The 43,529-nt window shown below is 67.5% G+C and carries 49 protein-coding genes and 1 pseudogene; 21 read left to right on the forward strand and 29 right to left on the reverse strand.

The genetic code is table 11. The annotated features are described in order from the left end of the window. Positions 1 to 687: 687 nt before the first annotated feature. Together ACIF80_RS35995 and ACIF80_RS36000 are read left to right on the forward strand one after the other, a co-directional pair. Positions 688 to 873, forward strand: a complete 186-nt coding sequence (locus ACIF80_RS35995) for a hypothetical protein (RefSeq protein ID WP_399812849.1) — start codon at positions 688 to 690, stop codon at positions 871 to 873. Then, on the forward strand, positions 866 to 1,984 hold the full coding sequence (locus tag ACIF80_RS36000; protein WP_399812852.1) for a two-component system response regulator: 1,119 nt from the start codon (positions 866 to 868) through the stop codon (positions 1,982 to 1,984). The genes ACIF80_RS35995 and ACIF80_RS36000 overlap by 8 nt, the downstream gene beginning before the upstream one ends. Before the next feature lie 413 nt (positions 1,985 to 2,397). Here ACIF80_RS36000 and ACIF80_RS36005 read toward each other — a convergent pair whose 3' ends face one another. Further along, complete coding sequence (locus ACIF80_RS36005; RefSeq protein ID WP_399812855.1) at positions 2,398 to 2,592, reverse strand: hypothetical protein; 195 nt, start codon at positions 2,590 to 2,592, stop codon at positions 2,398 to 2,400. 417 nt (positions 2,593 to 3,009) lie between these two features. Between ACIF80_RS36005 and ACIF80_RS36010 the strand changes: the two genes are divergently transcribed. Then, positions 3,010 to 3,303, forward strand: coding sequence for a hypothetical protein (locus ACIF80_RS36010; protein ID WP_399812858.1), 294 nt, complete (start codon positions 3,010 to 3,012; stop codon positions 3,301 to 3,303). Positions 3,304 to 3,363: 60 nt separating this feature from the next. Here ACIF80_RS36010 and ACIF80_RS36015 read toward each other — a convergent pair whose 3' ends face one another. From ACIF80_RS36015 to ACIF80_RS36025, 3 genes are all read right to left on the reverse strand, one after another. Further along, positions 3,364 to 3,537 (reverse strand): hypothetical protein, encoded by a 174-nt coding sequence (locus tag ACIF80_RS36015; protein ID WP_399812861.1) that lies wholly within the window; start codon positions 3,535 to 3,537, stop codon positions 3,364 to 3,366. Positions 3,538 to 3,548: 11 nt separating this feature from the next. Then, a complete protein-coding gene (locus ACIF80_RS36020; protein ID WP_399812864.1) occupies positions 3,549 to 3,734 on the reverse strand; it encodes a hypothetical protein in 186 nt (61 codons plus the stop codon). 196 nt (positions 3,735 to 3,930) lie between these two features. Next, positions 3,931 to 4,350 (reverse strand): hypothetical protein, encoded by a 420-nt coding sequence (locus ACIF80_RS36025; RefSeq protein WP_399812866.1) that lies wholly within the window; start codon positions 4,348 to 4,350, stop codon positions 3,931 to 3,933. Positions 4,351 to 5,074: 724 nt separating this feature from the next. On the opposite strand from ACIF80_RS36025, the gene ACIF80_RS36030 reads away from it, so the two are divergent. After that, positions 5,075 to 5,458 (forward strand): VOC family protein, encoded by a 384-nt coding sequence (locus tag ACIF80_RS36030; RefSeq protein WP_399812868.1) that lies wholly within the window; start codon positions 5,075 to 5,077, stop codon positions 5,456 to 5,458. 64 nt (positions 5,459 to 5,522) lie between these two features. Here ACIF80_RS36030 and ACIF80_RS36035 read toward each other — a convergent pair whose 3' ends face one another. Continuing rightward, positions 5,523 to 6,488 (reverse strand): NAD(P)-dependent alcohol dehydrogenase, encoded by a 966-nt coding sequence (locus tag ACIF80_RS36035; RefSeq protein ID WP_399812871.1) that lies wholly within the window; start codon positions 6,486 to 6,488, stop codon positions 5,523 to 5,525. A 101-nt stretch (positions 6,489 to 6,589) separates the two neighbouring features. Between ACIF80_RS36035 and ACIF80_RS36040 the strand changes: the two genes are divergently transcribed. Next, positions 6,590 to 7,270 carry a TetR/AcrR family transcriptional regulator gene (locus ACIF80_RS36040; protein ID WP_399812971.1) on the forward strand — a complete coding sequence of 227 codons (681 nt, stop codon included), beginning with the start codon at positions 6,590 to 6,592 and terminating at the stop codon, positions 7,268 to 7,270. 119 nt (positions 7,271 to 7,389) lie between these two features. On the opposite strand, the gene ACIF80_RS36045 is transcribed toward ACIF80_RS36040, so the two are convergent. The 18 genes from ACIF80_RS36045 to ACIF80_RS36130 all read right to left on the reverse strand — a co-directional run bounded on the left by ACIF80_RS36045 (position 7,390) and on the right by ACIF80_RS36130 (position 22,810). Beyond that, a complete protein-coding gene (locus ACIF80_RS36045; RefSeq protein WP_399812874.1) occupies positions 7,390 to 8,172 on the reverse strand; it encodes a transposase family protein in 783 nt (260 codons plus the stop codon). A gap of 228 nt (positions 8,173 to 8,400) precedes the next feature. Beyond that, positions 8,401 to 10,086: an ISAzo13 family transposase gene (locus tag ACIF80_RS36050; RefSeq protein ID WP_399812877.1), complete on the reverse strand. Its 1,686-nt coding sequence runs from the start codon at positions 10,084 to 10,086 to the stop codon at positions 8,401 to 8,403. 532 nt (positions 10,087 to 10,618) lie between these two features. After that, entirely contained in the window at positions 10,619 to 11,212 is a 594-nt protein-coding gene (locus ACIF80_RS36055) for a hypothetical protein (RefSeq protein WP_399812880.1), read from the reverse strand. Positions 11,213 to 11,562: 350 nt separating this feature from the next. Further along, a complete protein-coding gene (locus tag ACIF80_RS36060) occupies positions 11,563 to 12,051 on the reverse strand; it encodes a hypothetical protein (RefSeq protein WP_399812883.1) in 489 nt (162 codons plus the stop codon). Positions 12,052 to 12,081: 30 nt separating this feature from the next. Further along, positions 12,082 to 12,948, reverse strand: coding sequence for a DUF317 domain-containing protein (locus tag ACIF80_RS36065; protein ID WP_399812885.1), 867 nt, complete (start codon positions 12,946 to 12,948; stop codon positions 12,082 to 12,084). Positions 12,949 to 12,977: 29 nt separating this feature from the next. Next, positions 12,978 to 13,577: an HAD-IA family hydrolase gene (locus ACIF80_RS36070; protein ID WP_399812888.1), complete on the reverse strand. Its 600-nt coding sequence runs from the start codon at positions 13,575 to 13,577 to the stop codon at positions 12,978 to 12,980. 31 nt (positions 13,578 to 13,608) lie between these two features. Then, positions 13,609 to 14,769: an MFS transporter gene (locus tag ACIF80_RS36075; protein ID WP_399812891.1), complete on the reverse strand. Its 1,161-nt coding sequence runs from the start codon at positions 14,767 to 14,769 to the stop codon at positions 13,609 to 13,611. Continuing rightward, positions 14,766 to 16,007: an acetyl-CoA carboxylase biotin carboxylase subunit family protein gene (locus tag ACIF80_RS36080; RefSeq protein ID WP_399812893.1), complete on the reverse strand. Its 1,242-nt coding sequence runs from the start codon at positions 16,005 to 16,007 to the stop codon at positions 14,766 to 14,768. Before ACIF80_RS36080 ends, ACIF80_RS36075 begins: the two co-directional genes overlap by 4 nt. 53 nt (positions 16,008 to 16,060) lie before the next feature. After that, the gene (locus tag ACIF80_RS36085) at positions 16,061 to 16,213 is read right to left on the reverse strand and encodes a hypothetical protein (RefSeq protein WP_399812895.1); all 153 of its coding nucleotides are present in this window, start codon (positions 16,211 to 16,213) and stop codon (positions 16,061 to 16,063) included. A gap of 201 nt (positions 16,214 to 16,414) precedes the next feature. Further along, positions 16,415 to 17,605: an MFS transporter gene (locus ACIF80_RS36090; RefSeq protein ID WP_399812974.1), complete on the reverse strand. Its 1,191-nt coding sequence runs from the start codon at positions 17,603 to 17,605 to the stop codon at positions 16,415 to 16,417. Positions 17,606 to 17,628: 23 nt separating this feature from the next. After that, entirely contained in the window at positions 17,629 to 18,114 is a 486-nt protein-coding gene (locus ACIF80_RS36095) for a hypothetical protein (protein ID WP_399812898.1), read from the reverse strand. After that, entirely contained in the window at positions 18,111 to 18,956 is an 846-nt protein-coding gene (locus tag ACIF80_RS36100; RefSeq protein WP_399812901.1) for a winged helix-turn-helix transcriptional regulator, read from the reverse strand. The genes ACIF80_RS36095 and ACIF80_RS36100 overlap by 4 nt, the downstream gene beginning before the upstream one ends. Before the next feature lie 44 nt (positions 18,957 to 19,000). Further along, a complete protein-coding gene (locus tag ACIF80_RS36105) occupies positions 19,001 to 19,414 on the reverse strand; it encodes a hypothetical protein (protein ID WP_399812904.1) in 414 nt (137 codons plus the stop codon). Continuing rightward, complete coding sequence (locus tag ACIF80_RS36110; protein ID WP_399812907.1) at positions 19,415 to 19,873, reverse strand: hypothetical protein; 459 nt, start codon at positions 19,871 to 19,873, stop codon at positions 19,415 to 19,417. Beyond that, a complete protein-coding gene (locus ACIF80_RS36115) occupies positions 19,870 to 20,319 on the reverse strand; it encodes a hypothetical protein (protein ID WP_399812910.1) in 450 nt (149 codons plus the stop codon). Before ACIF80_RS36115 ends, ACIF80_RS36110 begins: the two co-directional genes overlap by 4 nt. Positions 20,320 to 20,806: 487 nt before the next feature. After that, positions 20,807 to 21,286 (reverse strand): hypothetical protein, encoded by a 480-nt coding sequence (locus ACIF80_RS36120; RefSeq protein WP_399812912.1) that lies wholly within the window; start codon positions 21,284 to 21,286, stop codon positions 20,807 to 20,809. Then, on the reverse strand, positions 21,283 to 21,843 hold the full coding sequence (locus tag ACIF80_RS36125) for a DUF4913 domain-containing protein (RefSeq protein ID WP_399812976.1): 561 nt from the start codon (positions 21,841 to 21,843) through the stop codon (positions 21,283 to 21,285). The genes ACIF80_RS36120 and ACIF80_RS36125 overlap by 4 nt, the downstream gene beginning before the upstream one ends. A 211-nt stretch (positions 21,844 to 22,054) precedes the next feature. Next, on the reverse strand, positions 22,055 to 22,810 hold the full coding sequence (locus ACIF80_RS36130) for a DNA-methyltransferase (RefSeq protein WP_399812915.1): 756 nt from the start codon (positions 22,808 to 22,810) through the stop codon (positions 22,055 to 22,057). A 507-nt stretch (positions 22,811 to 23,317) separates the two neighbouring features. Between ACIF80_RS36130 and ACIF80_RS36135 the strand changes: the two genes are divergently transcribed. The 14 genes from ACIF80_RS36135 to ACIF80_RS36200 all read left to right on the forward strand — a co-directional run bounded on the left by ACIF80_RS36135 (position 23,318) and on the right by ACIF80_RS36200 (position 35,768). Then, entirely contained in the window at positions 23,318 to 24,436 is a 1,119-nt protein-coding gene (locus ACIF80_RS36135; protein WP_399812918.1) for a C40 family peptidase, read from the forward strand. A gap of 94 nt (positions 24,437 to 24,530) precedes the next feature. Next, positions 24,531 to 24,842, forward strand: coding sequence for a DUF6112 family protein (locus ACIF80_RS36140; protein ID WP_399812921.1), 312 nt, complete (start codon positions 24,531 to 24,533; stop codon positions 24,840 to 24,842). After that, entirely contained in the window at positions 24,842 to 25,534 is a 693-nt protein-coding gene (locus tag ACIF80_RS36145) for a hypothetical protein (protein ID WP_399812924.1), read from the forward strand. Before ACIF80_RS36140 ends, ACIF80_RS36145 begins: the two co-directional genes overlap by 1 nt. 15 nt (positions 25,535 to 25,549) lie before the next feature. Then, complete coding sequence (locus ACIF80_RS36150; protein WP_399812927.1) at positions 25,550 to 26,938, forward strand: ATP-binding protein; 1,389 nt, start codon at positions 25,550 to 25,552, stop codon at positions 26,936 to 26,938. 84 nt (positions 26,939 to 27,022) lie between these two features. Then, complete coding sequence (locus ACIF80_RS36155) at positions 27,023 to 28,495, forward strand: SCO6880 family protein (RefSeq protein WP_399812930.1); 1,473 nt, start codon at positions 27,023 to 27,025, stop codon at positions 28,493 to 28,495. 44 nt (positions 28,496 to 28,539) lie between these two features. Then, on the forward strand, positions 28,540 to 28,989 hold the full coding sequence (locus ACIF80_RS36160; RefSeq protein ID WP_399812932.1) for a DUF6238 family protein: 450 nt from the start codon (positions 28,540 to 28,542) through the stop codon (positions 28,987 to 28,989). A 28-nt stretch (positions 28,990 to 29,017) separates the two neighbouring features. Continuing rightward, entirely contained in the window at positions 29,018 to 30,532 is a 1,515-nt protein-coding gene (locus tag ACIF80_RS36165) for a VirB4 family type IV secretion system protein (RefSeq protein WP_399812935.1), read from the forward strand. A 1,234-nt stretch (positions 30,533 to 31,766) separates the two neighbouring features. Continuing rightward, complete coding sequence (locus ACIF80_RS36170; RefSeq protein WP_399812938.1) at positions 31,767 to 32,555, forward strand: hypothetical protein; 789 nt, start codon at positions 31,767 to 31,769, stop codon at positions 32,553 to 32,555. Positions 32,556 to 32,564: 9 nt separating this feature from the next. Then, on the forward strand, positions 32,565 to 33,098 hold the full coding sequence (locus tag ACIF80_RS36175; protein ID WP_399812941.1) for a hypothetical protein: 534 nt from the start codon (positions 32,565 to 32,567) through the stop codon (positions 33,096 to 33,098). A gap of 162 nt (positions 33,099 to 33,260) precedes the next feature. Beyond that, positions 33,261 to 33,689, forward strand: coding sequence for a hypothetical protein (locus tag ACIF80_RS36180; protein ID WP_399812944.1), 429 nt, complete (start codon positions 33,261 to 33,263; stop codon positions 33,687 to 33,689). 44 nt (positions 33,690 to 33,733) lie between these two features. After that, entirely contained in the window at positions 33,734 to 33,859 is a 126-nt protein-coding gene (locus ACIF80_RS36185; protein WP_399812946.1) for a hypothetical protein, read from the forward strand. A 71-nt stretch (positions 33,860 to 33,930) separates the two neighbouring features. Then, positions 33,931 to 34,932: a hypothetical protein gene (locus tag ACIF80_RS36190; protein ID WP_399812949.1), complete on the forward strand. Its 1,002-nt coding sequence runs from the start codon at positions 33,931 to 33,933 to the stop codon at positions 34,930 to 34,932. 36 nt (positions 34,933 to 34,968) lie between these two features. Then, positions 34,969 to 35,424: a hypothetical protein gene (locus ACIF80_RS36195; RefSeq protein WP_399812952.1), complete on the forward strand. Its 456-nt coding sequence runs from the start codon at positions 34,969 to 34,971 to the stop codon at positions 35,422 to 35,424. Beyond that, entirely contained in the window at positions 35,421 to 35,768 is a 348-nt protein-coding gene (locus ACIF80_RS36200; protein WP_399812954.1) for a hypothetical protein, read from the forward strand. Before ACIF80_RS36195 ends, ACIF80_RS36200 begins: the two co-directional genes overlap by 4 nt. A 163-nt stretch (positions 35,769 to 35,931) precedes the next feature. On the opposite strand, the pseudogene ACIF80_RS36205 reads toward ACIF80_RS36200, so the two are convergent. After that, positions 35,932 to 36,075, reverse strand: a pseudogene (locus ACIF80_RS36205) (hypothetical protein); the annotation flags it as partial. A 277-nt stretch (positions 36,076 to 36,352) separates the two neighbouring features. Here ACIF80_RS36205 and ACIF80_RS36210 point away from each other — a divergent pair. Next, complete coding sequence (locus tag ACIF80_RS36210) at positions 36,353 to 39,511, forward strand: DNRLRE domain-containing protein (RefSeq protein WP_399812956.1); 3,159 nt, start codon at positions 36,353 to 36,355, stop codon at positions 39,509 to 39,511. Between the two features lie 80 nt (positions 39,512 to 39,591). Here ACIF80_RS36210 and ACIF80_RS36215 read toward each other — a convergent pair whose 3' ends face one another. The 5 genes from ACIF80_RS36215 to ACIF80_RS36235 form a co-directional block, all read right to left on the reverse strand. Then, positions 39,592 to 40,095, reverse strand: a complete 504-nt coding sequence (locus ACIF80_RS36215) for a hypothetical protein (RefSeq protein ID WP_399812958.1) — start codon at positions 40,093 to 40,095, stop codon at positions 39,592 to 39,594. 324 nt (positions 40,096 to 40,419) lie between these two features. Further along, positions 40,420 to 40,752 (reverse strand): group II intron maturase-specific domain-containing protein, encoded by a 333-nt coding sequence (locus tag ACIF80_RS36220; protein WP_399812960.1) that lies wholly within the window; start codon positions 40,750 to 40,752, stop codon positions 40,420 to 40,422. 69 nt (positions 40,753 to 40,821) lie between these two features. Further along, a protein-coding gene (locus ACIF80_RS36225; protein WP_399812963.1) for an IS5 family transposase occupies positions 40,822 to 41,639 on the reverse strand; the annotation gives its coding sequence in 2 pieces (ribosomal slippage) (positions 40,822 to 41,300 and positions 41,300 to 41,639; 819 coding nt in all). A 46-nt stretch (positions 41,640 to 41,685) separates the two neighbouring features. Further along, entirely contained in the window at positions 41,686 to 42,270 is a 585-nt protein-coding gene (locus ACIF80_RS36230; RefSeq protein ID WP_399812966.1) for a DinB family protein, read from the reverse strand. Then, entirely contained in the window at positions 42,260 to 42,526 is a 267-nt protein-coding gene (locus tag ACIF80_RS36235; RefSeq protein ID WP_399812969.1) for a hypothetical protein, read from the reverse strand. The genes ACIF80_RS36230 and ACIF80_RS36235 overlap by 11 nt, the downstream gene beginning before the upstream one ends. An 833-nt stretch (positions 42,527 to 43,359) precedes the next feature. Between ACIF80_RS36235 and ACIF80_RS36240 the strand changes: the two genes are divergently transcribed. Further along, positions 43,360 to 43,529 (forward strand): transposase (locus ACIF80_RS36240; protein ID WP_399812978.1); only part of this gene is annotated, 170 nt, incomplete at its 3' end.

Consider the following 43,529-nt stretch of genomic DNA (forward strand, 5'->3'; position numbering starts at 1 on the left):
TAGATCATGATGGGCCCTCAAGATTCCTGAAGGGCCATCATGATCCCTACATAGACGCACAAGTCGAGGGCGATGAGGTGCCTGGTCAGGCCCCACGCCGAGGAACCGAGGGGCACGGCGAACTCGCGGGATGTCGCACAGTCAGGATGGAGAAGACATTCGGTTCTACCCCCGCCAGGCCGGTGAGCTCTCCGATGTCAGGCGGTGATTCCCACCGTCCACCGCACCGGCAGCTGCGGCCGTGCCGTCACTCGTACTCATGTCCTTGGTCACCGGGCAATCATCTGACACGTCCGGTGCTCCACCACGAGCCACGGGCACCGCGAGCGGGCCCTCCGGGAACAGGCCCACGTGGACGTCGTCTTCGTGCCGTTGGGCTCAGGAAAGGTGTTGCCCCTTGCGCCTCACCGCGTTGCCAACGTTGCACAGCAACACATTGGCAACGCTCAGCCGGGTCGGCGCCCTGATCTGCACAAACGGCGGTTTCGCGTTGCGACGAGCTCGTCGCAACGGCGGTTCTCGTTGCCTCCTTCCTTAATTACGCACTGCAACGGGATCGTGACACTCCATGCTGTGTGTCACCCACTTGGCGGTCTCGCTGGGCGGGGCACCTCTCCCAACCTCCGGGCGAGGAACGGATGAATGGAGAATCGCGTGGATCGGCCATTGTTGCCGTTGAGAACAGCCTTGCTATTCCTGCTCGCAGCGCTCAGCGGCGGGGCAGCAGGGATGCTGACCTGGCTGGCAGGGGAGGGCGTCGCGCGGGGCGTACTCGCCGGACTCGCCGTCACCGGGCTGTCGATACCGTTCTTCGACCGTCTGGTCGCCTCCGAAACCGGCGACGCCTGCGGGGAGGCGCACGACCATGGGTGAATTGCGGCCGTTGGGCCAGGACCTGACGCAGGAGTCCCGTGCGCTCGCCGAGGTTCTACGGGAGCTGTTCGAGGGGCTGGGTGTGTCGGTGCGTCGGTACGCGGCCAGGCGCCAGCGCGACCCTGGCACGTTCTCCCGCTACCTCAACGGGACCCGCTTACCCCCCTGGCCAGTGATCATGGACATGCTCGCCGATCTTGCTGAGCACCGCGGCACCACCGTCACCCCCGAGACCATCGAGTACGTACGCGGACTCTATGGGTCGGCGTTCGATGCCAACTCCTCCCCGAAGCACGCTGTGCAGATCATCGAGCAGCAGCTGGCCGACGCCGACCACGTCTCGCGCCGCTCCAGCGTCCGTGGTGACGTCCTGGGCGACGCTCTGCTGGACCGTAAGCACCGCATCGCCGACCTGGAGGTGCGACTGAATCAGATGGAAGCGGCGCTCACCGCAGAGCGTGCTCGCGCCGGCCAGCTAGCAGCAGCCCACCCCGACGTCTCGGAACTGCTGGGGGAGCGCGACGTCCTGCGGCAGGAGGTGACTCGGCTGGGAAACGAACTACAGGCGGCACAGGAGCAGCGGGCGGCCGCGGAGGCGCGCTGCGACCTGCTGGAGCGTCAACTCGAAGCCGTCGAACGCCCTGGGGCTCCGCCCTTGCCTCAGCCCCAGCTCATGCCGAAGGTCCTGGTCGTGGACGACCAGCCCGACAACCTGCTTGCCATGACAGCGGTGCTGGAGACCTTGGACCAAGAGCTCGTCACGGTCTCCTCCGGCCGAGACGCGCTCAAGGCCCTGCTCCACCACGATGACTTCGCCGTCATCATCATGGACGTGCAGATGCCGGAGATGGACGGCTACGAGACCGCCGCTCACATCAAGCGCCGGCCCCGCAACCGGGATGTCCCGATCATTTTCCTTACGGCGATGGGTATCGACCCCGAGCACACGGCCCGCGGATACGCGGCCGGAGCGGTCGACTACATCAGCAAGCCCTTCGACCCCTGGGCTCTGCGCGCCAAGGTCGCTGTCTTCACCGAGATCCACCTCGAACGACGGATCAACCACCCAGGAGCCCTAGGCTCCGGGACTACCGGACGCGAGCGGTCATGATCCTGCCGGTTCCGTCCGGTCTCCCTGGCACTTCACCGGTCCGCCTGACGTGCGACATCCCGCGGGTTCGTCCTGGCTGTCATCTCCCGTTGCCACAGGTCAGCCCGGCAGACAGAAGCGATGGATCCGCATAGATCGTTATGGACCTTCGGGATTCCTGAAGAGCCATCATGATCCCTCCACGGACGCACCGGCCGAGAGCGACGAGGTGCCTGGTCAGGCCCCATACCGAGGAACCGAGGAGCACGGCGAACTCGCGGGATGTTGCACATTCCGATCCTTCCTCGGCGCTGCCCCCGCGATGATCCCGCGCGGGCGTGTGCGGCGCAGGCAGGTTTTCATCTGCGCGCAGGGGCCAGAGATGGGCCCCACAGATGCGGGATCTGTGGGGCCCATCCTGGATCTGTTCGCGGCTATCGGCGGGCTTCGAGCCAGAGGATGATGACGCTGACGGCGCCGCTACCAAGGGCGTAGGAGGCGCCGCTGATCATCTGGTCGTGGACAGTGCGTGCGTAGCTGGTGGGCCATTTCCGCAGGTAGCGGCGCATATAGGCGATGGCCTGGGTCATCCACCTGTCCACGCCGCCCAGGTCCTTGTTACTCTGCATTCGGTGTTCCAATCTTTTCTAAGGGGATCGGACATCGCGCAGGGAGCCCTCCCGACACCAGGCCTGAGAAACCGCGTCGGGGATGGGCTCCTTCTGCTTCTCCCGAGTGTATAGACGGTGCATAGAGTCGAAGACCTCAAGGACCACAACTTCGCCTGCTGTGCGCGACCAGTCACTGCTAGTCGCATTGAAGTGACTGTTTCGCCTTACTAGATCTCACTAGTTCTCACGGGATCCCACTGGTTCTCACCGTCATCTAACTGCTCGACAGGCTCACTGTGACGCTGGACACTTTCCTGATCCCGACGCCTCTCGACGCCATTGTCAGTGGTCCCTCGTACCGTTGATCCAGGTTCGGACTGCCGTGAGCCGCAGGGGTTCACACGCGCCAGGTAGTCCCTGCGGGGAGGATGCCCTATGGCTCAGAAGGCGAAGTTCACGATGAAGGCCGGTGACCAGCGGCGACTGGAGCGCCATGTCCAGGCGGAGGCGCAGCGGAAGCTGGGGCCAGCCGCGAGCGCGCAGGTCCGGTCCGAGGTGGTGAAGATGCTGAACGGCATGTGCCGTGAGTTCGAGGGCCGCCCGGTGGACGAGGTGAAGGCGGAGCTGGTGAATCGGTACGCGCTGGTGTCGGGGGGAGGGTCGATCACGGACCCGGAGCTGACGCAGTATGCGGAGGAAATCGCCCGGGGCGGATCGTTCAACGCGTAGGTACAGTGCATGACGGTGCCCCGGCCTGCTTACCTCAGGCCGGGGCACCTTTGCGTTCGGTCAGACTCGGGGGAGCACGATGTGGCCGTCCTCGGCGAGGCGGCGACAGAACGCCCCCTCGGACTCGTGGACGACACGGGTGGCTTCGACCAGGTCGTCAGTGGCCAGGATGGGCGCCCAGTCGTCGGGGCCGGGGTGGCTGCGTACCGTCCCGTCAACCTGGTACGTGGCCATGGTCAGTGTCCTCACTTCTCGTTGGCGCGGTCGGCAGGGACTTCCTCCATGACGAACAGCAGCGCTCGCAGCTTGTCCGTCGGTAGGGCAGCGCGCCCGCCGTGCTGGAAGTCGATCCCAACCTCCCGAGGTTTTGCGAACAAGGACGCCTGCAGTGCCTGCTCCTCGAGCTGCTCCTGTGTGTACAGCTGCTGCACAGATCCATACTTGGTGTCCTCGGCACCCGCCGCGCGGACGAAGCGCTCGCGGCCGTCGACAGAGATCTACAGGTACTGCCTGCCGACGCAGGAGACGGTGACGTTCTCGTTGTCGCGGTATCGGTTGTTCGTCGCGAGGATGAAGCTGTCGCCGGCCTTCACCCCAGTCAGCCCTTCGGTGCTCACAGGCGGGTTCTCATTTCTGCTTGTTGTAGCGGTCGATGGCGGTGAAGAAGGTCAGTACGAGGTCGTCAGGCATGCGGTAGCCCTTCACCTTGCCGAAGCCCGGCCCCTGCGCCTGAATCGGGGCCTGCATCCCGGCCGGCCACCACTGCTCACGGACGCCGCGTTCCAGGACGCGTTTGAGGGCGCCGCTGTGGCCTCGGAGGCTGCTGCCGTCGGTGCGAAGTTCGTCGTCGCTGACGAACCCGTCGTTGGCGACCGCGCCCAGGACGATGTCGCGGGCTCGCTTAGGCAGGGTGCGGTAGTATTGCAAGGCGCGTTCGACGGTCCAGGCTGTGTCGACGTCGACCTGGCCCGCGTGCTCCTGAAGGAGAGCGAGGAGCCTTTCCTGGAAGTCGCTGGTCGGATCCTCAACTGTGACGGTGATCCGCAAGATTCCTCCCCTACCAATAGACATGTATCTAACGAGAACGCTAGCGGGCGATGCGTCGTCTGTCTACGTTTGAGCCACGTCTATTAGTAGGGGTGTTGAGGTGCAATCAGGAAGCCGTCGATCACCCATCGCCGAACCGACCCGCTTGATCAGCGATAAGCTCACATCAGACGCAGCAGCGAGTGACCACTGCACGACCAAGTCAGTGGCACAGCCCACGGTGTACGTTCAGGCGGAGCGCGTCGATGGCGCCCAGCCCACCGCGAGAGGCCCCGTACGCCAGATGGAATCTGCCACCGCCGCACGCACACGGCTCCGCGAACGCCAGCAGGAACTGGCGGCCGAGCTGGAACAAGTGCAGTGTCAACTGAGCCAGTTGGACACGAAGGTGGTCGTGTCGCAGTGGTGGCAGGCGCCCAGCGGCCCAGTGGGGCGCGGCACCGTCTACCACGCGGATGTAGACGAGCGCTGCCGCCCGACGAACAGGCCGGAGAAGATTACCCTGTACGAGGCTTTGAAAGCGGGACTGGCCCCGTGCAGCCGGTGTAAGCCGAAGAGGTCGTAGTCCAGGAGCAGGCGGCCAGCCCTGCCGGTGGACCAAGGCAGCAGGACGCCTGACTTTTAGGGCGTGTATCGAAAGAGCTGCCAGGTGCCTGGGCTGTGTGCGCGAAGAGCGAGCGCAACTCGGTGGCGTCTGGAGTGGGAATTAGGAAGGCTCGCGCGCATGGTCTCGGTATTGCAGAACGTGGCGATTGACTGTGCGGATGCCTACGAGCTGGCCCGGTTCTGGAGCAGAGTGACCGGCCGTCCGCTGCATCCGGAGGACAAACCGGGTGATCCGGAGGTGCAGGTGCTGCTGGCGGAGGGCCCGGTGCTGCACTTCAACCAGGTGCCCGAGGGTAAGACGATCAAGAACCGGATCCATCTGTGTCTGCGCCCAGGGACTTCGCGTGAGCAGGAGGTGGAACGGCTGCTGGGCCTCGGTGCCACCCTTGTCACCGATCGCCGGAATCCCGATGGCTCTGGCTGGGGAGTCCTTGCTGATCCCGAAGGCAACGAATTCTGCGTTCTGCGCAGCGAGTCCGACCGAGCCGTCATGACTTCCTGATGCTTCCGCGGCCATCCTGGCCGGTTTCGGATGAGTGGCTGTGATCAGCACCTCCACAGATGTCCTACGCGACCCTGACCACGTACTTGCCCTGGACGCCGCCCGCCTCCAGCGCCTGGTGTGCCGCTGCTGTCTCCTCCAGGGGGAAGACCGTGTCCACCGCAGGGCCCAGCTTGCCCTCGGCCACATGGCGGGCGAGGTCGTCAAAGTCCGCCCGCGTGGGGTTGCCGCTGAAGAAGCGCACCCGACCGTGTCCGTGGAGCGTGCTGGCCGCGAGGTAGCCGAGCGACGCAGCGGGCCATTTCAGGTCGAAGGCGATGGTGACCATACGCCCGCCGGGATTCAGTAGGCGCCGGAAGGCCCGCAGGTCAGTCCCCGCGGTGTCCAGGACCACGTCGAAGCGGCCCAACTCCGCCGGCCGCACGGCCCGGTGGTCGACAGCCTTGTGCGCGCCGAGCCCGCGGACGAAGTCGAGGTTGGCTGCGCGGGCCAGGGCCGTGACCTCGGCACCGTACGCCCGTCCGAGCTGGACGGCAGCGTTGCCGACACCGCCCGCCGCGCCCCGGACGAGGAGTCGTTCGCCGGGGCGCAGCCCGGCTTTGTCCCGCAGCGCGGTGATGGCCGTGGTGGCCACCGGCAGTGCGGCGGCGTCCACCAGGTCAAGGCCGTCGGGGAGCCGGCCGACCCGCTCGGTGGGCACGGTCACGTACTCGGCGGCGCTGCCGAAGCCGGAGGTGCGGCCCAAGACCCCCCATACGCGGTCGCCGGCCGCGAACCGTGTGACTCCGGCCCCCAGCGCGGCGACCTCGCCGGTGAAGTCCAAGCCGACGCGCTTGGGGAATTTCCGGCCGCTCAGGAGGCGGAGGCGGCCGGCACGGGCTGCCAGTTCGCCGCCGTTGACGCTGAACGCGCGCACCTTCACAAGGACCTTCCCGGGGGCCGGCTCAGGGCGTGGCACGCAGCCCGTGTAGAGCACATCGGGGCCGCCGTAGCGGTCGTAGAGCACTGCCTTCATCATGCGGTCGCTCATCGTTCTGCCTTTGTCGCCGGGGGCCGTACAGGGATCTGGCATCGACCGTAAGCTCTTAAGTGGACGCAATCGTCCACTTGGACCGGAAGCGAGAGACAGTGATTGCGGAATCCTCTCGGATCACAGCCCGGGACGGGGTGCGGGCGGACGCCCGGCGCAACCGGGAGCGGGTCCTCGTCGCCGCCCGTGCGGTCTTTGCGGAGTACGGGATCGACGCCCCGATGGCGACCGTGGCCCGTCGGGCCGGGGTCGGCGTGGCGACGCTGTACCGGCATTTCCCGACCCGGGACGCTCTGGTGCGGGGCGCGTTCGCGCAGCAGATGGAGACCTGCGCGCGGGCGCTCACCGAGGCTCTGGCCGCCCCTGACCCGTGGCAAGGCTTCCAGCAGCTGGTCGAGACGGTCTGCGCTCTGCAACGGGAGGAACGCGGGTTCCCGGCCGCGTTCGTCGCGGCCTTCCCGGAAAGCACTTCGGAACACGCGCAGTCCCGGCAACGAGCCGAGCGGGACTTCACGACCCTGGTACGCAGGGCCCAGGCGGCGGGCGCGCTGCGGGCCGATTTTCACCCCTCCGACCTCACCGTGGTCCTGTTGGCACACAGCGGTCTGGTGACCGCTCTACCGGATGATGGTGCAGCGTCCCGGCGCCTGGTGGCCTATCTGCTCCAGTCGTTCCGCACCGACCCGGCCAACAAACCGCTGCCCCCGCCGACTGCGCTGACACTGCGCAGCTTCCCGATTGCAACTGACAGTCCCCAGGGGCAGCGGTCCCCCAGAGCCTGACATGAAACAGTACCTGCCGCAGGGCACGTCCAGTCCGACAACTCCACTTTCGCAACAGGCCCTACGAGCTCGTGCACGGTAGGCGGTGAGGCGTCGAGGATCGCGGCAGGGCTCGGTGTTCACATCGATCGTGCTGACGTCAGGTCCGTGGTCTGCTGATGGGACAGCAGTCCGGCGACGGCCTGGACGGTGTCACTGATGTGCTCTCGGCGGCCGAGGTGGCGGGCCAGTGCCCGCCAGTTCTTCAGGTGGGCGATGCCGTGTTCGACGCGGATACGTCGTGAGGAGTGCGCCTTGCGCTGTCGCTCGTGCATCTCCTCGTACCAGTCGGGGGCGTTCTTCTTGAACTTGCGGTGCGGCGGGGTGATCACTCGTCCGCCGGTCTGCGCGCCCAGCCCCTGGTAGCCGGCGTCGGCGAGGATCTCCACCGCAGGAGCCTGGGCCAAGAGCTTGATCAGTGCCAGCTGGCGGGCGTGGGTGATGTCCGCGCAGCTTCCCGGCGTGGTCGGGCTGCAGAACAGCACCCGCCCGTCTCCGTCCGTGACGACCATGGTCTTGACGGCGTTCTGCTTGTTCTTGCCGGAGATGAACTTGTCCCGGTCCTTGCGTCCGGCGGCCGGGCGTCGAACGCGGATCTCGGTGCCGTCGATGATGCCGGTTTTCCCGCTGGCGCCGAGGTGATCGACGACCTCGGCCAGGGTCCGCAGCCGCACACCGGCGCTGACGGTGCAGCCGCGTTCGGCGAGCAGGGGCCGCACCTCGCCGATGGAGCGGGTGATGGTGGAGCGGTCCACGCCGAACCAGCAGGCCAGCACGTCGTGCGTGGCCCCGTGTCGGAGGTGGACGAGGGTGGCCAGGAGCCGGTCGACGAAGACCAGTCGGTGCTTCGCGCCGGCGCCCACGGCCCGCTTCCGCGGCTTGGATGCAAGCCTGGCCTGGTGTCGTCCATGCCACAACGGGCCCAACTCTGCGACGAGTTCAGCGATCACATCGGCCGACAGGCCCGTGATCCTCCGGTCACCGATGATCGCCGCACGAGTCTCGTTCCCCACCACACAACCATGATCGATGCTCAGGAGCCCGACGCCTCACCGCCTACCGTGCACAAGCTCGTTAGGGCTCGCAGAGAATCAACATGCTGGTTTGATCTTCGTGGGGCTGCTGTTGGCGAGGAACGCGGTGACGTCAGCAGGTGTCCGGAATCTGGCTGTCGAGGGTGGGATGGTGCAGCCGTGCTCAGCCAGAATGGGCTGGACTTGGTGAACGGCCCTGGTGAGGGTGCTGGTGTTGACTCCGAAGAGCTGGGCGAGCAGGTTGCGGGTGCCGAGTTTGCGCAGGTAGAGCACGGTGGCCAGGACTCTGTCGGCGGTGGTCAGCTTGTCCCTGGCCCCAGCGCCCCGTGCACGGATGCGCTGGCCTCCTCGCTGCCGGAGCCGTCCTTGCTCACGTAACTCATCCAGCTTCGGGGCCAATTGGTCGATGAGTTCGTCCAGCGCCGGTTCGGGCATGCCGGTCAGCTCCGGGTTGCGCAGGCGCCCGGTGCAGGGCTGCGGAGAGGGGCCGCCGGCCGGCGGTGGGGTCGTGGCTGCGTTGGTGGTGTCGCGAGGTGGGGGGTGGAGGGTGTAGTTCCAGTCGCCGTGGAAACGGTGCCGGTGCATGGGCAGAGCGTCGATGTCGCTGTCGGTGACCTTGATGCCGGTGTCGTAGGTGCCCGGGTCGAGTTCGGCGTGGACGGTCAGCCCGGTGCGGGTGGTGGTTGCCGCGATGCTGTTCACGATGACGTCGTGGCTGGTCAGCGGGCGGCCGCGCCAGTTCATGGAGATGTGGGAGAACAGCCGATGCTCGATCTTGTTCCACTTCGAGGTGCCCGGCGGCATGTGGCAGACCGTGATGTCCAAATTCGTCTCGGCGGCCAGGGCGGCGAGTTCGGTCTTCCAGGTGCGGGTGCGGTAGCCGTTGGACCCGCCTGCGTCCGCGGTGGTCAGCAGACGGGTGGCAGCCGGGTAGTCGTGCCGGCCGCGGGCCTGCCACCAGCGGCGGATGGAGGCGACGGCGAACGCGGCGGTATCGTGATCGGTGCCGACACTGACCCAGCCGGTGTTCGAGGCGATGTCATAGATCCCGTAGGGGATCGCCTTGCCCGGTCCCTGCCGGTCCAGGAAGTCGTGTGTCTTGACCAGAGCCGGTTCACCGGCCGGCCGCCACTGGCGGCCCGCGTTCTTGTAGTCGCCGACCAGTTCCTTCTTCTTCGTATCCACGCTGATCACCGGCTGACCGGCGCCCATGTGCCCTCTGGCCTGATCGTTGATGTAGCGAAACTGGGCGTCACGGTCCGGGTGCTGCCTGCCCTCGAGGGTCTTGGCGCCGGCCTGCAGGCTGAAGCCCTCCTCCCGCAGCAGGTCCCCGACCGTGTCCGCGCTCACCCGGTGCCCCTGACCGGTGAGCTCGGCCGCCAGGCTCCTGGTCGACTTCACCGTCCAGCGCAGCGGCGACATCGGATCACCCCGTTCATCGGGTTCCACCAGTGCCAGCAGTGCGGGCCGAAGACCCGGATCAAGATCCGCGGACCGCTTCCGGCCACCACCAAGTCTGCGTACCCGGCCCAGGGGTTCCTCGCCGGTCTCCAGCTCGTCCACGCCCTTGCGGACCGTCGTCTCGCTGACCTGGGCCGCCCGCGCGACCGCCCGGATACCGCCGTGGCCCAGGATTCGGGCCTCGGCCCCCATCATCAGCCGCCGCTGCCGCTCGTCGAGGTGTGGGAACAACACCTCGAACCTCACAGCAAGTTGACCACGAATCTCGTCGGAGATGCCCATACCACAACAACGAGCCGCATCAAGGGAAGCAACACCTTGATTCTCTACGATCCCTTAACCTCGCTGTTTTGGTTGGGACGATGAGGAGTCGTTGAGGGGGAACTGCTGTCGGGCGGCCGACGCGATTTTCGGTGTTCGGGCAGGGCGGAGACCAGCGCGGTGGTCTGGTTTTCCAGGGTCTTTCCGGTCGTAGGCCGTCAGGGTTTGCCGGTCAGCTGGCAGGACGATGTAGTGCGGCCATGCGATGGAAGGCCTTGACCCCTGATGTTGGACACACGACACACTGGATCCTGAGGATCTGAGAACGGACATCCCGTGGTCATGAAGAACTATCCGCCGCAGTTCAAGGCGGACGCGGTCGCGCTGTACCAGTCGCGGCCCGGGGCAACGATCAGGTCGGTTGCCGCCGATCTGGGGATCAAGAACTGCCGACGTTCGGCGGTCAGCCCGCTCCCTTGTGGATACCGCGTGCCTCCGGTGATACCGCGGCCGACGGCCAGCCGTCAGCCCCTACGACACCACGAGTTCAACCTCAGTAATCACGAAGCTGAGCTTCGGGGACGATTTGGACATGCGTGGCCATCTCATCAAGCACGTCCCTGGCCAAGCCAAGAAATGTTTTTCGTTTTGCTACGAATTCCATGCCGGCCTCGTGCACAGCGCCGCCCTCATCGACAAGGCCGTCCCCCGCGACTGCTTCCGCGTACTCCCGAACACCTTGGATCAGATAAGACAGCTGATCGACAAGGTTCTGGGATGCCTCCGCGACGGTCTTGGGACCTTCCAGGATCACCACGAGTCCCGCGCTCTCGGCATCCTTGAACTTCATTCTGATCGTAGCGATCCGCGTCTCGTCGAGCGGAACCGAAGAGCGTCTGGACCGCAGTTTGTGGAAGAAGGCTTGGTTGTCTCGGTCAGCGGCCCCTAACGCTTCGAGGAAGGAGAGGTAAGCAGCTTGTCGGCGTTCACGGCGCCATCGCTGATGCTCGCCCCGCAGTTCATTCAGCTGCACCCGGTCCTGTGATCTTTCTCTGCGCTGTTCCGTACGAGCTGCAATGAAGGCAGTGAGGGCGGCTCCCATGACGGTGCCCAGCACACCCACGACGGATACGAAGATGGCGGTCATACCGGCGTACCTTCCCAAGGAGATCCGCGCCTACCCCGGCATGGACCGTAGAGCATAAGAGATGCAGTCTGACCCGGTCCGCGACTTGCCGTCTTTCTCCTCGAACCGAGTCCACGCGTCTCGCTCAATCCTGTCAACGCTGGTCACAGATTCTCTCGGGAAGCTGAGGCAGCGGTGCTGTTTCCCTCATGTCAACGAGTTTTCCATGTACGCATCAGGTCAGCTGTCCCCCTGCACATCAGCCGGCCTCGGTCGGCCTCCTGGCCGGTAGCGTCAAGGAGAGGGAATGAAGCGCTCTGAAAGGGTGTCCTCGTCAGGCCCCTTCTTGATGATGGTGGCACCGCAGCTCTTCAGCGAGTGCGTCCTGCACCGTGGGCAGGAGGTGGGTGCGGGGTATTGCGGGCACTACTCGCGATAGCTCGGCTCGACGCGGACGCCGCCCAGGCGCCGGGAAACCAAACGTGGGTGTACCGCTGGATCGCGTCTCGCAGTCCGATGGTGACCGCGCCTGCCCAGGGTGGTTGATCAGTTCGGTGGTACTTGTCGAACGTGCCGTACTTGCTGCTGCCGCGCAGGGTGTTGAGGGCTTCGTCACGGCGGTGGAAGGTGCCGTGGTCCAAGAAGCTGAGGGCCACGGTGTCGATCTCGCCCCGGTCAGCGTGGATTACGGCCGCACGCAGACCGCCATACGTGTCGGCGTGGATGGTGCGTGTGAAGCTGAGACTCAGCCGCAGAGGCCCGCCCGGGGCGGGAATGGCGTAGTACGTGTTGCCGACGACGGTGCTTTCGGTGAAGGGCAGGCACAACTCAGCGAAGAACTCGGCAGCCTGGAAGGACAAGAGGGCTCCCAGTAGGAGACGAGTGGAGTGTTACCGGCGAGAGCCGGGCAGAGTAGGGCGGCTGGACGTGGTCCAGCGCGGGACGCTGGAGGCTGGCAGCGCGGTCGGGCGACGAGAGGCGACGCGCGCAACATCGAGCGGCGTGGGAGCTGGCGGGGCCGAAGGGAGGATCGGGGTGAGCTGGGCCATGCCCTCGACGTAGCTGTACGTGTCCTTGCGCCATCGGGGTACGGGGGCGGGGTCCGAGACGCTTTCCGTAACCGCCCTCAGCAGGGCCACGGGTGTGTCGGTGCTGGCGGTGGCGTACCAGGCGGGGCGGTCGATGGACGTCCCTGCCCACAGCTGCCAGCGGGCCTCGCGTGTGGTCAGTTCGGTTTCCGGGTCGAGATTTCCGGTGGTGAACTCCAGGCCGGCGCGTCCATCGGGTGCCTGGATGGCGAGGGCGCCCCAGCGAGGGCGTTCGAGTTGCCAGCCCCGTTTGATGAGGGGGGCGACCGCGAGGAACGGCTCACGGTCTGGACGGCTGGAGTCCGGGGCCACGAGGTAGGCATCTGGCCCTTGGGTGTATGCCTCGGCGAGTGTGGTGGTGAAGGCGCGGACGAACTCCGTCGGGCATCTGTCGTTGAAGCAGGCTCCCCAGGCCGGTGGGCCGAAGGGGTCGCGGTAGGCGTTGATGCGCCAGAGTCCGTCGTCCTCGCCTTCGGGAAGGTAGCCGACGCGAATCTTGCGGTCGGGCGCGTGGACGTAGGCGTTTCCGAGGTCGTCGTAGTGCAGACTCCAGCCGAGGTCCAGCAGCGGTGCGAGAGCGGGATCGCCGATCCCGGTAGTGGCGGCGAGGTAACGAGGGGAGACATAGACGTCTCCGTCGATAGTGCGGAGGTCGTCGTCGGACGTCATGTGGCTCCTGTAGAGGTGGGGACAGAGGGTCAGCCAGTGGTGTGCAGGAGAGCTGCCGCTATGGCGGCGGGCTGGCCGGTGTAGTGCAGCGTGCTGAGTCCGAGGTCCTCTGCGGCGCGACAGTTGTCGGTCCGGTCGTCGATGAACAGCACGCGTCCGGCGTCGCCGGCTCCTGTGGCTTCCAGCGCGTACTGGTAGGCAGCCGGATCGGGTTTGCACGTCTCAAGCCGGGCCGAGTAGAAGGCTCGGGTCATCAGCTCCTGACACCAGTCGCTGGTGTCGAGGACATCGCTGAGCGGGTGGGGCGCGTTGGACAGCAGGATCATCGGCAGGCGGCTTCGGTGTGCGCGCCACAGGACGGCGAGGACGCTGTCATCCGTCCTGGTCCACATCGCGGTGTCGGCGGCACGCAGTTCGCGCAGCATGCGCGGTCCGGGGTGCTGGCCGAGGACCTGGGTCCAGAACGCCAGGTCGCTGATCTGGCCGGCGTCGTATGCCTCGCGTGCGTTCCAGAAGGCGCTCTGGAAGGTCGTGATGTCGTTGTCGGGCCAGTCAGCGAGGTGGGCGAGGTGCTGCCACTGGGCGCGTTCGGGTTGCCGGCCGATGACGCCGTTGTAGTCGAGGATCACGGCGTCGAGGTCGGGGGTCGTGGGAGTGGGGTCACGGGGTGGATTTCTCCAGGGCTCGGTGTGATAGGGCGGCGACGGCGGCTGCAAGCAGCACGGGGAGCAGCAGCGCGGTGGACAGAGAGGTCACGCTGGCGAGGGCACCGATGACGGCGGGTCCGGCAAGCAGGCCGAGATAGCCGGTGACGGCGACGGTGGCCACGGCTTTGGGGCCACCGGTTCCGGCAGCGGTGATGAGGGAGGGGACGGTGATGGACAGGCCGAGTCCGAAGACCGTCCAGCCGGCCAGGGCCGTTGGGGTGCTGGAGCTGGCGACACCAGTGAGCAGCCCGGCCGCGGCGGCGACGGCGCCAGTCCGTACGACTGCGGAGGCGCCGAAGGCCGCGGTGAGCCGGTCTCCGGTCAGCCGCCCGAATGCCATGGCCCCGCTGTACAGGGCGAAGGCGGACGCGCTCGCGGCTGTCGAAGCGCCCAGGCTGTGCAGGTGAACTGCCGCCCAGTCGGCGGCGGCTCCCTCACCCAACAGGCTGGAGGCGGCCAGAGCACCCAGAAGCCACAGTCTCCTTGGCGGCAGTGTTGACTGCTCTCTGCTCTGGCCGCCGTTCTCGACGTCGATAGGCGGGCGATCGGCACCGCGCAGTGAACGGGTCGCTGGTCCGCCGGCAAGCGTGGCACCGATCAGCAGAAGGCCCACTGCGAGGAAGAGGATGCTGTGGGTGATGTGGGCCGTGATGGCTGCCAGGACAGCGCCGCAGAGGGCGCCGATGGAGTAGGCGGCGTGGAGGCCGGACATGATGGGTCGGCCGTAGGCGTTCTGACAGCGCACGGCCGCAGAGTTGGCGGCGACGTCCAGCACCCCGTGGGCGACACCGAAGACGAGAGCTACCGTGAGTAGCGACGAGAGGCTGTCGCACAGGCCCAGGACTGCGAGACACCCGGCCAGGCCGATGGTCCCGAAGGTGAGCAGGGTAGGAAGTCGAGCCGGCCGGACGAGACGGCCTCCGATCTGCAACCCGGCCACCATGCCGAGCGCGGCGGCCAGTAGCACCACGGCCAGGAGGCCGGTACTCAGGTGCGCAACCTGCTGGACGGCCGGCATCCTGGCGCCCCAGACGGCCATCACCACCCCGAGGGCAAGGAAGTAGCCGATCAGCGTGGTGCGGCTGCGCCGGTAGGACGCATGTACCGTGCTCACGCTGCGGTGACGGCGTAGGTGGTTCCGCTCACCTTGACGCGCACGTTTCGGGCGGCCTGTTCGGCGCGGGCACGTGCTTGTTCGGCGGTGGATCCGGTGGTGATCAGAAAGCCGATGCGGGCGGTGAACAGGTCGCCACCGTCCACTGGCAGGACCAGCTGGTCGCCAGGGCGCCGCTGGAAGCTCAGTCTTTCTAGCCACTCCGGGTGTGAACCCTTGAACTGGAGCGTGGTGAGGGTGCCGGAGGTTTCGGGGTAGATCAGCCGGATGGCGGCGGCCGATGAGCGGGTGGGGGTGAGGTCGGGTCTGCGGTCGCAGGCGATGTCGGCTGCGGCGCGAAGCAGATCGATGCCGGTGGCGAGGCGGACCAGGTGGCAGATCATGTCCCCGGCGAGGCGGCCGTTGACCTCGATGAGGCGTGGGCGTCCCTCGACCATGCGCATCTCGACGTGGCTGATGCCGTCGGTGATGCCCAGTGCGCTGATCGCTGCCCGTGCGGCGGGGGCGACCACGTCGAGAAGAGGATCGCCGGCGTCGACACAGTGCGCGAGCTGCTCGAAGTACGGCGGTGCGCTGATGGTCTTGCGGTTGACCGCGACCACCGTGGTGGCGCCGCGGTGGGTGACGCACTCGACCGAGATCTCGGGACCGTCAAGGTATTCCTCGACCAGCACACTGACGTTCTCCTCCCCCAGCCCGGCTGTCCGGGCTGCTGCCCAGTACGCGGCAGTCAGCTGCGCGGGGGTGTCGACGCGAAGCACGCCTATGGCGCCCGCGTGCGCGGCGGGCTTCAGTACGACCGGGTAGCCGATTCGCTCCGCTGCGGCCTCCGCCTCGTGGCGGCTGCGAACGCTCACCGACGCGGCTGACGGCACACCGTGCTGGGCGAACAGTGCCCGAGCGGTGGCCTTGTCGCGGCATGCCTGCATCACTTCGGGCGGGGTGGTGGGCAGGCCGAGCCGGCGGGCGAGGCGGGCGACCGGGACGACGTACCACTCGGTCCAGGTGAAGACGCCGGCCAAGTCGTATCGATCGGCCAGGGTTCGGCCGGCCACGGAGAGCGCCGACTGGTCACTGGGATCGGGCACCACCATGCAGTCCCGGATGAAGGGCACTTCCCACGAGGGCTCTTCGGTCGTAATCAGTACGACGTCGTAAGCGGCGGCCACGGATTCCAGGCAGTAGCCGCGATACACCTCATCCGGAGCGGCGACGACCAGGACGACGGGACGAGACAAGAAGGTGCTCCTCAAAGAGTCAGGCGGGTTGGAAGGGTTTTGCGGTGGTGTATTTACGGGCTGCGTCGGCGGCGGAGCTCGATCGCCGAGGACCACTCCGGGTGCTCGGCCAGCAGCTGCCTCGCGTAAAGGGCGGTGTAGTTGTTGTTGAGGCCCTCCACGCCGTGCGGGTGGCGCCAGCGCAAGGCTTCGAACAGCGCTTTCATCCCGATTCTCTTGGCGCCGGTGGCAAGGCGTTAGGCGACGAGCCGTTCCAGGGCCCGGTACACCCAGGGGTGGTCGGCATCGAAAGCGTCGAACTACTCGGTGATCGTCAAGCCGCCCCGGGACGGGAGATTGAAGCCGGGCAGCCCGCCCTGCGTCCTGGTGGACATGAGCGTCGAAGGCTCCTTTCGTAATGGGGGCAGTCAGGAAGGCACGGCGGGCAGGCTCCGCAGGCGGGCAAAGGCGACCGCGAGGCCGACGGCTTGCAGGACGACGGCAACGGTGATGGCGTGCCCGAGCTGGGTGGCCGGGATGACTGCGACGAGTAGGCCGGCAGCGGGGTACGGCAGCAGGAGCACCAGGATCGTCACGGCGAGCGTGCTGCCGAAGGCTTCGGCTGGAATCAGGTGGGAGCGCACAGTGCGCAGGACGACTGTGAGGCCCCCTTCGCCGGCCATCAGGACGGCGATCAGTACGAGGTAGTCGCGGTAGGTGTCGGCGTGGGCGATGGCGAGCATCGCTCCGGCTGCGACGGCGGCGGAGACGGCGCCGACCGGCCACAAGCCCCATTGGTCGATCCCCCTGCGGGCTGTGGTGATGGCGAGCAGAGAGGCGATGGCCGCGGCGGACCAGATGAGTCCGGCGTCTGTGCTGGAGTGGTCCAGCTCGGTGACGATGATGACCGGGACAGCAGCCTGCAGGAGGGCGATGGCTCCGTTGGAGACGGCCAGGCCGCCTATGAGCCAGGCCAAGGTGGGCAGCGAGCGCAGCGTCGCCCATCCGATTCGCAGTCCCCGCTTGCCGCCGGCCACGCCGATCGGCGTCTTTTCTCCCCGAGGGCCAAGAGCGGCGGCAAGGAGTGAGAAACCTGCGAGCGTGCCCAGCATGGCGGCCGGGCCGCCGCGCTCCAGCAGCAGGCCGGATGCGGCGGGCCCGGCGAGGGTGGCGGTCTGGTCGATGGCGATCAGGGTGGACTGCACGCGGTGTGCCCGAGCGCCGGCCCTGCGGCTCGCCTCGCCGCCGACGGTCTCGGCTGCCACGTAACTGAATTCGGTGAGGAAGCCGGTGGATGCGGCGAGCAGCATCACTGTGACCGTCGCGGTCACCGTCCGGGCTTCGACAGCTGTCAGAGCGCCGGCCGCGGTGAGGGCGGCCAGGGCTCGCATCACACATGCGGCGCGGAAGACACGGGCCGGGCCGTGGCGGTCGACGAGGGTTCCGGCGACGGTGAAGGCTGCGATGCGAGGAAGCCACTCCAGCGCGAAGGCCAGTCCGGTCAGGGCCGCGGACCCGGTGGTCGCCAGGACCAGCAGCGGGATGCCGTAGGTGGTCATGGAGAAGGCGGCGGCATCCGCCCCGCGTGGCAGATAGATCCTGTGCAGGAGGCCCTTCATGGGACGCGCCACCGCGTCCGGCGTCACGCGGCGACGCCGTAGGAATTGGGAACTGGCGTCAGTTGGTGCGTGTCGGCCCATTCGGCGAGCAGCCGGTGCACGTGGCGGAGTTCGGCAGCAGCGTCACCGTCTTGGAGGCGGGGCTCCCTGACTGCTGGCTGGTCCAGCAGTGCGAGGGTGCGGCGGATACGACTGGTGAAGTCACACGTCCGCGCGGGGTAGTTGTGCTGCCGGGCCCATCGGGCGGCATGATCGTAGAAGTCGGCGAGATCCTTTCCGGCGGTGGTGAGGCCGAGGCCGGAGTGGGAGCGGTCGAGGAGTCCGAGGCTCTCTGCCTGCTCGACGGCCTGACGGATGTGGTGAGGGGCGAGGTCCGTGAGGGTGCGCGCGAGCGCGCGGGGCGGGATGGCCCCGTGATCGTCGATCTCGCTGACCAGGCGGATGAGGCCGGCGGAGGCCAGCCTCGCGCAGACGTGCTGGAACTGGTCAGGGGCGTGGACGGATATCACCGGCGGACTCCTCCCGTCGGCAGGGCCGGCATCGCGTGGGAGAACAGATCGGCGCTCTGCCAGGTCGGGCGGCGGGCAGACTGGGTGCGCACCGCGAGCGCCGGTGGGACGGCAGGGGCCGGGAACCGGGGCTGGTGGCTGGCCCAGACTCGGGGAGAGGCAAGCGTGCCCGGTTCCGCACGGCCCCACAGCGGGTGCTGGTCAGCGTGGTTCAGCGGCCGTCCGGCCGACCACATGGAGAGCGTGCCAAAGACACGGCCGAGTGCATCGCCGGCCGGTGACAGGCGGTAAGGCTGGCCCTTGCCCGAGGTCACCACCAGGCCGTCGTCCATGAGCTGGCGCAGCGGCGGGTAGATGTTGCTCCAGTAGATGCTGGGCAACACGATGCGGGCCAGGGCCCGGGCGCTCGCCTCCTGCCGTGCCTTCAGGACCCACAGGATTGCGGGAGCCTGGCGGCGGATGAGCAGAGTGAGGCTGTCCTCGATCTGCTCGATCGCCGACAGCGGCCTTTCCGGCTTCTCCAGGTGTTCCTCGGCCCAGGCTGCGATGACCGGCAGCGCCGGCAGGAGCTGTCGGCCTCGCTGGGTGAGGCCGTAGGTGACGTGGCGCGCGGAGTACTCGACACGCTCGGCGAGGCCGGCGTCGTACAGAGAGCGGATCTTGGGGTGCAGCTGGCCGCTCTGCAGATAGGGCAGCTTCTGCGCGATCTCCGTGTACCGCTGCGGAGGCTCGTTCAGGACCAGCAGGATCCGCACGTTCCAGCGCGGAGTGATCATGTGAAGGGCTTCGGTGACCCGGGCGACGTCGGCATCGGCAGCGGGTGACAGACCGGTGGTGACCAAGGGAGGAACTCCTGGGTTCAAAAAGGGCTGAGGGCCCGGGCGAGTCAGCGGGTCGCCACGGTGCTCGCGGTGGGTACGGGTGGAACGGGAAGCGCGGCGGTCGCGGAGTCGGTGGACGGCTTCGGGGCGACGGCGCGGCCAAGGCTCTGCAGAACTGCCTGAGTCGTGGCGGACTGGGTCTCCCGGACTGCGACGGCTTCGGCGAGTCGGCGGACACAGTCGAAAATGTGCGAGACCTCGTGTGTGCCGAACTGCCGCTCGGGATGGACGAGCTGGGCGAGGCGGTCGCGGTGGAAGGTGATGCTCCGCTCTGCGAAGGCGAGGTCCTGATGCATTCCGAGCAGAGCGGAGAGCATGCCGGGTGGCTGGCCCTGTGTATGGGCTTCGAGGTCGGCGAGCGCAGCGCCGTACAGCTCCTCGATCCGTCCGGCTGTCTCGATGGACGTCAGGTGGGGCAATTAGGGGCTTTCACGGTCGGCGGGCCCGGGGCGCCCTGGCACGTTGCGGTACCGGGGCGGCGACGGCCGGGGCAGGGTGGTCGTGAGAGTGGGCTGGGTCGTACGGACGGGCCGGTCGGGTTGGCCGGGAGGTGGCATGCTGCGCAGCAGGTCATCGAGCGCGGTGCTGTAGCCGTCACGGGCTTCGAGTGCCGCGCCCAGCCACTGCGCGTCCCACCGCAAGTCGTCCGCGGACAGCTCGTCCATGTCATGCTCGGGTGCCATGGCGTGGTGCACTCGCTCGCGCATGCGGGCGACCTGCTCCTCGGCCAGGGCGAGGAAGGACCGCAGCTTCAGCGCACGGGGCACGGCGGCGGTAGCACCGGAGCCGGTCACTGTCCCGTACAACTCGGTGACCGAGGCGCCGAAGACCTCATGAATCCGATCGTCCTGGGAGCACGGCTTTTCGCGAACGCTCACCGAACCGCTCCTCGACCCGCGGCGAAGGCCGTCGCGGGTCGAGCCGGCGGACTCGTGGTCACGGCGGAACCTTGCCGGTTGGTCCGATTGAAGCGGGCCAAACGCTCGGCAGCGACGCCTTTCTTGCCCAAGGCGTTGGGGTCGAGCAGCCAGCGCACGACCATGGCCCGCCCGTCTCGGGCGGTCACGGCTGTCCTGACACGGTCGGCAAGGTCACCCACCTCGCTGGGTCGCGTCTCCAGTGCGGCAAGGAGGCTGTCCTCTGCTCGGTCGAGCGCTGCCTGGGACTCCGCAAGGAGCCCATGCCACTTGACGACCTCCGTCGCCTCGGGGTTGGCGCCCGGTGTCGCTACTACCGCGGCAGTCAGGTCATCCATGCTGAGGTCGAAGCGACGCTCGATCTGTTCTGTGAGCACGCCCACGACATCCTCTATGCCGGCGGGCATGGGAAACTCCTTTTCGATGAGCGCAGGGTTTGATATTCGGGTGGCATGCATGCGGAAGTAACCTCTGTGCGGAGAATTGGGGCAAAGGGAGAACACCAGACGGGCTTTCACTTCGTCGGCTGTACAAGAGTCCGCAGAATCGCCGGTTTGGCTAACCGGCGATCGTCGGTTACATTCCGCTTCGTTGCACGGACGCAGGAATCAACGACTGCGTCCCGGCAAGCGATGTATTGGGGCTGCCGGCACAGTGGGTGACAATCGGCTGGCCGGGACGTGAGCTGCACAGGCGGCAGAGGTGCGGTCTCTCCGTCGAGGCAGTCGTCATACCACTGCATGGCGTGGGGTTCGGTTTCGAAGCCACCCTCGCGCAGTGTGTGGGTCCTTGCCTTGATGTCCACTTCCTCGTGCAGCACGCGGAAAGGCGCAGAGCCACTCTCGTCCATGTCCCGCAGGGCCGTTCAGGGGGCGTGGAGAGCTGCTCATTGTGTCAGCGGGTGCGATGGTGTGCGGGGATCTGTGCGGGTTGCGGAGGGCCGGGCAAGGCGGAAGGCAACGGTCCGGGCCGGGGTGTGCGTCCTTGGGCCGTGAGCTGCGGGGAGCGTGAGCGGGCGGCGTGCGTCCGGGCACTCAGTGGCCGACGTTCCATGCCGAGCCTGCGTCCGACGGTGTCGTAGATGTCGTTTCCGGCTCGTGGCCGGACAGCGACGACATGAATATCGCGGAGATGTGTGGAGGCCGGTGGCGCTGGGCGCACGGTGTAGACCACTCGCCATTCCTTACGGGCGTCCACGAACAGCTTGCGATATCCCTCAAGGTCGCCGGTCAGCTTGGTCCCGAAGCGATCGGCGTTCACTACTTCCTGCAGGTACGTCAGTGTCAGGTCACGGATACTGCTGGGTGCCTGGAGGAGGTCGGTCAGGGCGCGGGGATCGAAGCTGAGGCCGAAGGCGGGCTGTCTCGCGCTCATGACGCCGGCAGGCCCCGCTCGCTGGAGCCGGGCGTATCGGTTTCTGCCGTGTTCGTCTTCTCGGTGCGGGCCGAGGGCGGCGGTCCGGGCAGCAGTCGGTGGGCCGGGCGGTCCGGAGAGGTCATGCATGCCGACAGCGGGCCGCCCGGTGCCCGGATCGCCGCGACGGCATGGGTGAGGAAGTCCCGGTGCCAGACGAACAGCCCGGACAGGCCGGCTTCGGAATCCTTGTGCTGCTGGTAGGCGAGCCAGAGGGCGTGCAGCCAAGCCACCACGTCAAGGTGTTCCTGCCACTGCAGACACCACGGCGCCGCCGTGGTCACTTCTGCCCCGTAGACCGGCAGCAGGAAGTCGTCGACCCAGTCCGACAAGGCATCGAGTTCGTCCTCGAACTCCTTGTCCCCCAACTCCAGGATCGGGCGCGGCTCGGGCGGCGGCGCCGGGGCAGGGCCACCGAGCCCCGGGAGGCCGAACGCCGCGAAGGGCGATGCGGGGCCTGCCGCCGGAGTCGAGGCGAGATGGTCGAGTTGCTGGGCCTGCTGGGCGGACTGGTCCATGAGCTTCCGGACGCTGGCTTCGATTCCTTCGAGGTGCGGGTCCGGAACCCTTATCGGCTCCAGTTCCCCACCGCTGAGGTCTACGGATTCAGGCATGGGAAGGCGGCCTCCGTGAATCATGGAAGAGAAGGGCGGGGGCGGGGATGCCGCGGCGTACTGACGGCTGCTGAAAGGGCCACGCACCATCCGTTTGATGAGGTGGCTTGCAGGGTCAGGCGGTCAGAACGACGTCGTCCTGGGTGAGGGTCCGGCGGACCGTCTCGGTGAGCCTGTCGGCCGCAATGGCGGCATAGTGCTCGGTCTTCTCCACGCCGATGAAGTCACGGCCTTCCAAGAGCGCGGCAACGCCGGTGGAGCCGGAGCCCGCACAGAAGTCGAGTACCGTGCCGCCCGGCGGGGCGATCTTGACCAACTCGCGCATCACCTCGACCGGCTTCTGCGTGATGTGCTGGCGCTTCGCGCCTGACGGCTGTGAAGCGCTGTAGAGGCCCGGCAGGTAGACCGGGTTCCGACCGGCATCGATCGGCCCGTTGGAGGCCCAGACGACGAACTCGCAGTTCTGCGTGAACCTGCCCTTCTGCGGCCTGGCCTGCGGCTTGTGCCAGACCAGCACGCCACGCCACAACCAGCCGGCCGCCTGGATCGCGTCTGTCGTGATGGGGAGCTGGCGCCAGTCGGTGAACAGCAGTGCCGTTCCCCCGGTCTTCGTCAGCCGGTGGGTCTCGGTCATGATCTGCGTCAGCCAGAACCCGTAGGACCTCTGGTCCATGTTCTCGCCGGTGAAGTCCGCAAGACCGTGGCCGGCATCGGCAGAGGTGTACTTCTGCTTCGCGCTGCGGGAGGTGCGTTCCTTCGCTGTCCGGCCGCCCGAGTTGTACGGCGGATCCGTGATGACCGAGTCGACACAGTCGTCCGGCAGCTTGGCGAGGACGCTGAGTGCGTCGCCCTGGTGGAAGGAAAAAGGCAAAGAGGTACCCCGATTCGGGTATGGAAGGCGGAGGGAAAACCCCTGCTATGCGAGGGACCCCGCAGACAGGAATTGGGCATATGGAAGCCCAAAGCCACTGCCTGGGGAAGGCCGAGGGGAGTCCCAAAACTGTAGGGGTGAAACGCCGGTTGACCAAGAAGCGCGTGGTGGGGGGCCGGATTCCGGGTCCCTCCCTGTGGCTTTTTGGTCAACCGGCGTTCCACCCCTAATGTTTTGGAACCGCCCGGCGCACACCGCCACTGGCTTGACCGCCCAGCTGAACTCGCGGAGGTTTCCCCTGCCCTGGCACATCTGGCTCAGCCGTGCCGATGCAGCGAGCGGCAGCTTGCCCGTCGGCCCCCGATCGCCTCCGGCTGACCGCGCCCCTTCCACTTCACTCCATGTGCGCTGCGTGGCACACCGGCATCACACCTCGAAGGACGCATCCATGACGCCTCGCTATCCGCCCCTGCCCGCCCATGTCATCCCGCGAGCGGATCGCACCGTTTGAAGGCGCTCGCCGTCGGCATCGGTTTCGTTTTCCTCTCTCCGTTCCTCCTTGGCGGCGCGGCCATGATGATGGTCGCCTCCAGCGAAGCCGCCCAGAGCGCCACTTCGGACTTCTCCTGCCTGTCCGACCTGGACACGGACAAGATCAGCGCGCAGGTCTCCAAGATTCTCGACGGCGCGGATGCCTCCGATGTCCGCATCGAGGGCCTGACCTTGCCTGCTGAGCAGGTGCCGAACGCCCAGACCATCATCGCCACCGGCATCAGCCTGGACGTGCCCAAGCGCGGTCAGATCATCGCACTCGCCACAGCCGTGCAGGAATCGCGGCTGCGCAACCTCTCCTCCGGGGACCGCGACAGCCTGGGACTGTTTCAGCAGCGTCCGTCGCAAGGCTGGGGCACCGCCGAGCAGATCCGTGACCCCGTCTACGCGAGCGAGCGCTTCTACAAGGCGTTGCTCAAGGTGCACGGCTGGCAGCAGATGACGCTCACGCAGGCGGCGCAGGTGGTGCAGAAATCCGGCTACCCGGACGCGTACGCACAGTGGGAGCCGCTCGCGACCGCGCTGCAGAAGGCCATCGCCGCCGCCTTCCCCGGCTCCGGTGAGGACACACCGGACCAGGACAGCGCCACCTCGCCTCCCTTGTCCGACTGCAGCACGGCGGACGGCTCGTCCTTCGGGTCGATCCCCGAAGGAGCCGTGCCGAAGGGCTACAAGATCCCGGAAGGCACCGGCCCGCAGGCCAAGAAGGCGATCGTCTGGGCGATGCGGCAGCTCGGCACCATGTACCAATGGGGCGGCAGCTGCACCGCACCGCACGGCCCCGACCCGATGGGCCGCTGCGACTGCAGTTCACTGATGCAGCAGGCGTACAAGCAGGTCGGCATCACCCTCACCCGCACCACCTACACGCAGGTCAACGAAGGCAAGGCCATCTCCACCAAGGCACTCAAACTCGGTGACCTGCTCTTCAGTCGCGGCAGTGCCGCCCGCCCCGAGCACGTCGGCATGTACATCGGCGAGGGCCTCGTGATCGAAGCCCCGCGTACTGGCAAGCCCGTCCGGATCACCGCGATCAAGGATTGGGACGTACTCGCCGCTCGCCGAGTCCTCTGACTGTCGTACCCGTCCTTGCCTCCCCACGCCCCCTCCGCAGTCTTCCCGCTCGCCGGGTCCGTCGGCCTGAGCACACAAGGAGCCCATCCCACTCGTGTCACCCCTTACCGGCTACTTCATCCAGCTCGCCTACGACCCCGGCATCTCCCCCAAGGGAGGCGGCCTGCCTGGTCTGGCGGTGCTGAAGAACGTCGTCAACAGCATCAACCTCTTCGGCATCATCGCCGTCGTTGGCGCCCTCGCCGTCTCCCTCGCCGTCTGGGCGTGGGGTCACCACACCGGTGGCCACCAAGCCGAAGCGAACGGGAAGAAGGGTGCGGTCGTCGCGGCCGGAGCCGCACTCGGCCTCGGCGCCGCCAACGGCATCGTCGCGTTCTTCAGCGCCCTCGGCTCCCAGGTCAACTGATGCGCAACCGCTTCTCCTCCCTGTCCGGCCACGGAGCCGGCTGGTCCGCGAACCGTCGCTTCACACTGATCGCCATCGCGCTGGCCACTCTCCTCGCCACCGCTGCGGCGACCGCCTACTGCGTCGGCCGCGGTGAGAACCACTCCCCCTCTGCGAGCGGTGCTCCCGCCACTACTTCAACGCCCCACACAGCGTCGTCCACCGATCCGCAGAATCCGTCGGCCGGGACCGGCTCGGTGCCCGCGCCACCGAGATTCTCCGACCCCGTCACCTTCGCCGAAGCCGCCGCCTCGATGCTCTGGTCGTATGACACCCGCACCACCAGCCACGAGCGGCAGCTCGCTGGCATAGAGGCATGGATGACCGCCGAGAGCCAGTACAGCGACTGGACGTCGGTCTCCGCGCAGATGCCGGATCCGACCCTGTGGTCGCGGATGGCCGACCAGAAGCAGCATGCCGAGGCCACCGTCGCCGAAGGCCACTACCCGGCCGCCTTCAAGCAGGCCCTCGCCGAGAACCCCTCGGAGATCACCAAGGCGTACATCTACGCCGTCACGGTCACCGGCAAGCAGACCATCACCTGGGCCAAGGGCGGCGGAGGGGCGGAGAACCGCTCCATCACCCTCGCCGTGCAGTGCCGGCCCTCAACCGACTGCTCCCTCGTCGCCATCGCCCCGAACGTCGCGCCCTGACCGAAAGGAGTCCCCATGGGGTTCTGTGACCTCCCCCTCGCGGACAAGGTCTGCTTGGTCGGTGAAGCCGTGGACTTCGCTTCCGATCCCGGCAAGGCGATCGGCGACTGGATGGCCAAGAGCGCCGGCGAACTCGCCGCCGCATCCGCCGACCTCGCGGCTCTGGCGGTCGACTCCACCACTCGCGTCGACCTCAACGCCCCCTGGTTTCGCGACAACTACGAGACCATCCTCCCGATCGGACTGGTGGTCCTCGTGGCGACCTTCTGCGCCCAGCTCGTCCGCGCCGCGATCCGGCGCGATGGGCAGGCCCTGACACAGGCGTTCACCGGCACGGCCGGCGGAGTGCTCTTCGCTTTCGCCGCCATCGCCTGCACCACGGTCGCCATCGAAGTCGTCGATGCGCTGTCCGATGGCCTGTTCAAAGCCGCGAACACAAACGTCGCCTCCGCGGTCCGCCGCATGTTCAAGGTCAGCCAGCTGCCAGGACTGGCCGCGCTCGGCTGGTTCGTCGCTGTCTTCGCCAGCCTCGGAACAGCCCTCGGAGCCGTCCTGTACTGGTGCGTGATGATGGTGCGCAAGGTTGGCATCCTGATCATGGTGACCCTGGCCGTCTTCGCCGGGGCCGGCGGAGGATGGGAGGTCGCGCGCCGCTGGCGCAAGGGCTGGATCGAGGCCACCGCCACCCTCGTCGTCTCGAAGCTGCTGATGACGATCATCTTTGTCCTCGGCTTCGCTGCCATGGGTGAGACCGAAGCCGAGGACGGTCTGGCTGCGCTCGCCGATGTCTTGACCGGCATCGTGATCATGGTTCTGGTGTTGCTCTGCCCCTACGCCACCTTCAAGTTCGTGCACTGGGCTGCCGAGGGATCCGACGGAGAGACGTTGCACCGCGCCGGCGGCGCCGGTGCGCAGCTCGCCAAGCAGCACGCGGAGCGCGCGGGCAGGAAGGCCGCCGCGATGGCGGCCACCGCCGGAACCGGCGGAGCTGCCGCAGGCGCCGGTGCAGCCGACGCCGCTCCACAGGGCCCGGACACCACTGCCGGCGGTGGCTTCCCCGGCGACATCGTCCCCGTTTCGAGCGGCGGAGGCGGGAATCAGGAGGAGGCGCAGAACGCCCAGGCAGGCTCGTCGCCTGGGAGCGACGGCGTGAAGTCCGGTCCGGAGAAGGCAGTACAGCCTCCGCCGGCCAGCGTCTCCGAGGACACCAGCGGTCTGGTGGGCGGAGGCCAGGGGACGGGTGGCTCCGGTTCCGGTGCCCCAGACGGACAGGCCGATGGATGGCAGTCCGTGCCTCCGACCACGACCCCGCCGCCGCAGGGAGCGGCGCCGCCCTTCGGCAATCAGTCTGCCGGAACCAGCGGCACGGCCTCTCCTCCCCCGCCGCCGCCGAGCGGCCTCTGACACCTCGTCCACATTCCAGGGGCGGGACGCACTCACCACATCCCGCCCCTGGAGTCCCGCCCGCGCGCCTCCAGGACCAGCCTCTTGTCTGATTTGTCCGTTGCTCCGGTCATGGTGAAATTCCCCCATCGATCACGCCGTGGCATCCTCCTCGGCCTCTCCCTTTCCCAGTTGGTTCTCGTATCGGCCGCGCTGGCTCTTCTGTTGGTGACGGTCATCTCCACCGGGCTGCTCGGTGCCCTCGCCCTCGCTCCGCTGTGGGCGGCCGTCGCCACTCTGGTCGTCATCCGTCGGCATGGCCGGTCCTTGATCGACTGGGCCCCGATCGTCGTCCGCTACGCCCACCGCCGCCGCATCGGGCAGACCCTGTGGCTGGCTCGGCCGGTCGCCCGGCCCCGGCAGGACGGCGTCCTGCACCTGCCCGGCACCGCGGCCTCCTTGAAGGTCGTCACCCCCGGCGACTCGGCCAACGGCGCTGCCGCCGTGCACGATCCGCACCAGCAGACCCTGACCGCCGTCGCCCGTGTCTCCTCCCGGGCCTTCGCCCTGCTCGACCCGGCCACACAGAACCACAACGTCAACGGTTGGGGGCGTGCGCTGGCAGGCACCGCCCGCATCGGACACGTCGCCACCGTGCAGGTCCTGGAACGGACCGTCCCCGACTCCGGTGACACTCTGGCCCGTCACTGGGCCCGCCACGGCCACCCCGGAGCTCCCACCGCCGGGCAGGTCTATGCCGAACTGGTGGCCTCCGCCGGCCCGGCCGCCGCCCCGCACGAGACGTATCTGGCCATCTCTCTCGATCTCAAGGCCGCCAAGCGGCTCATCAGCCAGGCGGGCGGAGGACTGCCCGGCGCGTTCACCGTGCTGGAGCAGACCACCTCCTCGATCGCCCAGGCTGCCCGGAACGCCGGATTGACGGTCACCGGATGGCTGAATGCCAAGGAAATCGCCGCTGTTATCCGCACTGCCTACGACCCTAAGGCGTTGGCCGCTCTCCAGCAGTGGTCGCCAAACGGCCGCGCGGAAGCGGACCCGGCTGCTGCCGGGCCTGTCGTCCAGGTCGAGGAGTACGACCGGCTGGCCACCGACAGCGCTCGCCATGTGACGTACTGGGTGGAGGACTGGCCACGAACCGAAATGGGTGCCGGATTCCTGCACGGGATCATGTTCACCGCCGGCATCCGCCGCAGCCTGTCCCTTATCTACGTCCCCCAGAAGCTCGAGTCAGCGCTGCGGGACGTCCAGCGAAAGAAAGCCGCGATCATCGCCGACGCCAACGAACGTGCCCGCCGCGGCCAGGTCGACAGCGAGGAAGACTCCGTCGAGTACGCCGACGTCAAACAGCGCGAGCGTCAGCTCATCGCCGGCCACGCCGACGTCGCCCTGACCGGCCTGGTCACCGTCACCGCCGAGACCGACGCCCTCCTCGACGCCGCCTGCGCACAGATCGAAACCGCCGCTGTCACCGCCGGCGTGGACCTGCGTCGCCTGTTCTTCCAGCAGCCCGACGCTTTCGCCGTCTCCGCGCTCCCGCTGGCCCGCACCACTCTCTGACCCAGCCACCACTCCAAGCCGGTGACAGGAAGGACCTCCCCCCTTTGCCCTCCCCTCCGCCCCCTGGCGACGTGCATCCCTATCTCCGCGCCGCCACCGCCGGCATCCGCCACCACGCCCGTGCCCTGAACCGCTCACCACAGCCGGAACCAGTGGCCCGTACCCACCTCGACGTGCTCCACGCCCACCTCACCGAGTTGCAGCAGCTTTTCGACCAGCTCGCTGAGACGACCCGCCCTCCGCATCCCAGCGCAGGCCGACACCTGGCCGCCGCCCATACCCGGCTCTGGCAGGCCACCGCCGAGATCCACACGGCCTTCCACCTTCTACCTGCTGCCTCGGCGGATTCGACCGAGTGCCGCCCCGATCGGTTCTTGGAGGGGCCCCCGGTCCTCACCATCTGCCAACGGCACCTGACCGCCGGACACATCGTCCGCCGCAAGACCACCCCAACCGACCTCAACCGGCCACACACCACCGCATGCGTTCGATGAGCGCCATCCGACAAAACGAGGGCCTCTGATGAACCATCGGCCCGCACGCCGAGCCCGCCGCGCCTCCGCCAGCCCGCTGTTCACCCCATACGGCACCGACCGGGCGAGCCGCAAGGCCGCCCGCCGACAGCTCGCCGAGGCCGCTGCGAAAGCACGTGCCGAAGCGAGCATCCAGCAGGCGGACAGCCCAGCAGCCAAACACGAGACACCCGCACCCCTGTACCCACCAAGCGGACGCCCAGGTCCTGGCTCCGCCCGCGGGAACCGCCTGAAACTGCCCGCCCACCGCATGACCACCGCTGTCGCAGCAGGGGCATATCCGTTCCTCGCCGAAGGCGGACTGGGCGCCGAGGGGATCTACATCGGCCGTGACGTCCACGCCGAAGCCTCGTTCGTGTTCGACCCGTTCACTCTGTACGGCACGGTCGAGGGGTTCACCAACCCCAACATCCTGTTGGCCGGTGTGATCGGTCAAGGCAAGAGCGCACTGGCCAAGAGCTTCGCCCTGCGCAGCGTGGCCTTCGGTTACCGGATCTACGTGCCGTGCGACCCCAAGGGCGAGTGGACCCCTGTCGCTCAGGCACTGGGCGGCACATCCGTTGCCCTCGGCCCCGGATTGCCGGGCCGCCTCAACCCCCTGGACGCGGCCCCACGACCGAAAAGCGTCTTCGAAGCGGACTGGGCCGGCGAGATCCGCAAGAGGCGCCTCCTTCTGCTCGGTTCCCTGGCCCGAACCGTCCTCGGCCGGGAGCTGCAACCCGTGGAACACACCGCTCTCGACATCACACTCGACGCCGTCGTCACTCACGCCACCGCCACCGGCCGCGCCCCGCTTCTCGGTGATATCGCCGCCGCCCTCAACAGCCCCGCCCAGCTCGACGAAGCCGTCGGCATGCTGGCCGGACGGCTCGGTGACACTGCCCGCGACCTCGCCCACGCCATGCGCCGACTCGTCCACGGCGACCTCGCCGGCATGTTCGACGCCCCCTCCACCGTCGCCTTCGACCTCGCCGCGCCCATGCTTACGATCGACCTGTCCCGGCTCGGTGGATCAGGCGACGACACCGCCCTCGTACTCGCCATGACCTGTGCCTCCGCGTGGATGGAGTCCGCCCTCACCGATCCGCGCGGCGGTCGACGCTGGATCGTCTACGACGAGGCGTGGCGCCTGATGCGCCACGCCGGCCTGCTGCAGCGGATGCAGACCCAGTGGAAACTCTCCCGCGGACTCGGCATCGCCAACCTGATGGTCATCCACCGGCTGTCCGACCTGCTCACCGCCGGCGACGCCGGATCGCAGGGCCGCGCCCTGGCCGAAGGACTCCTCGCCGACTGCTCCACCCGCATCATCTACCGCCAGGAGACCGACCAGCTCCACGCCGCGGCCACTCTCCTCGGTCTCACCTCTGTCGAAACCGAGGCCATCGCCCACCTCAACCGCGGGCGCGGCCTGTGGAAGGTCGCCGGCCGAAGCTTCATCGTCCAGCATCTCCTCCACGCCCACGAGCTGACCCTGTTCGACACCGACGCCCGCATGCATTGACAAAGCCAGTGAGTTCACGGACACCGGTCTGCCGTCTCGACCGCTCATCTGCCCATCACCGCCGACGGTCCCTGCCCTGGCCAATCACTCCCCCCTACATCCAGGAGGCCCACCTGTATCCGAGCCGCGTCAGTACCTTCGCAACAGCACTCGCATCACATCTGCCCGAAGGATGGGACCGCAAGTACATCGGATTCCGACTCCCCAGCGCCCCACCCATAGCCGACCAGGTCTGGGATGACGGACCGGCCCATTGGGCCCTGCTCGACTGGCCCGACACCCGTACGGCCTTCGTCGGAGGACCAGACGGCGAGGAGCTCTGTGTGATGAAGCGCCCCCTCTATCCCCATCAGTACCTGGTGGCTCCCCTACAGCCCGAAGGGTTCTTGCCACACCACTTCAGGGAAGTCGACGAGCCCACCGGAATCTCGGTCCCTGACGACCCGGTCCGCGCCGCAGCCGCCGTCAGCCGGCGGGTTCTGCCACGGCTCCAAAACGCCTTGGCCGCCGTACGGCACAACGCAGCCGTCCAGCCCGATCCGCCGCACCGGGCCGCTGCCGCAGAGGTAGCTCAGACACTGACCTTGATCTGGTATCCGGATGGTGCCGTGGGCGCACCGTATGCCAGCGTCCCGGACCAAGCCCGCAACGTGCTGTACGGCCACTACTTCCACTACAACCCGTACGAATCGGCGTTCCTCCTGCCTCCTTCCTACGGCGACGCAGACCGAGCACTCCTCATCACGTCCGCCGTCCAGCAGCTCACAGCCGCAGGCATTGGCGTCAATCTCCGCCGAGCCGCCCCCGCTCTCCCCACCACCGCCCGGCCCCCGGTGCCGTTGCCTTCTCGGCCAACGCGCGCACGCTGAGTGTCCGCGCCTCGAAGCCATCGGCCACCTGGCTCTCGTCCACCCCCGCGACCTACTGGCCGGCCAAACCTCACTGGAGCACTACCATTCCCCTGCACACCACCGCCCACCGCACCGCTCTCCTACTCACGGCCGCCGCAGGCGTCGTACTCGCCACGAGTGGCTGCTCGTCCTCCAACAGCGCCGACGACCACACTCCAGCCACGGCCAAGCGCACCGCTCCGCCCTCACCGAGCGCCGGGCCGGCGCTGACGAACTCCGAGGCCCTTGCCCAGATCACCCACTACTCCAAGGTCAACAACAAGGCCAACGCCACGCGTGATCGAAAGCTCCTCGACACGGTCGAGGACGGTCCGCTGTATGCCATGTCGGTCGCGGACTACAAGCAGGACGAGGGCTTGCCGAAGGCCGACCGCGAGAAGTACAAGACGTGGTCGTACGACCTCACCGCCACCGATGTCTATGTGCCCCGCTTCACCCCCGGCCAGCAGCACTGGTTCGCCGCCGTCACCTACACAGGCACGAGCAACGAGCACGCCCGCGTCCTGGTCATGGCCGAGCAGCCCAAGACCAAGCGGTGGGAGATGGTGGCCGCCGTCGATCTCGACGACAAGACTCAGCTGCCGAAAATCGCCCTGGACTCCCACGGTTACGCCACCTCGGTGGACGCCGCCTCCGCGAAGAACGTCGCGGCCCCGGTCGATGTCCTTCGCTCGGCAGTGATCGACAACTTCCGTACAGGCGGCGACCTGACGGGCACAAAGGTCTTCGCCCCGACCAAGACATCCAAGCGGCAGGTCAAGGCCCAAGACGACACCGCCGACAAGTTCGGAAGTCGCGGCACCACCGAGTTCTCCTCCGCCACAACCGATTTCCCGGACAGCTACGCACTCAAGACCGCCGACGGCCATGCCCTCGTAGTCTTCGCGCACACGCACATCCAGCGCGACGCCGTCTCCCACTCCGGCCTGGAAATCGTGCCGTCGAAGGAAAACCGGGCCTGGCTGGGCACGAAGCCGAGCCCGTACTTCACGTACACGTTCAACTGCTCCAACGCCGCTGTCGTCCCACGTACCCCGGACAAGTCGAAGCTGATCGGCTACAGCTGCCGCCGCACCGACGCCGAGGCGGCCGGCCCGAGCAACGCCGCCTAGGAGCAGGACATGCAGCATCCTGACTTCGAGCTGTACGACAACGTCGGCCGGACCTCCGAACAGATCGCCGCCGCGCACTTCGGTATCGCCACCCGCGACGACCCGCTGCGCTGGGCCCGCCGCGATGCCGAACGGTTCCTCGCCGAGCACCCACTGCCCACCGAGCCCTTGCCGACGCCAGATGCGGCCCCCTATCTCGCCGCGCTCGCCGCCGCCGAGACACCCGCCGACGTCAGCGCCATCACCCAGCACCTCCTGGACGCCGCCCAGCCCGCACTGAGCGCAGTGAGCGACCTCCTCGTGGCCATCGCACGATGGGGCGACCGTCACCGGTTCGCTGAACAGGGGGCTCCGTCCAAGCTGCTGATGGAAGCGGCCAGCCGCAGTCTGTCCGTGCTCGCCATTGCCGACGAGGCCGACCTCGCTGTCCTGCGCGCCGAGTACGACCCCGCCCCCGCGCCACCGCCGGCCCCGAAGACGGCTCCAGGTCTCCCCCCAAATCCGCCCGGCCCACCGTCCGCCGGCCCGACGCCCGGCCGCTAGCACACCCCTCTGGAGGCTTCACCTGTCGACCCGTTCCTTTATCGCCCGCCCCACCCCGACCGGGTACACCGGCATATACGTCCACCTCGACGGTGCGCCCACCTCGAAGCTGCCCTACTGCTCGCCGCTTTCCAACACCGCTTCGGCCGGAACCTGGAGGCGATGACGCGGCACCTCGTGGACGACGTAGCCGTCGGCTGGGACGAACTGGGCACCGACCTCCTCAACGGAGCGCCACCCGAGATCGTCACCGCCCTCACCGGCGGGGACCACTGGCCCAGCCGCACGCTGGACCACCTGATCACCCCAGATGGCTCCCCGCCGGCCCGCATGACAGTCACCGAGTCGACCGCCGCCGACCAGGACCTGGAATGGGGATACGTCCTGCGCCCGCATGGCATCGAAGTGATCCCCGCGCTGCACACCGCATCCGGCCCCGTCGTCAGCTGGGACGCCGACCCCCGCACCGACTTCAGCAACCCCACCGCCTGGCCCACCGTAGCCCCGGCCCGTCTCCCCACATCGCCTACAGCTGCTCCCACACCTGCGCCCCGCGTCCCGGGCGCACCCCGCACGGCCGCCCGCCGCTGACCTCGCACTGTCCGCACCACCCGGAGCCCGCTCCGCCCATCCCCTTGATCACGGTCGTCATCACCACCCGCCTGCGCAAGGACCGCCTCGGCTACCGCACCACCGTCCGCCGGAGGTCGGCACCCCTGGCGCTCGCCCCGTACGTCCGCGCCGAAGGAACCACTCTGTGAACCTCACCGAACTCGCTCCATTTGCCGCTTCAGGTGGAAGCGTCGCCGACCAAGCCTCATGCGAGATCACTTTGTTCACCAGCTTCCGCGACGGCGTCGTCGCACTTGTCGACGGCGACACCTGGCGCCGGGCGCGTACCACTCTGGACATCGCAGGATTCGAAAAGGCCGACGACGGCAACCACGCTGTTCCGCTGGGGGATCTCGACCGTACCCGCGAGGTTCTGCTCACCCTGAGCGTGGTCGCCCAGATCTCCCAGATCAAGATCACCCCGAGCAGTGAGACCTACATCGGCGACTTCGCCCGCGACCTGGTCGATCGCCTTCCCGGCCAGTGGAACGTGAGGGTCGAGAACTACGCCATGCGCGTCTGGCAGGGGGACCTCGCCACCTGCATGTGGAGCACCGGCCCCGTCGCCGCCACGCTGAACCAGCACCGTGTGCGGTGGTCGGCCGTACTGCAGCGTGACGACGGAGCCGAACTCGCTGTCATCCGCGACCCGCAGCGCGACCTCTACCACGTCGGCGCGATCCACCCCAGCAGCCTCCGTCCCGACGCACTCGTCACGCCTCCCGCAGACGTGACCGTGCAGCCGACGCCAGCCACAGCCGCCAGGCACATCCGCTCCCATCTGCTGCCCGCCTACACTCGCGCCGTACTTCACTGCCAGGTCAACTCCCTGGAGAAGGACCTGGACTGGGCACACGAGACGTACACGTCACGCCCCGTCTCCGAGCCACCGCCGACGGACCTCGTAGACACGTTCACCCGACTCACCACAACGGCGCCGCACATCACCGCCGCTGTGCGCGCCCTGGCCACGCTCACCGAACACGAGGCCGCATTCCTCCAACGGGTGGACGACGTCATCACCGCGCCGACCCACGCCGAGACCCCTCACGCCTATCAGCTGGCCTGGTGGCTCACCGAGGGCGGCGAGGGCCTCATCAACCTGGCCCGTCGCGCCGTTCCCGACCGCGAGCCCCCCGTCAGCGAAGCGTCTCCCGCTCTCGTCTCTCCGCGTGCGTTGCCGCCCGCACCGGCCCAGGGCACCCCCGGCCCTCACCGCTGACCCTCGGTCCCCTCACCAGAAGGAGACTCTCCCTCCTTGGATCCTGACACCCACTTCATCTTCGGCACCCACCCTCAGCATGGTTATGTCGCCGCCTTCGCCTCCGACTTCCCCTCGCATCTCGCCGACTGGTACCTCACCCGAGTCCAGTTCGAGCACGTCCCAGGTGAGCCGGGCCTGTACCGGCTCACCGAGCCCGAGCACGACGGTCTGCGCCGGACCCGCCAAGCCGCGCAGGACCTGCACGCGCAGAGTTTCGCCGTACACGTCGACGCCGATGTCGCCCTCGCAGCAGCCAACCCGCTTCCCCTACTCCGGCCGAACGGAACCGCCGAGCGCCGCAGGCACATCGCCCGGGCCGCCGCCGGCCGGTCACTCCAGCACAGTGCGGCACCGACGACCGCGCAGGCTTCCGCGCGCCCGATCCCGCCGAAGCCCGCCTACGCGCCCACCGCCCATCTCACCGTCCATGCCGGCGGACGCAGCCGATGAGCCCTGATTCAGGACCGATCCACATCGCCCGAGGGCGGGGCGGCGAGGTCGACGTCGAAGGCTCCCTCGACGCCTTCGCCGGACAGATCCTGCTCCGAGCGGGCTTCCTCTTCGAACCGTCACTGCGCGGTCACTGGATCCGGCTGCCGTTCGACATGGGACGAGACTGGGAGAACGAGCGGTCGACCTGGGCCGCGGAGATGCTCACCGCCGCCCGCTACGCCGTACACCTCGACCCAGGACTCGATACCCGCCCCACCCCGCTCGTCACATCCTCGGGTCCAGACCGCACGCCTCCGGCGATGCCACCGCAGCGCACCACAACGACCGCGCGACGCCCATAGCGGCGGCTGGCCAGTCGGCCGCTGGCTAGACGTCCGCAGCGAACACGCCTGAGCAGGCACCTCAACTTCCTGTCTTGTATGTCTTCAAGGAGATTCATCTATGGCTGTTGTTGGTAAGCCCGGCTATCGGAAGTTGCGGAATGCTCCTGCGTCCGCCGGAACAGTGTCCATGTGAGGCATACATGATCAGCGCCATCCCGGCGAGGCAGACCAGGGCTCCGGTGATGTCGAAGCGGTCGGGGCAGTAGCCGACTACACCAAAGTCCTGTGCGACGCACCGGCCAACAACACATCGGTATTCGGCCATGCTCACCACGCTGCGGCGTGAGTAATGCAACGTTTGCAGAGGGATACCCCCAGGCCACAACTCTCCCCCACGACAGCAGAGTTGATTCCAGCCGATCTTCTTCCGCCGAGCCCAGTGGCCAATTTTTCACACCTACAGTGCCCATACACCTTGTCGATCAAGAAAGGGTGTGTGCTTCGTGCACTCACGAATACGCCGCTCGCACGGGAGAACCAGAGCTCGGCTTGCGGTCGGGGCCGCCTTGCTGCTGGTCGCGGAAGTCGCGTTCGCAACTGGGATGGCAAGCGCCGCCACGCCGCCTCCGGCGGAGGAATCCTCGGAGGCCAAAAGCTCGTCCTCCGAACCGGCCAAGGCCGCGAAGTACCCCAAGGGGTCCAAGGGCTGGGCCATTTCCGAGGCCAAGAAGACCGGGGAGAAGGTGGTCGTCACAGACGAGACCACCGCGACCTCACACACGGTCGCCAACCCGGACGGAACACTGACCACCGAGCTCACCTCCGGTCCGGAGCGTGTGTGGCGGAACGGCAAGTGGTGGAAGGTCGACGTCACCCTCACCAAGGACACGGACGGCACCGTCCGTTCGAAGGAACACCCTCACGGGCTGCACCTGGCCGGCAAGGGGGGCACCAAGGCGAAGTCTCTCAAGGCCGCGCAGAACTCGCCGGCGCGGGACCTGGTCACGCTGGGGAGCGGAGACGGGAGCGTAACCCTTCAGTGGAAGGGTGCGTTGCCCGAGCCCGAACTTGACGGAACGCGTGCCCGCTACCACGACGCCGTTCCGGGCGCCGACGTGATCGTCGAGGCGACCCGTACGGGCTTCGAGCAGTTCGTCGAGCTTGCCGAGAAGCCTGCCGCCACCGACTTCACCTACACCCTGCCGCTGCAGGCAGAGGGTATGAAGGCGAAGGCGAACAAGGACGGCTCGGTCACGTTCACCGACGCCGAGACCGGCGCCGTCCGGGCCACCATGCCCGCTCCGGTGATGTGGGACGCCGCCACCGATGACCGGTCCGGTGAACACACCCACCGGGCCCGCGTCGACATGGAGGTCCTCGACAAGGGGGACGGGAAGATCGACCTCGTCGTCACCCCCGACCCGGGCTTCCTCGCCGACCCGGCGACGCAGTACCCCGTCACGGTGGACCCCTCCACCTCCGCCCTCGCGAACACCTTCGACACCTACGTGCAGCAGGGCGAGACCGTCGACTGGTCCACCGACACCGAACTGGACCTTGGCAACCCCGGGACCAAGAACGCCGACGGCACCCCGCGCACCGCGCGGTCCTTCATCACGTGGAACACCACGCCGATCCAGGACGCGTTGATCGTCGACACGAACCTGGCCCTGTGGAACTTCCACTCCGGGAACACCGACTGCTCCAACCAGAGCTGGACCATCGGGAACACCAGCGCGCCGTCGACCTCGTCACGGTGGACGAACCAGCCGACCTGGACCCAGTACCACTCCTCCACCCAGACCCGCGGCAACCCCGACTGCACGAGCAGCCAGCCCGATGGGTGGATCAACGCCGACGTCGACACGCTGGTGCAGACCTGGGCGTCCGCCAAGGCGACCCGCGGTCACATGGGCCTGCGCGCGGCCACCGACAGCACCCTGGCCTGGAAGCGTGTCAACTCCGCGAACAACGCGTCCAACCAGCCCAAGCTCAGCGTCACCTACAACTACCGGCCGCAGGAGGGCACGGCCCAACAGGCAGGCCCGCCGTTCCGGTCCCACAACGGTGTGTGGGGTGTTGACACCCTCACGCCGACGCTGAGGGACAAGTTCGCGGACGCGGACGGTGACCTGGTGAGCGGCACCTTCCAGGTCTACGACGCGGAGACCAACACACCGATCACCACGCCGGCCGGCGAAGGACTGCTTGTCTCCGGCGCCGTTACCCCTGGCGAGTGGGCGACGGTGCAGGCCCCGGCCGGGCAGCTCGTGGACGGCAAGATGTACAAGTTCCGGACCAACGCCTACGACGGAACCCACTACAATCCCAATTGGTCCCCGTGGGCCACGTTCGTCGTGGAGACCGCCGCCGCGGGCAAGCCCACCAACCTGCAGTCGGGCGACTTCTACAGCATCTCCGACCCGGAGATCGTCAAAGACCCCATGAAGGTCCAGGAAATCCAGGATGTCTTCAAGCGGGACGGCAACCTCGAAGCACTCGGCATCAAGCCCACCAGCGGGCCTTCCGCCCCCAAGACCGAGGCCGCCAACAACACCCAAGCGGTATGGGAGCGGACCTACACCACACCGTCCACCAAGTTCACCGGCGGTAGGAAGCCCGCCGACCAGTACGAATACATCAAGGACCCCGCCGAGTGCTCCGCGGCCGATGACGCCGACAACGCGGCAGGCTGGATCAAGAACCGGTTCTCCTACTGCCAGGACACACTCGTCCTGATGCCCGCCATCAAGTGCGGCCTGTGGCCCCCGGGCTGCTACCTGCACGGCGAGTTCATCGCCACGCAAACCCTCATCGGCCAGGGCAAGATCGGCCCGTTGGACGGAAGTGAATACACCCGCTACGCCGACTTCGACCTGAACCTCGACGTCCACTGGATCGGCGGCGACTTCGCCAAGCCCGGCGCGAAAATCGAAGCGAACCTTCCCTGCGAAGGCACCTGGGCCCCGGGCAACGCCACCGCGGAACAGGAAGAAGCCTGCTACCTCGGGCTCTTCGACGGCCGTGAGGACTCGCCCGCCGGGTGGGAAGCTGACGGCGACACCAAGTTCGACCTGTGGTCCTCCACCCCCAAGCTTCCCGACGTCGCCGTCGGTGAGCAGGTGGCGGTCGGTAAGTTCACTCCGAAGCTGGACTTCACCCTGCCTGGCTACAGCCAGCTCATCTCCTCCGAGGGCGAAGAGGGCGAGGTCCGCTTCGACAGCGCCGCCTACAACCCGTGGGCCAAGCTCGGCTCGGTCTTCCCTGATGCCACCCCATCGCTGCGCTACGACAAGAGCGACACCAGCGACGCCAGTTTGCCCGTCCCCTACACCGGAGTCGAGGCGGTAGCCCGCCACATCGACGAGGCCCGCAAGGACCCGGACGCCAGCTACCCCAATAAAACCGGGAAGAACCTGCCCGGCGAAAGCCCGCTGCACCCGCTGCACCGCATCACCGAGTCCGCTGGAGCGACCTCCAAACAGCGCTACGACCAGAACGAGGCGGTCCGCAAACTCGACTGCAACGAGAACACCCCCGGCGCCCCGGCGGCGGGCAAGGACTGCGACGAATACCCGTTCCGCTCGTCCGCCGAAGGCGCTGCCCGCTACCAGTACGAAGGCGACGAGTTCAAGGACGACTTCTCCGTCCGCTACATCAATCGGGAAGAAAACCAGGAAGCAGGCCGCCGCCTGGGCGCCTGGTATCACAGTGACCGGATCCTCGACTGGGAAGCTTTCACCGTCACCATCGGCGACTGACACTCCAGCAGTGATACTCCGGTAAACCAAGGCAGGGCCGTCCCCATTCGGGGGCGGCCCTGCGGTCCCTTCGACGTGGCTCAGGCGGCGGCGGTCCGCCAGATCTGAACCAGACAGAACTGATCCTCCCCACCCAGAGCGGCTTCATGACCGGCGGGCGTGGCCAACACGTCGGAACAACCCTGCAGAGGAGAGGTGAAAGGACCCGCGTTCGGGTTGAACGTCCACTGCCACCGCATCCGGTACGTGCCCGGCGACGGCAACACCAGCGGAATCTCCCTCAGCCCGCCGTCGACGGTCTGCAAACCAAGCTCGCCCTCAGGAAGGTCCACCTCGACCTCCTCGCACCCCGCCCACTGACCGGGCGGCAGCGCCGGTGCACTGGTCCACGACTCCAGACGTATCACCGTCGTGCCCACCTCCGAGGGCACCTGCAGATACACCAGGCCCGGCCCGGGAAGCAGCCACTTCGATCTGTCCGCATCATCATCGAACGTTTCAGCCCCCATGGTCGTGTCGACCAGCCCGAACAGCCGATAGCTCGCCGACACCGTCGTATCGCAGGAATCCAGCAACCTGCCCATCAAGCACCTCGCAAGTCGGGGGAAACACCGCTCGATGGCGGCGCCGCCACCGACTGTAAACGCAAGGAAGGAGCCATGTTCCGTAGGAGTCAGCTACGAGCCGCGTTCCCGAGAAGGGCCCGCTGGTGCTCCCGGGTCGCGCCGGCCGCCTCTCGTACGTCCGGATCCTCAGTGTGCGGCGACTTTGTGGACGGTGAAGTTGGCCCGGGCGCGGTTCCGGCCTCGGCGGCCGGTCCGTTTCCCCGGACCGCTTCCCGCACCCGGCGTGCCCGTTTCCGAGCACCGGGCGCTCCGCAAGCCCTGTTCAGGACCTGCGTATTGTCCTCATCCAGGCCGGGCCAAGGGGTCGGGATGACTGTTCGTTCCCCGGTAGCGGTAACGCGTGGTGGTCACCTTGGCCGGGTTGAACAGTGGCCTTTCGTCCGAGGCCGGCCACCATCCGACGTCGCAGTAGCGGCGGCGGAGGTCCTTCCAGGTGGACCGGCAATGTTTGCGGCGCAACCAGCTCTCGACCTGGCGCCACGTGTAGTGGCTCAGGTAGGCGAAGGTCGCGCTGGACACGCCGGGTCGGAAGTAGACGCACCAGCCCTTGAGCGCCGGGTTGAGCTGACGCAGCAGGGCATCGAGCGGCTGGCTCGTGTCTGTCGTCCGGCGCATCGTCCTGACCTTGCCGGTGCTGGCCTTGACAGCCCTTCCGGACGGATAGGTATAGACGTAGAGGATGTCTCACGTGGTGAGTTTTGCGAGTCTCTTGTAGCAGGTGAGGGCTGCAGCGAGGCCGAGGAAGGCGAGGAAGTGGCTGCCTTTTCGTTCGTACCGGACAGTGAGGCGACGGTAGCCAAAGAGCCAGGCGATCGACCGCTCGATCTTCCAGCGGTGCCGGCCAAGGCGCTCACCGGACTCGATGCCGGGCCGGGCGATCCGAGGAACGAGGCGGCGATCGCGGAGCCAGCGCAGGTGTTCCGCAGAGTAATACGCCTTATCCGCGCGGACCTTCACCGGTCGTCCGCGGCGGGGTCCGCGCCGGGAGCGGCCGGCCGGTATCCCCAGGATGAGCGGCTTGAACGCCTGGCTATCGTGCAGGTTCGCACCCGACACCGCCACGACCAGCGGCAGGCCCTGCCCCTCAGACAGCACGTGTAATTTGCTGCCCTCCTTACCGCGATCGACTGGATTCGGACCGGTCAGCGAGCCCCCCTTTTTGCCCGCACCGACGCGGCATCGACGATCGCGGACGACCAGTCCAACTCACCCCTGGCGCCGAGTTCGTCCAGCACCGCCCGGTGCAGTCTGCGCCACAACCCGGCCTCGGTCCACACGCTGAACCGACGGTGCGCGGTGGCCGACGATACACCGAACGATTCCGGCAGATACCGCCACGCACACCCACTCGTCAGTATGTACGCCACAGCCGTGAACACCGCCCGCTCGTCACGCGGAGCGGTCCCGCCACCTTGCGGTCGAGCCACGAACGACGGCAGTAGCGGGGCGACCAGCTCCCAGAGCTCATCAGGAACCAGACGCTTCGACAGATCAGCCCTCACGGCCGCCATCATGCCGCTCGAACATCAAGTCACGTGGCACAGCCCTCTATGCCTTGGCCGATGCGGCCGATCTGGCGGCCTGCTCGATCTTCGCGTAGTAGGCGTCGCGGGCTTCCTCATCGATCTGCATCTCATGTTCGGGGCGCATCCCGGTTCGGCCGTCGACGCCTTCGCGCAGGATGTCGGCGTGCCCGGCATGCCGGTTGGTCTCGCCGAGGACGTGGACCATGACGGCGAATAGGTTCGTGTTGGAATGAGGCTCCGGCCACCACGGCACGTGGCCGGGGGCATCGAGGGGAAGCTCGTTGATCCTCGCGTCCGAGTGTTCCCACGTGCGCCGGTAGAACTCGATGATCTGCTCGCGGGTCTCGTCCTCAGTCGCCCACAGATCGCTGCCGTCGTGGTCCTGCCACCGGGGCAGCGATTCCGGGGAAGGGCGGTCGAAGACCTCGCCAAAGTACCTGGCCTCGACGCTGGCCACGTGTTTGACCAGGCCGAGGAGGTTGCTCCCGGTCACTGTCAACGGTCGGCGGGTGTCGTATTCGGACAAGCCGTCGAGCTTCCAGACCAGCGCCTTGCGGTCCCGCCGCAGTCTCCCGTGCAGGTTGTCCTTCGCGAATTCATCGATCATGCGGCATGAGCCTGCCATGGGCTACTCGCGGCCTCAAGATCCCGTGCGTGGACCGCAACGACCGGAAGGGCCGAAGTCTGGCAATGGCCAGTGCCCTGAGCTGCCACAAGAAGCCGATGAACTTGCCACGTGAGACAACGTCGTAGTGCCGGTTGCTGCCTCGTTTCCGGTGGCGCTGGATGCGCCAGCCGAGAAAGTCGAGGCCCTTGTAGATTTGGGTGATCAGGGTCTTCTCCGGCGACAGGCGCAGGCCCATCGCGGACAGGACTTCTGCGATCTCCTCCCGGAGGGCTTCGGCGTGCGTGCTGTTGTGTCAACGCTGCCACCGTTTCAGGCAACGGCCGCGGAAGGGCACTCGAATGAACCGCTGGCACCTTGGTGCGGTGGCAGTCATGATGATGAGTTTTGCTGTAGTCGGCGGCCAACTTCTGCGGCGTAGTCGGCACCGAAGCCTTGGCTTTCGCGGGTCCAGTTGTCTCCGGTGGACTGGTGGAATCCAAGCAGGCGGCTGAGGACGACGGCGGGCAGCTCCGAGGCGATGTCCATCGGTGACGCATGGCGTGCGAGCTGAGGCGGGACGCCGATCGCCTTCAGGCGCCGGCCGAGGGTGTTCGGGTTGATCGGCTGTCCTGGGTAGAGGCTGTGGAACAGCCACTTGGGTTCCTCGAGCGGGACGGTGGCCGCGCGACCGTTCGTTGCTCGACCAGCTGGCGGATCAGGTCGTCCAGGGGCGCGGGGAGCTCGACGGGTACGCGCCCAAGCTTCAGAGTAAGCGTGTTGCCACGGTCGACAACATGCTCGGTGGTGAGCCGACTAATGCGGCCCACAGGCTGGGCGAACAGCAGCAGGAGCAGACCGGTGGCCCGGTCGGCGAACTGGAGTTGCTCGTCGTGGACGAGTCGGCGGACCAGGGCCCAGCGTTGGTCCCTGCCGATGATGCGCGCAGCGAAATAGGAGCTGATGACCGGTGCCGTCAGCGGGCGGGTATGGCCGCGTCTGCTGGTCCAGAGCAGGAATGCACGGACCGTGGCGCGGGTGGTGGGGCCGTCGCTTAGAGGTCATCTCAATCGGCTCGGTAGGCTGTCGGCCATGGCAGGGATCGTTGAACGGCTGGTGCCGGACGAGCTGTGGGAACTGTTCCAGCGCGTGGTGCCGGAGGCGCCCTCGCGGCCCCAGGGCGGCGGCCGGCGCCGGCACGGTGACCGTGAGGTGCTGGCCGCGATCGTGTTCGTGACGACCTCCGGGTGCACGTGGCAGCA

Origin of the sequence: Streptomyces sp. NPDC085927, from assembly GCF_044540975.1 — a bacterium.
Lineage (GTDB): Bacteria > Actinomycetota > Actinomycetes > Streptomycetales > Streptomycetaceae > Streptomyces > Streptomyces hirsutus.

Excerpts from the sequence above, each read along its gene's own strand:
- ACIF80_RS36010 (WP_399812858.1), top strand. The coding sequence starts at position 3,010 with ATGGCTCAGAAGGCGAAGTTCACGATGAAGGCCGGTGACCAGCGGCGA.
- ACIF80_RS36220 (WP_399812960.1), bottom strand. The coding sequence starts at position 40,752 with ATGCGCCGGACGACAGACACGAGCCAGCCGCTCGATGCCCTGCTGCGT.
- ACIF80_RS36000 (WP_399812852.1), top strand. The coding sequence starts at position 866 with ATGGGTGAATTGCGGCCGTTGGGCCAGGACCTGACGCAGGAGTCCCGT.
- ACIF80_RS36200 (WP_399812954.1), top strand. The coding sequence starts at position 35,421 with ATGAGCCCTGATTCAGGACCGATCCACATCGCCCGAGGGCGGGGCGGC.
- ACIF80_RS36050 (WP_399812877.1), bottom strand. The coding sequence starts at position 10,086 with ATGGGCATCTCCGACGAGATTCGTGGTCAACTTGCTGTGAGGTTCGAG.
- ACIF80_RS36230 (WP_399812966.1), bottom strand. The coding sequence starts at position 42,270 with ATGATCGATGAATTCGCGAAGGACAACCTGCACGGGAGACTGCGGCGG.
- ACIF80_RS36170 (WP_399812938.1), top strand. The coding sequence starts at position 31,767 with ATGTCGGTCGCGGACTACAAGCAGGACGAGGGCTTGCCGAAGGCCGAC.
- ACIF80_RS36035 (WP_399812871.1), bottom strand. The coding sequence starts at position 6,488 with ATGAGCGACCGCATGATGAAGGCAGTGCTCTACGACCGCTACGGCGGC.
- ACIF80_RS36055 (WP_399812880.1), bottom strand. The coding sequence starts at position 11,212 with ATGACCGCCATCTTCGTATCCGTCGTGGGTGTGCTGGGCACCGTCATG.
- ACIF80_RS36120 (WP_399812912.1), bottom strand. The coding sequence starts at position 21,286 with ATGAGCGCGAGACAGCCCGCCTTCGGCCTCAGCTTCGATCCCCGCGCC.
- ACIF80_RS36145 (WP_399812924.1), top strand. The coding sequence starts at position 24,842 with ATGCGCAACCGCTTCTCCTCCCTGTCCGGCCACGGAGCCGGCTGGTCC.
- ACIF80_RS36115 (WP_399812910.1), bottom strand. The coding sequence starts at position 20,319 with ATGCCCGCCGGCATAGAGGATGTCGTGGGCGTGCTCACAGAACAGATC.
- ACIF80_RS36150 (WP_399812927.1), top strand. The coding sequence starts at position 25,550 with ATGGGGTTCTGTGACCTCCCCCTCGCGGACAAGGTCTGCTTGGTCGGT.
- ACIF80_RS36030 (WP_399812868.1), top strand. The coding sequence starts at position 5,075 with ATGGTCTCGGTATTGCAGAACGTGGCGATTGACTGTGCGGATGCCTAC.
- ACIF80_RS36005 (WP_399812855.1), bottom strand. The coding sequence starts at position 2,592 with ATGCAGAGTAACAAGGACCTGGGCGGCGTGGACAGGTGGATGACCCAG.
- ACIF80_RS36065 (WP_399812885.1), bottom strand. The coding sequence starts at position 12,948 with ATGACGTCCGACGACGACCTCCGCACTATCGACGGAGACGTCTATGTC.
- ACIF80_RS36210 (WP_399812956.1), top strand. The coding sequence starts at position 36,353 with ATGGCAAGCGCCGCCACGCCGCCTCCGGCGGAGGAATCCTCGGAGGCC.
- ACIF80_RS36175 (WP_399812941.1), top strand. The coding sequence starts at position 32,565 with ATGCAGCATCCTGACTTCGAGCTGTACGACAACGTCGGCCGGACCTCC.
- ACIF80_RS36215 (WP_399812958.1), bottom strand. The coding sequence starts at position 40,095 with ATGGGCAGGTTGCTGGATTCCTGCGATACGACGGTGTCGGCGAGCTAT.
- ACIF80_RS36090 (WP_399812974.1), bottom strand. The coding sequence starts at position 17,605 with ATGAAGGGCCTCCTGCACAGGATCTATCTGCCACGCGGGGCGGATGCC.
- ACIF80_RS36235 (WP_399812969.1), bottom strand. The coding sequence starts at position 42,526 with ATGGGCCTGCGCCTGTCGCCGGAGAAGACCCTGATCACCCAAATCTAC.
- ACIF80_RS36085 (WP_399812895.1), bottom strand. The coding sequence starts at position 16,213 with ATGAAAGCGCTGTTCGAAGCCTTGCGCTGGCGCCACCCGCACGGCGTG.
- ACIF80_RS36180 (WP_399812944.1), top strand. The coding sequence starts at position 33,261 with ATGACGCGGCACCTCGTGGACGACGTAGCCGTCGGCTGGGACGAACTG.
- ACIF80_RS36015 (WP_399812861.1), bottom strand. The coding sequence starts at position 3,537 with ATGGCCACGTACCAGGTTGACGGGACGGTACGCAGCCACCCCGGCCCC.
- ACIF80_RS36165 (WP_399812935.1), top strand. The coding sequence starts at position 29,018 with ATGAACCATCGGCCCGCACGCCGAGCCCGCCGCGCCTCCGCCAGCCCG.
- ACIF80_RS36125 (WP_399812976.1), bottom strand. The coding sequence starts at position 21,843 with ATGGACCAGTCCGCCCAGCAGGCCCAGCAACTCGACCATCTCGCCTCG.